This is a genomic window from Colwellia marinimaniae, assembly GCF_002207865.1.
Taxonomy (GTDB): Bacteria; Pseudomonadota; Gammaproteobacteria; order Enterobacterales; family Alteromonadaceae; genus Colwellia; species Colwellia marinimaniae.
Genome location: NZ_BDQM01000021.1, coordinates 1 through 57,671, shown reverse-complemented (window position 1 = coordinate 57,671; position 57,671 = coordinate 1). Strand labels below are relative to the sequence as shown.

Here is a 57,671-nt window from a genome sequence, read left to right as displayed (position 1 = left end):
AACAAACATTACGTTACCCTAAATGGTCACATGATGGTCAAAATGTCGCCTTTTTAGCGCCGTTATCTGAAGATAGAGGCGATGGTATATATATTTACTCAGTAAAGAATGAGCGAGTCACATTACTCAGCAGCCCCTTTTTCCAGCATAATCGACCAAATTGGTCTATGGATGATAAGCAAATTATTTCGGCCATCTATGGTGATAAACATACCGATCTTTATAGCATTAATATCGCAGACTCCAGTACCCAGCGCCTCACTTTTGATGGTGCACGCTACGGCGTAATGATATCAGCCGAGACCTTGCTTTATACCAAACTTAGAAAAGGCTTATGGCAAAAGAACATCAATGATAGGCAAGCAGGTGAGAGAGTAATAGAGGGTGACTTCTTTAATACTTTATACGCATGGACTTATGAGCAAGGTCATGTCTACTATCAGAAAACCTTTGATGATCACTATCAATTAATCTCCTACGATCTCAAAAATAAAGTTCAAACGCCGCTAGTTAGATTACCGCTTAACTCCATATATAAAAATGATAGTCTGACCTATATTGCAACAGAAGATCGCTTGCTCTACACCAGCAGCAGTTTTCCTCAAGCCAATATCAACATGGTTACCAGCAAGCAATTATTTTAAAAAACAATCATATAAAAAGGCCAACAAACGTTAAACATTTGTTGGCCTTATTTTTTCTTATAACCTCTGCACAAAGTTGTTAACTCAAAACAGCTTTATTCACTTATTGGTGGCGTTTCATCAACACTGTCGTCGCTGACATTATTTACCGCTGTAGATTCAATTTCTATTTGTGAAACACGTTGTAAACCACGAGGCAGTTTATTACCACGGCGACCACGTTCTCCCATATAGTGTTCGATATCCGTAGCTTTCAGGGTAAGTTTACGCTTACCTGCATGTAAGGTAATGGCAGCCCCTTGTGGAATAATAGCAAGTATACTGACAAACTCTTCTCTCGTTTTTGCTCGGGCAGAAGGAATATTAATAATTTTATTGCCCTTACCTTTACTGAGTTCCGGTAAGTTTTTTACTGGAAACACCAGCATACGCCCTTCACTAGTAATGGTTAGACAGTAGTCAGTGTCAAAATTGTTAATTAATTGCGGCGCCATCACCTTAGCAGCTTCCGGTAAACTGATTAACGCCTTACCATTTTTATTGCGACTGACCATATCAGCAAAGCTACTGACAAAGCCATAACCGGCATCACTGACTAATAGGTACTTAGCCTCGTCATCTGACATTAGGCTATGGACAAAGCTCCGCCCTGTGGTCAAATTAAAGCGGCCGGTAAGTGGTTCGCCTTGCGAGCGAGCCGTGGGTAAGGTATGAGCGTCAGTCGTGAATGCCCTGCCATCGGAGCCGATAAAGACCACAGGGCGATTACTCCGCCCTTTTGAAGAGCATAAATAACCATCACCCGCCTTATAACTTAAGCTGGTTGGGTCTACATCATGACCTTTAGCACAACGTGCCCAACCTTTATCGGATAAGACAATAGTGACAGCTTCACTTGGTACTAAATCTTTTTCAGTCAGTGCTTTTGATTCAGTTCGTTCAACTATTCTAGAGCGGCGATCGTCACCATATTCTAGAGCGGCAGCAAGAATTTCTTTTTTCATAAGTGTACTCATACGCGCTTTTGAACTAAGGATTTTCTCTAAGTAATCTTGATCAAGGTGTAATGCATCTTGCTCGGCGCGAATTTTGACTTCTTCAAGCTTAGCAAGTTGACGCAGTTTAATTTCTAAAATGGAGTGCGCTTGTGTATCTGATAAAGAGAAGCGTGACATTAATTCGGCTTTAGGATCATCATAACCACGAATGATCGCTATCACTTCATCAATGTTTAAGTAGGCAACCAGTAAACCATCAAGAATATGTAAACGTGCCAAGACCTTATCTAAACGATATTGCAAACGACGACGGACGGTTTCACGACGAAATTCAAGCCATTCAGATAAAATGACCAGTAAGTTTTTAACTGCCGGACGGTTATCTAAACCTATCATGTTGATATTAACACGAAAGCTTTTTTCTAAATCGGTACTGGCAAATAAATGCTGCATTAACTGTTCAATATCGACACGATTTGAACGTGGAATTATCACGAGACGTACCGGATTTTCGTGATCAGACTCATCACGAAGATCGGCCACCATAGGCAGCTTTTTCGCCGTCATTTGGCCAGCAATTTGCTCTAATATTTTACCGCCAGAGGCTTGATGTGGCAGTGCCGTGACCACAATATCGCCATGTTCAACATCATAAACGGCGCGCATTTTAATACTACCACGCCCGGTTTGGTAAATTTTTTCAATATCGGCTTTAGGGGTAATTATCTCAGCATCGGTAGGATAATCTGGCCCTTTAACAAACTCGAGCAAGTCACTTACTTCAGCTTTAGGATTCTCAATTAAATGCACACAGGCAGCGGCCACTTCCCGGACATTGTGCGGCGGTATATCCGTTGCCATACCAACAGCAATACCGGTAATGCCGTTCAGGAGAATATGTGGCAAACGCGCTGGTAGGGTAATGGGCTCTTTCAGGGTGCCATCAAAGTTTGGCTGCCAATCCACTGTCCCTAGGCCTAATTCAGCCAGTAATATTTCACTAAATTTTGATAAGCGCGACTCGGTATAACGCATGGCGGCAAAAGATTTAGGGTCATCGGGTGCACCCCAGTTACCTTGGCCATCTACTAAGGGATAGCGATATGAGAAAGGTTGTGCCATTAAAACCATGGCTTCATAACAGGCGCTATCACCATGTGGGTGGAACTTACCTAGCACATCGCCTACAGTCCGTGCTGATTTTTTATATTTAGCTGTCGCAGATAAACCAAGCTCTGACATTGCATAAATTATGCGTCTTTGTACGGGCTTTAAGCCATCACCAATATGTGGCAAGGCACGATCCATAATAACGTACATGGAGTAGTTTAAATAAGCTTCTTCAGTAAATTGTCTTAAGGGAACTTGTTCTATTCCATCAAGGCTATATTCGAGCGTATCTGACATGAAAGGATTTCCTGATCGTACAAATCTAGTTATTTTTATTTGTTAACGTTATAGCTTATCTGATTATGAGCTTATAAAAAATAGATAAAGCAACAAAAGCGTTAATTATACCAAGTCTATTAAGTAATTTCACACTCAGCGAGAATTAAAAGGCGTAGAGGCAAGGCATTGATTGAAGAGAATGGTTATTCCCTTATCTAAATCAATAACACAGTATATACGCCTTTTAAGCTCGCCCTTTGGGAACTCATTAGCAAACTGATAACATCACACAAGGAATGAAACATATAATAACTATCTTTAAATAATTTTGTTTGTTCTAAGCTCGCTAATGTAGTTCTGAGTTAGGTAATTATTTAACAGAATTGGTATTACCCCTTCTTTCTTGTGCTTGGGCAATATTCTGATAACAAACGACACTATTTCGACCAAGTTCTTTCGCTTGATACATGGCCAAATCGGCACAATGTAATACTTGCTCAAAGGTCAATTTATTAGACGCCATGGTGGCCACACCGATACTGACCGTCACCCTACTCTGGAGGATTAACAATGAGAAGTCATGCTGTGCTATTTTTTCATTAATGCGCATAGCAATCGCTTTCGCTTTATTGCTATCGGCAAAAGGTAATATAGCAACAAATTCTTCACCGCCTAGGCGATAAAATACATCCCGAGAACGCATGGTTTCTTTTACCAGTTGGGCAATTACCCTAAGTATTTCATCGCCAACTTGCTCACCAAAGTCATCATTAATTTTTTTGAAATGATCTAAGTCCAACAATAGTATCGATAACTCCTCTGGCTGCTCAATAAAGCTAGCCACCATATGTTCTCCATGTTCAAACAAAGCACTGCGATTTGCTAAGCCAGTTAAGGCATCGGTTCTGGTTAATCGAATGAGTTTATTGCGTATTTTCAACTGTCTGAAAAAAAGTAGCACAAAAACGATAGCGGTACTGATAATTAGCGTGAAATTATACTGTTGCGTGGCTTTTTGCTCTTGTACTTCAGCAACTCGGCGAATTTTTAGTTTATTTTGACTAGCCAATAAGCTGTTGCTGGCCTTTTTATCATGCACTGTAAACGATTGCTCTAAAGACGCTATCATAGCTAGGCGCTTAGCTTTACGATAACTATAATATTTTTTTAAATACGATTTTTTCTCAAGATAGGCGAGATCAAATTGACCTTGTTGTGCGTAGTGAACGGCTAGAATTAAATGTAATTGCAAAAAATTGGGCTGATGTAATTGCTGTGCTGAAATTTGTGCCGATAACTTAAGGGCTTGCTCTAAAAGTACAATAATTTCACGGCTCTGTTTGTTATGGCTACTGTGTTCAACACCATTAGCTATGGCATTTTCTTTAAATAATGCTTGTGTGACTAATAATAAGTACTGCTCTGCCGCATTCAGTGGCGTGGTAGCTAAGGTAAGCTGTTCTAGTGCTCTGGCAATTTTCTGCTCATCAATACTTGCTTGCTTAAGTTGCGTAAGTATGGCGAGTAAATCTTCGTTGATAGGCAACAGACTTACTGCCGGCAGAGGTAATAACGCCTTTTCATTCGCTGGTTCCTCGGTTATGGCCGAGGCAATAATGGGCTCTTTTGCTAAACTAACCGATGCTAACATCAGCTGCATGAGCATAATAATTAACAGAATTTTACTGATATTCATTAGCCACAAACCTTATTTCTTCCTGACGCTTTGGCTTGATAAAGTTGTTCATCGGCTCTTTTTATCAAGCTAATTAAATCTTTATCATCGGCTAAAGTAGCGACACCAATACTAACGCTGACTTTTTCCAGCTTGTTAAACGGCCAAGAATGTTGACTGACAGCTGAGCGAATTCGCTCACTTATCTCTAATGCCGATTTCAACCTGGTCTTCGGTAAACAGACCATAAACACCTCACTACCAAAGCGTCCAAACAAATCACTTTTTCGCATCATATTCGTGCCAATATAGGCTACTTTCGCCAAGACTTTATCGCCTGTGCTATGACCTAAGCAATCATTAATGTCTTTGAAATGATCGATATCTATCAGTAAAATTGTTAAATTGTCCTGCTTTACTTGAGTAAAGTTAAAGGCCTGTTGCGCTTGCTTCATTAAACTGCGTCTATTAGCGACTCCCGTAAGAGTGTCAACATTGGCAGCCACTTTAAGTTTATGCTGACTTTGCAGCAATTTAACCAGTACCCAAGCAAAGGCTAAAGCAACTAAGGCACTGATGATGAGGTAAAAGCGCTGCTCTTCATTGGCTAACGTAGCGGCTCGTAAATTTTCATTATAAAGGTCTTTTTTATGGTGTAATATTTTATTTCGTTTATCCGCCTGTTCGCCTTCAAGCTTTAAACGTACTTGGGCAATAGAGCGATTATCTTCATTTTCATACAATTTATCGGTTAAAATGATCACTTGTGATAGGGTTTGAAAAGCGTGTTGAAATTGCGCTAACTTGTAATAAATACCGGCTTTCAACTCAATTAAGTAGACATAATTTTCTTTTTTAATCAAAGATAAACCCTGATTATTGGCTAATGTTTTTTCTACTTGGCTCAGGCTAACAAGCGCGTCATCAAAACGGTCCAACTTGTATAACATGTAGGCTTGATCATAATAAAATTGTAATTGATAATCGAGCTTCTCCGTTGCTTGCAAATACTGCTTTGCCATCAGTAAATATCGATAAGCGGCCTCAGGGTTGCTGTCTACTTTCTGTTGATATGCCCAGGCCATGCCAGAATAAACGCTATACATGCTATCACTCGGGCTGTCTTTATTTGACTCAGCAATGATGGTGTTAAAAACCGTGATTGCTTGTTGGTAGTCGTTGTTCCGAATATGATTAATAGCAATATTATACAAGCTAGTATGGGCCGATAATATCATACCGGCTTTTTTAAAATGTAAATACGACTGCTGATAATAAACCATTGACTGCTCATCTTGCAGTAAATACGAATACACAATACCAAGTTCACTGTTTACCGTCCCTTTAAGCTCTTCATCATCGGTTTGTCCAGCAATATTATAGGCGTCATTAAGCAAGACTAAAGAGCGTTTAAAATCATCGGTGAGATAAGCAATCGCCCCTAAATTAATAAGGCCTAAAGCGACTTGCACTTTGTTATGTAAAGATTCAGCAACTTCTAAGCCTTTTTTATATTCTTTCCTCGCTTGAGCAATATAACCTAAACTTTCAAAAGCAAAGCCTTTTAAATACAACAGTTCACTGATCAATATGCTAGGACTCGACAGCCTTTTCGCTATGGTTAGCCCCTGATTGGCCGTTTTTTTTGCGCTACTATATTTGTTTTGTTCTATTTGTATCTCAGCAAGCAGCTTAAAATATATTAAATTTTGCTCTATAGTGAGCGCTGTCAGCACCTTTTCATAAACCGTTAGTTGTTTAAGAGAGCGCACTAAGTCGGTTTTTTTCAGCTGTTCAACTTGCTCGATGACTTGATTAAACTGCTTAATATTCACTGTTTCTTGGCCAGTGCTGGCCATAGGCAATAACAGGCAGGCAATACTGATAACAATTGCTATTACCTGAGCAGATTTTTTAGCAAAATACAACAAACTGTAGTTCCTTAAGGCAGCAAAACGATTAGAGCGGTTAAGGCAGTATAAAACGATTTAGCCCTAGAGTTAAACCGTAATTTTTAACTATTTATGCTACTTTTCGAACAAAACAACTGGCCAATAAAATAAATATAAAAGCAAAAAACATACAGGCTGACAGGCCAAATTGCTGATAAATAACACCAGAGAGAACTGTACCTAACAGTCTGCCCATGGCATTAGCCATATAATAGAAGCCAACATCCATAGAGACACCTTCATCCCTGGCAAGGGCGACAATAAGATAGCTATGCAGTGATGAGTTCATAGCAAAAACAGCAGAAAATATAAATAGACCTACGATTAACACGGCATTACTTTGCGGAAAAAGGTAAATAGCAATAGATAAAAGCAAGGTAACCAGTGCCAGTAATACTGACCAAAAACCTGCTTGTTGACAGCGATTCTGTGCTGCCTTGGCAGTTAAAATATCGAGCAGCTTTGGCGCATTAGCTTGAATGATGCCATAAAAAATAATCCAACAGGCAAGAAAAGTGCCTACGTTTTGGTGTTGCCATTGTAATTGACTGGCCAAATAAACAGGTAGGGCAATGACAAACCAGACATCACGACCGGCAAACAGGCATAATCGTGCTGCAGATAAATAATTTAAGGGTGCATTTTTTGAAAATAACTGGCTAAATTTTGCTTTATAACGCGTTTTACCGATATTGCCACGCAGCATAGGATAAGTGCTTAAGGCAACAAGGGCTAAGGCACTAGCCATCAATAACAAGGCGTTTTGAAAGCCAAAAAGAGTAAGCAATAATCCGCCGAGAAAAAAACCGACACCTTTTAAGGTGTTTTTTGACCCCGTCAGTAAAGCCACCCATTGAAAGAGTTTACTTTGTCCTTGCGCACTATCCAAGTTGGCTACCAGTAATTTAATACTCGACTTAGCACTCATTTTGTTAAGATCTTTAGCAATGCCCGACAACGCTTGAGCAAACATGACATAGGTAATACTTAAATACTCACTTGGCACTGTTAACAGTGCTAAAGCGAGTATCTGTATCAGCAGACCAATGAACATGGTTTTATTTAACCCTATGCGTGCACCAAGCCAGCCACCAATAAGGTTAGTGATAACACCAAAAACTTCATAAAGTATAAATACGCTAGCTAAGGCTAATGGGCTATAACCTAACTGATAGAAATACAACAACACCAACATGCGCAACGCGCCATCGGTTAAGGTGAAAGCCCAATAATTAGCCGTGATAACTAGGTATTGTTTTACCGGGTTAGGCAAGGAGTTCAATGACTGCAAACTATGATTCGTTAATATCAGTTAAACTGAGGGCAATAATTTTCATTAGCTCGGCACTGCGATTAGCATAGCCCCATTCATTGTCATACCATAAATACATCTTCAGCTGAGTACCATTTATCACCATGGTTGATAAAGCATCAACGACACAGGATCTAGTATCGGTTTTATAGTCCACCGACACTAATGGCCTTTCCTCATAACCTAAAATACCTTTAAGCTCTCCTGCAGCAGCATCCGCCATTAACTGATTTACTTCCTCAACAGTCACATCGCGCTGCATTTCAAAAACACAATCCGTTAATGAGGCATTTGCCAGTGGCACTCGCACCGCATGACCATTTAACTTGCCTTTTAGCTCAGGGAAAATATCAGTGATGGCTTTTGCCGAGCCAGTTGTGGTAGGAATAAGCGACTGGCCACAGGCTCTTGCACGGCGTAAATCTTTGTGAGGGGCATCTAAAATAGTTTGGGTATTGGTAATATTATGAATGGTAGTCATGCTGCCATGTTTAATACCAATGTTATCTTGCAATACTTTAATTACTGGCGCTAAACAATTGGTGGTACATGAGGCGGCAGTAACAATACTATGCTGCTCACCTTGATAAAGTTGCTGATTAACGCCCATAACAATATTTACTATATCCTTATCTAAAATATTACCTGAGCTATCTTGCGCTATCTTCATTGGCGCAGTAAGCAATACTTTTTTTACTCCTTGAAGAAAGTAGGCTTGTAACTTAGCTTTATCGCGCATCACACCTGAAGCTTCAATAACAATATCACACCCTGACCAGTCGGTTTCAGCGAGACCCTCATTTTGGCTAACGTGCAGGGTTTTTCCTTCAATGTACATTAGCTTAGCGGTTGCTGTCGCTTCATATTGCCAACGGCCATGAATAGAGTCAAAATTAAGTAAATGAGCCAGGGTTGGTGCATCACCAGCTGGATCGTTAATTTGGATAAATTCTATTTCTGGCCAATGCCATGCGGCGCGTAAAATTAATCTGCCCATACGGCCAAAGCCGTTGATACCTACTTTTATTGTCATTTGTTTTTCCTATTATTCACTAAACTAGCTGATTTAATTACAACACTGTTGCACACGGTCCGGTCGTTCGCCCATCACGGCTAAATTTTGCAGACATTCATCGATCACCGGCAAGTTTTCCTCAAAACAATTTTGAATCACTGCTTGCTTCCATTGCGAAAGAGACTTGGCCAGAGAATAATAGACCCAACGACCTGACTTTCGTTCGCTGAGTAACTGCTGTTGCTTTAATAAGGCTATATGGCGAGATATTTTTGGCTGGGATAATTGCAACGCATGAGTTAGCTCACAAACACACAATTCGCTTTCATACCTCAACAATAATATGATCTTCAAGCGCGTATCATCGGCCATTGCTTTAAAAAATAATAAGCAGTCACTTTCTGTAACTCGTTTTGTAGTAGTGATCATTATTTCGGTCTCGTTAACTCGAACTTGCTCTGGGCAGTTCATTGCCCTAGATAATACATATGTTTTTTCATATGTATAGCAACTTAATTTAAATACTTAATTATGTGCGCTCATTTTAGCGTGCTTGCTCTATAACAATGTCCATACTAAAGTCATAAAAAAGCCCTCATAAAAGAGGGCTTTTTATTGCGACATTGCTGCTAGAGACTCTGGGATGCCAACCTTATAAGCCACTCAGGCTAAGGTAGGTTAACTGTTAACCTGAAAAGACTAGGCCCTTAACCGGCAGCAACAAGGCTTGTATTCGTAATATCATGGCATGAACAACCCCGACCGCATCAACCATGTGAAAATAGACTGACTCGATTGTGCTCAGTGTGCCACTGTTAATTAATTCATGATGATAGCTATAAACATTAGCAATACATTTTGTGCCCGGGATAACCCCATCGAGTCCACCTTCATATAAAGGCACAAGTTTTACCGTCAGTGTGCCAGGTCTTGCTCTTTCTTGTATATCCAATAAGGTCTCAACGGCTCTGATTTGCCCGGTAGCAATAACACTCTGCACGCTTGCTACCTTCATCGGGATAATGATGAAAGGCTTAGACAGGCAGGTGATTTCTGCAAAAGTACCCACCTTAATGACATTCGCCGATAATTGATTAAAGCCCGCTTGTACCGCTTCTTTTCCGGAAGCTGCACCAGAAGTTGGTACCAAGATCCCCGCAGCGCGAATCATAGGATTAACAAAGTCGCCCGGTTGCAAAGCAAATTGTTGCAATTCGCCATCAATATGGGCATAAACTGTGCGTTTAGCCTTATCAACAATGAACGAATCTAACTCTTTCAGAGCACTGGCTCTTTTAGCCGGTAAGACGATATCAATGACCGCTTGTGCTGATGCTTGATTAGCTTTCGCAGCAGATAACCCCGCTTTATTGATGGCTACGGTATCAGCCATTTTCTGCACTTCACTGGCACTGATAATATTTATCCCTTTGAGCGATAACTTCTTCTTGCGATCATATTCATTTTTTGCCCGCATATAAGAACTATTAGCTTGTTCGACATTACTCATAGCTATAACCAATTGAGCATTAGCGGTAGAAAACTCTGCTTCCACTTGTTTTACTTTTGCATCCGCTTTGTCAATAGCGGCTACTTGCGATTCATCATACATGCTAAACAGCGCAGTTCCCGCTTTCACTTTTTGATGATTCTCAACAAAAACATACTGCACTCGGCCACCTCTCTCTGGCATTATCGAGACGGTGCGAAACATGGGCGTAGCATTAGAAGTAGAGGGGTGGTAATAAAAGATTAACGTAACCAGTGATATAGTTAAAATAACACAGGCAGATATGCCCCAGCGCAGCTCATACCACATGGTAAAAAAGGTTATTTCTTTGCCCCAGGTCTTGCCTTGGCGATATTTTCTAAATAAATAATCCGGTAAAATGGTGATAAGTGAACATAAAAAAACTTCAAACATGTTAGTTATTCTCCTTATTAATCACTTGCTGTCCGGGTACTTGCTCTACTGAGTTTTTCTGCTCTGGTGCTTGTTGCTCAGGGGCTTGTGGTGCTGTGCCATCTTTAGCTTTAGCAATTATCTCTAACGACTTGGCCATAGATTTCAGTGGCGCTAAAAAATCAGGTACCTCCACCACGGCTAATACTAAGGCTGCCACCCAAAAGATATTGTTATGGGTGAATAAAGCTAAAATAGTTAATACGGTGATAAGCTGTATTTGACTATGATTTTTTCCGTGGGCAAGATGTTCAGGCACGGCGTGTAACTTGAAATATAAAACACCCGCAAGCAAGACGCCTACCACGAGGATAATAGTCATGACGATCATTAAAGGATCACTATTGGCTCCCGCCAAATATCCGGGCATAGACTCAGTACTCATTTGATTTCCCTCTCGTTTCTTTTGTTAAGTTTGTTTGTTAAGTAATAAAGCTAAGTTTTAAAGCTAAGTTTTAAACAATCGCCATATCACCTTTACTTTGTAACCATGCTTTACGGTCACCGGCGCGCTTTTTCGATAACAACATGTCCATCAATTCCATGGTCTTACTGTGATCATCTACCGTAAGTTGTACTAAACGACGCGTATTAGGATCCATAGTGGTTTCACGTAACTGCAAGGGGTTCATTTCACCCAAGCCTTTAAAGCGTTGCACGTTAACTTTACCGCGTTTTTTCTCGGCTTCAAGTCTATCGAGAATACCTTCTTTTTCTGCTTCATCTAAGGCGTAAAAGACTTCTTTACCAATATCAATACGATATAAAGGTGGCATGGCAACATAGATATGACCTTGTTGTACTAGTGGGTAAAAATGTTGAGTAAATAAGGCACACAATAATGTGGCAATATGCAGTCCATCCGAATCGGCATCCGCTAAGATACAAATTTTACCATAACGTAGCTCTGATAAGTCATCACTGTCAGGATCAATCCCTAAAGCTATTGAGATATTATGCACTTCTTCCGATGCTAATATTTGCGCTGAGTCTACTTCCCAGGTGTTTAATATTTTACCTCGCAACGGCATAATGGCTTGAAATTCACGATCGCGTGCTTGTTTAGCACTACCGCCAGCAGAGTCACCTTCCACTAAAAACAGCTCAGTTCTGGCTAGGTCTTGACTACTGCAATCGGTTAATTTACCGGGTAAAGCAGGACCCGAGGTGATTTTTTTTCTGACTACTTTTTTACTGGCTCGCATGCGTTTTTGCGCGTTACTGATACAAAATTCTGCCAGTGTTTCCGCTTTATCGGTGTGCTCATTAAGCCACAAACTAAAAGCATCTTTTACCACACCAGAAACAAAGGCGGCACATTTACGGGACGATAATCGTTCTTTAGTCTGTCCGGCAAATTGTGGATCTTGTATCTTAATAGATAAGATATAACTACATTTATCCCAAATATCATCTGGGGTTAATTTTACCCCACGCGGTAAAATATTACGAAATTCACAAAATTCACGCATCGAGTCAAGCAGCCCTTGGCGCAGGCCATTAACATGAGTACCGCCAACAATAGTTGGAATTAAGTTAACATAACTTTCCCCGACCCCTTCGCCACCTTCTGTTAACCAAGTAACCGCCCAATCGGCCGTTTCATGCTGAGAGGTAAAACTGCCAATAAAAGGCTGTTCAGGTAAGGAAACATAGTCTTTTATTGCATCTTGTAGATAATCGGTAAGGCCGTATTCATAACACCATTGGTATTTTTTATCTTCAATTTTGTCATGAAACTTAATGGTTAAGCCTGGGCATAATACCGCTTTAGCTTTAAGTAAATGGGTCAGGTGACGAACCGAAAATTTAGCAGTATCAAAATAGCTAGCATCGGGCCAAAATTTAACACTGGTGCCGGTATTACGTTTTCCTACCGTGCCAGTTTCGTGCAGCTCTTCAACTTTATCGCCATTTTCAAAGGCCATTTCATAGACTTTACCGTCTCGTCTAATACTGACATCAACCCGAGTTGACAAGGCATTAACTACGGAAATACCTACACCATGTAACCCCCCTGAAAACTGATAGCTTTTATTAGAAAATTTACCACCCGCGTGCAGTTTACAAAAGATAAGTTCAACCCCGGAGACACCTTCTTCCGGATGAATATCGATGGGCATACCGCGACCATCATCAATTATTTCAAGTGACTGATCCTGGTATAAAATAACACTAATATTTTGTGCATGCCCCGCAAGTGCTTCGTCCACTGAGTTATCAATAACCTCTTGACCTAAATGATTGGGTCGTGTGGTATCGGTATACATGCCCGGGCGGCGGCGAACTGGTTCTAGGCCACTGAGTACTTCAATGGAATCGGAATTGTATTGGTCAGTCATGTGAAACTCAATTTAATCGCGGTTAAAAGGTCTGGTGTTACGAGTATTTGCATTAGCGACGGCAGCTAGTGCAATGCTGATTTTATTAGTGGTTAATCAAGTTGAAAGAAGTCAGTTATGGTGGCTAAGCATTTATCAAAATTGATAAAACTATGATCACCCCCCCTTTGAACTATTAATCGGCAATGTTGATATTTTTCCACAGCTTGTTGGTAATTTAACACTTCATCCCCCGTTTGTACCATAACTAGGTAATTATTTTTTTGCTGACCAGAAATTGTTGGCGCACTTTGCTTTAATGCTTTTAGCTGCAGCATATGCTCTGCGGTCACCTGGTACACTTCTTGGGTGTAGGGGTTAACTTGTTCACCGATATAGTCATGCAGTAATTCATCGGGTGTTATCGCCGGATTCACTAACACTGCTAAATAATGATATTTTTCTGCCAGATAACTGGCAAAGTAGCCACCTAGCGAAGAGCCGATTAAATACCATTGGCTGTGATAATTGTGCTGTTCAATCAGTTGCTCTAATTGAGTAATAGCCTTAGCGGGTGTGGACGCTAATTGTGGACAGAAAAAACCGACCTCTGGATAGTTTTTGGCTAAGTAATGACGGGTTTGTTCGGCTTTTAGCGACAAAGGCGAAGAATTAAAGCCATGAATATAGAGGATGTTTTTTTGCATTATTACGTTTTTATGATTAAGCATTTTTAATTATTAAATAGCTGTCCTGCCTAGAAAAGTTACCATAACGCTGACATTTGCTAAAGCCTACTTTATAAATCACTATTTTATAAGTTAATAACATCACTATCAAGCTGGCCATTGCGGTATAAATAAAAAATCCGATAACCTGGGCCTTTAGCCAAAGCGGCAACACCATCGACGCTAGGATCAAATTGTATTGATGTTGCTGGGCAAGTATACAGAGTTACCGGCGCTTTAGCCGGTGTCGATTTTCCGGGGGCAAGATGGACTGTTTTAACTGCTTGTTTACCTTGCTTAGTGAGTTGCATAGCACTATGAACATGTCCACAGGCAATCGCTTTAATATTGTCAAAGTCATCAATGGCTTGCCAAAAAGCGCTTTTATTTTGCAAACCATATTTATCAATAAAGTAACCCACGTCTATAGGATGATGATGCATCATAACGAGCTGATGTTTATCTGCTTTGATAGCCTTTTGTAATTTCACTAAAGCTTGCTCAGCGACATAACCTGCAGGTGTTGCACTTTTGCTATCAAGAAGTTGAATTTGCCAATGCGGGTGGTCAATTGTAGTGTCAGAGGTAAACGGCGCGGCAGAAAAATATTGAGCTAGTAGTTCAGGCTCGTCGTGATTACCCGCCAGATAATATATAGGTACCGCAATACCACACTCATGAACGAGATCAACAAAATTTTGGTAGGACTGTTCGCTGTGATCTTGCGTCAAATCACCGGTAAAAATGACATAATCTATTTGTCGGTTATGACAGATACTCAATAATACTTTTCTTAGGTTGGCCAGAACATTATGACCATGGTGCAGGCCATTGACTGATGAAAACAAATGACTATCACTTATTTGCGCCAAAACGATGGGTTTATTTTCGGGTGAATCAGTTTCAGTCAAGTTCATAAGTTAACATGCCCTAATTTAAGAATGCAACTCAACATTCACTTGCCCTAAACGCAAACATAAATGTAACCACTCATTTAAAAACTGATTAGTTTGCTGCTTTTCATCTTGCTGGTGCATTTGACTATTAGGGTAATCGTAACGCGGTTTTACTTGCCTAATGTCTTGCGTGGCAAGTACTTCCGCCATACGAGCATCATGGTACAAACGAATAGTCATACGTGGATGCAGTGCACTGGCAACAACACTGGCAATATTTTTAAGCGAATGATGTAAGCTTTCCTGCTCAAAATCAATGACTGAAGTATAAGGAGTGACCTCTGTTATTGTTACCTTATAGGAGAGCAAGTCACTGATAAAAAAATGACGCACTTCACCAAGCGCTGACTTATCCGCTAATACTTTCAGTAATAACATGTAATTGTTGGCACATAAGCTCATCAAGCTAACTAAGTTAGGTTGGTAATTTTTTCTAATCCCGTTAACCAAGGCTCGGTTAGGAAAAAAACTCATAGCTGCCTCTTACTGATGCTTTTATTACGAGCAGGTTTAGTACCACTAACTTTTAGGAGAAAGTGATTGATAGTTCATTGCCAGCCATTGTAACCCGATAATTGTAGCGGCGTTAGTGATTTTACCCTGGGCTAATAAGTCTAGCGCCTTAGTGCGACTGACAAGGTGTAACAAGATATCTTCATTTTCTGCGTCTAAGCCATAAACTTGGCCATCATTAACTTTATTACTGTCAAAATGTGCCAAATAGAGATGAATACGTTCACTCATACCGCCAGGGCTAGAAAGGTATTGCATGATCGGTTGTAAGTTATCGGCACTAAGGCTGATATTAGCTTCCTCTTTAGCTTCTCGTATGGCGACTTCGATTGGACTTTCGTTTTCATCAAACATACCAGCAATAAACTCTAATAACCACGGGCTATCTTCTCCCCTGATGGCGCCAGCACGAAATTGCTCTATTAACAGCAGCTTATCTTGCTTGACATCATAAGGCATAACAACGACAGCATCACCACGCTCAAAAACTTCCCGGGTAAATTTCTGACTTTGCTGCCCTGAAAAAAGTTTATGCTGCAGGGTATATTCATTCATTTTAAAAAAGCCCTGATACTTGGTTTCAACAGAGTGCACCAACACCTGCTCATTATCGAATTGCAGCATAGCTAAGGGCTTATCTTTATTAATTGTCATTCAATATCTCGTTCAAAAAATAATTTGTTACACTAGTAAACAGTTATTTTATTTGGTTAATTTAAAAATCCATGTAGGATACCCTACCAACGAATACCCATAAATGAATAATAAGAGTAATACACCCAAGGAATTCCTTACTCATGAAAAGAACACTAAGCACCCTAATTATTGCGATAACCGCTGCTTTTAGCAGTACACATACTCAAGCCGATGATTTACTTACCGTTTATCAGCAAGCTCTATTAAACGATCCTGTGGTACTTAAAGCACAAGCTCAGTTTATGATAGTAAAAGAAGATATTGAGCAAGCCCGAGCAATATTACTACCACAAATTAACGCCACTGGTGGAATTTCCATTAGCGAGCGTGAATCACAACAGTCTCAACTAGTGGGCTCTAATGTGGTTGTCTATGATGCTACCTCCAATACTGATGTAACCAACTTTGGTGCTAACTTAAATATGCAACTTTATCATCATGATAGCTGGTTGCGTTTAGATAACGCTAAAAAAACAGCCCATCAAAGTGATTTAACCTATCAAGTTGCCAAACAAGATTTAATCACTCGTGTAGCTAAAGCTTACTTCGACTTGTTAAGTACCAAGGATGACCTTGTATTTTCCACGGCAGAAAAAGATGCTATTGCTCGCCAGCTAGAACAAACCAAGCAACGTTTTTCAGTTGGTTTAACGGCAATAACTGATGTTTATGAAGCCCAAGCGCAATTTGATAATGCCGTTACCGAAGAAATTCGCGCAGAAAATGCCATTTTCCAAGCAGAAGAAGAGTTACGGGTAATTACCAATACTTACCCCAGAAATATCAGTGTCTTAAATACTGAGCGTTTTAGCACTAGCACACCTATACCTAATAGTGCTGATGAATGGCAAGTAACCGCCGAAGCTAAAAACCTTGACTTAATTACCGCTAGAGTCGGTATTGATATTGCGCGAGACAGTATTAATATTGCTCGTGCAGGTCATTATCCAACCTTAAGTCTAAACGGTAATTGGGGCAGTGGTAAAAGTCAAACCAGTGTTGAGGCTCTGGGTTTCAATCAAGACTTTGATGAAACCCCTTATTTCGATAATTACTCGGTAGGTATTACCTTAAATGTGCCTATTTACTCGGGTGGCGCCATTCAAAGCTCAGTGCGTCAAGCACAAAGTCGCTTTATCCTGGCTAGCCAAGATTTATCATTAACCCACCGCAAGATTGTCCGTACCACACGTAATGCTTACAATACCGTTATTGCTGCTATTTCTGCGATAAAAGCGTATGAGCAATCGGTATTAAGTGCCCAAAAAGCACTGGAAGCGACTGAAGCAGGCTTTGAGGTAGGTACTCGTACCATAGTTGATGTCTTAGATAGTACCCGTAATTTATATAACGCTAAACGTAACTTATCATCGACTCGTTATGCCTATATTCAAAACGTTTTATTACTGAAACGTGCGGCTGGTACCATTACCGATGAAGATTTAACGGCTATTAACTCCGGTTTAATGGCAGTTAATTAGTTTTATGGTACTTATAACTAAACACTAGTTTATGCAGCCATTAAAAAAGCCCTAAGCAATACCTTTGCTTAGGGCTTTTTTGTCTTTATTACCTTGCTAATGCCGAGTTAAGGTTACACCAGTGCTTTAAGGAATCTAGTCAGCTCTTTCGCTTCTCGTTCAACAGAATAATGTTGTTCAACACGTTGACGACCAGAGCGGCCCATTTGAGCAAGCTTAGTTTCATCACTCAGTAGCAAGGCCATTTTATCGGTCACTGCCACCAAATCATTTACCGGTACCACATAACCATCAATCCCTTGACGTATGACTTCTGGCCATGCGCCAGCTTCACTGGCAAGTACTGCTGCACCACTACTCATGGCTTCAAGAATAGTTAAACCAAAACCTTCACTTTCACTCAGGGCAACCACAAGTGATAAGCTGCTAAATATTTTGGGAATATCAGCGAAGTCCTGCTCGCCAACAAATACTATCCGTTCAGACAAGCCAGCTTTAGCAATGCTATCACGTAGCTCTTGGGCATATGTTTCATGTTTAGCGGCAATACCACCAACAATAACCGCAGTATAATCAGGATGGTCTTTTAATATTGCAATGCAGCTTTGCACAAAAAGGTGGACGCCTTTTTGTTTTCTCACGCGTCCAAGAATCGCAATACCGCGCTTACCTTTTGTTTGGTTGGGCGCTAATAAGTTAAGTGTTTGCCAAGCTTGTTGTTTATCCTTGCTCGCCACATAAGCACTGGTATTTACACCATGATAAATGACGGCACTGGGCGGTTTTTCTAAATAGCTGGCTGAGGCTTTACACATGGCAATAACCGCATCCATACGTCTTGTTAACCAGCAGGTAAAGCTAGCGCGTTTTCGCTGAGCTGCTGAGCTGAAAACCAACTTTATTTTGGCTCTAAAAAGGTATTTTAACACCACACCTTGAATCATCTCATCAACACGACGGGCATGAAAAATACGAAATTTACCATTGGCTAAAGGACGTTGACACATTTTGACTACTTGCCAAAAACTAATGGCTAAACTGGTATCAGTTAAGTTATTTCTTCCCATGATACGTAATGGCATCATATCCTTTTGGTAAGCGACCACTTGCAACATAGTTGAAGTAATGCCGGAAAAATTCCGTTTTGAATTGCCAATAATAAGCTCAATTTCGCTATTGCTTACCTCTTGGTTAACCACTGTTGTCATCAAAAACTCTCTAAATACCCATGATTAGTCTAATGACGCTATTCTACGGTAAAAGCCCGCTTAAGTACCGCTAAGTACTAAATAACTTCATTGCCCAAGACAAACTAACTTGCGTATAATCAAACATAGTTAAAATAAAGATCAAAAGAGAAATACATTGAGCAAAAATAACATGTTGCAACCTAACTTTAAGTTATCTTTTTTATTACCCAAATACTGGTTAACTTGGCTAGCTGTTTTTATCCTTTACAGCATCTCTTGGCTGCCGTTCAAATTACAACTCGCCATGGGGCGGGTTTTAGGTCGATTATTTTTTAACATTGCCTCAAAAAGAAAACATGTTGCCCTGACTAATTTACGACTATGTTTTCCGGAAAAAGACGAACAAGAACTGCAGCGTATTTTAAAAAAGAACTTTGAAAATACTGGTATCGCCTTATTTGAAACGGGTATGGGTTGGTGGTGGCCAAATTGGCGCATAGCAAGAAAAGTAAAAGTTATTGGTGCCCACCATATAACCTCGGCACAAGCACAAGGCAATGGTGTACTGGTCTTAGGCATGCATAACTTAAGCTTAGAAATGTGTGCTCGAGGTGCAGGAATAGACAATCCTTTAGTGGTATTTTATCGCCCCCATAACAACCCGTTAATGGAGTTTTTTCAGCACCGAGGTAGGGCACGGTCTAATAAATACATGTTAGGCAAGCGCGATGTTAGAGGCTTACTACGCGCACTGAATAATAAAGAGGCTTGTGCCTACCTACCCGATCAAGACTACGGCCGTAATAAAAGCCTGTTTGTGCCATTTTTTGCGGTAAAAGAAACGGCAACCACAACCGGTACCCTTATGTTTGCCCGTAAGAGAAACACTAAAACCATGATGATGATTCCGCGGAGAAATGCCGATGATAGTGGCTACACCGTTGAGATTTCACCGCTAGAAAACTTTCCAACCAAAAATGACCAACAAGACTTAATCACCATAAACCAAGCGCTAGAAAAAGCGATTATGGTTCAGCCCGAACAGTATATGTGGCTACATAGACGATTTAAGACCAGACCTAACCCAGAAGATGCCTCATTATATAACTAACTGTTTATTAATATTATTAATAAGCTAACGCCCCTTCTGCTATGAATGCCTTAAGGGGAAATATAGAGGACAGTTGTATAAACATTAAACTTTGCGTAAAGTAAGCTAACTTCACTATAATTAAAGTAATGAATACAAAGGTATTGATTAACCGATGAACTTTTGGCTGCGAAACATTATCTTAGGACTTTTCCTGACCGTACTGGCTTGGGGCTTTTTTGCCAACCAAGACTTTTTGCTGTCCATTGATGCCTCCTTAGGCAAGGTTGATGAAAGCACAATAACTGCCAAAGAAGCGACTGTCGCCGCTGTGTCCCAAGAGCCTGAAAGTAGCCCGACAAAGTACCAGCAAGGTAGGACTTCAACCAATGCCGCAGCGCTTGGCTTATCTAAGTTTTATGCCAATTTATACGGCGATATGGATGGCAAAGGCCCTAAAATCCGCAATAATATAGTTTACCTGCCCGAGCCAAAAGGTGACTTAACTAAATTATTGCAAGCTCGAGAAAAGCTGGTTCGCCCATATAAAAAGAATTGGCAGGGTAGTATTAAATCTCGTCCCTTTAGACGCGGTGAAACCTTAAATCGAAAACTTGCCGAATATTCTGACAAAGATGGTATCGATTTAATTTGGTGGTTAAACCGAGATTATGTGGTAAAAGACCCGTTTAGAATTGAAAAGAACATCTTAACAACTACCTTTCAGGTAGCTAAAGCCATTGAGGGTCACTTTGAATCAGGCCTTTCTGTTTTCTTTTGTCATCGCCAACGCGCTATTGTCGTTATTGAAAGTGCTCCCCAACCCTTTTTGGATGAGGAGTGTATTTTACTTGCCAGTGAAAAGCCTTATTAATCCTTGTTATACATTAATCAATTAAGCGTTTTTGCCAAATATCTACCATAGCACCTTGCCCAACTAGGTTTTCCCGAGGAACTAATGGCTCGGCATTTTGCATCGTTGCTTGATGCCCCAACGCCCTTAATTTTTGATACATATTACTCAGCTGCTGTTGTTCGGTTTTTGCCAACAAGCCTAATGTTAATAATATTTTAAATATGCCTAAATTATCACTAACAAGCATCAACTCACGGTATTTTTTAGCGTAGGCAAGCACAAAAAATTGGGCTATAAATTCAATATCGACCAGGCCGCCCCTGCCCTGCTTAATATCAAACTGTACATCGGTCGATTTATCCAGATGGCTGCGCATTTTTTCCCGCATGTTAGTAATATCGTTTTTTAGCTCAGTAAATGCTCTTGGCTTTGATAAAACATCTTGTCGAATAGCGATAAATTGTTGCTGAAGATCATCATTACCAAAAATCATTCGCGCTCTTACTAGGGCTTGATGTTCCCAAGTCCAAGCATCTTCATCTTGATATTGGGCAAAGGTCGTTAGATGTACCACCAGCACCCCTGAATTACCCGACGGCCTTAAGCGCATATCCAACTCATATAATATGCCGCTATTCATACGGGTATTAAAAAGATGCATGATGCGTTGTGCTAATTTCATATAAAATTGGCTTGCTGGTACCGATTTACTGCCGTCTGCCCTGCCACTGGTGACTTCATCAGGGTTACTATGATGAACAAAAACTAAATCCAGGTCTGAGCTATAGCCGAGCTCTACGCCACCGGTTTTGCCATAAGCAATAACGCCAAAGCCTTTGCCCTTAGCACCATCTAAGCAGGTGGTCGGTTCACCAAAACGTTCACTGATCTGTTGCCAAGCAAGGTTTATCACCTCGGCTATAATAGCCTCGGCTAAAGCGGTTAAATGTTCGCTAATTTGAGCCACAGGTAATACATCAGCAATTTCAGCCGCAGCAATACGTAATTGTTGTGATTGCTTAAATTGACGTAAAGACTCCATTTGCGCTTCAAGGTCTTCCTCTGGGATACGTAGCATGCGTTCGCGCAACTCTACTGCATAAGCACCAAGCTGTGGCGGGTTATGCAGTAACTCGGGATCAATAAGCTCATCCAGTAATATCGGGTATTTGGCAATATAATCTGTCACCCAACTACTTGCTTGGCATAAGTGAATCAGTTGCTTTAGAGCGCCGTCATTTTCAAAAAGTAATTCCAAATAAGCAGTACGTGTCACTATTTTACTAAAAACTTGCAATACTCGCGCTAATACCTGCTCGGCCTCGTTTTTCTTTTGCAGTCGACATAAAAGTAACGGGATTAACTTATCTAAAACCTGTCGGCCACGAGTACCTAAACTGCGCTTACCGATATCCTCGCGAAAATGGTGTAATACTTGCCAAATTTTATCACTTTGCCACTCAAGACCTTCTTGTTCCAACCAAGCAATAGACTCTTCATCACTCCAGCGGCTATGCCAAAGTGTCACCCAATGTTCATCGGGCGCTTGATGATTAGGACTATCAAAGCCAATCAGTTGCTCAAATTCTTGATGAACACCCTCCATATGCTTAGCTAAAATGATTAAGAAATCAGCCCAATTAGCAAGGCGAAGTACGGCTAATAACCGCTGTTGATCTAGTTCATTATCCGGTAAAGTTTGTGTTTGTTTATCGGCTATTGCTTGAATAATATTTTCTACTCGCCGTAAAAAACGATAAGCCTGTTCGAGTACTTGTTTACTGCTAGCATTTATTTCCCCTGACTGCACCAGTTTCGGTAGCACAGTGAGCAAACTGCGTTGCTGTAATTCCTTTACTCTTCCGCCACGAATTAGTTGAAAAACTTGCACGATAAATTCAATTTCGCGAATGCCGCCCGCCCCTAATTTAATATTATTGATTAGCTGCTTGCGACGAACTTCTTGGGCAATCATCATTTTCATGCGGCGCAAACTGTCTATAACACTAAAATCAATATAGCGACGATAGACAAAGGGCCTGAGCATGCTTGATAATTGTTGATGATATTTAGACTGACCAATAAGTCGGGCCTTTAACATGGCGTAACGCTCCCAATCACGCCCTTGCTCTTGGTAGTAATCTTCCATGGCGTTAAACGTCAATACCAGCGGGCCACTATCGCCAAAAGGGCGTAAGCGCATGTCCACGCGGTAGACAAAACCATCACAAGTGACCTGATGTAATGAAGCAATGAGCTTTTGCGCTAAGCGAGTGAAAAATTGCTGGTTATCGATACTGCGACGACAACCCTGGGTGACACCACATTCAGGGTAAGTAAAAATAAGGTCGATATCAGAGGAGAAATTTAGCTCTTTGCCACCAAGTTTACCCATACCATAAACCAGTAAAATCTGCTGTTCGCCCTGCTCATTAGTAGGTTTGCCCCACTTTTTCTGACAAAAATCACTGAGCCAAGCTAAGCTCGCTAAGATAAGTTCGTCGGCTAGCGATGACAGTCTCGCTAACGAGGTATCTAAACTAATATTAAAAACCAAGTCATCAATGGCTATCTTGACCATTTTCTGTAAACGAAAGCGTCTCAGTATTCGGTGTAGTTGCACCTCATCAATACAGTCGGCTAATTGTTCAAGCAAAAGCTTTTTATAGTCAGGTAGTATTTCTTTACTGGCTGATTTAAACAACTCAATAACAAGCTCAGGGGCTTGTAAAGCACTGGCAAGAATATAGTCACTTAAGGTTATCGCTTGTTTAAAAGCGCTAAGTTGCTCTGTGCTTAACTCGTCACATACGTTACTGTGTTGTTCAACAAAGTGTTGCCAACTTGTTGTTTGTTGTTGCATTAACAGAGCAGAAAAGGATAAGGTCACAAGAATTCCTATATAAGCAGCGTTGCCTATAGACATAATATGTCGTTAATGGTATTAATTGACACTTGCCTATGATTTGTCGCTAAAATTAATTAACTATTTCGATAACATAGCATTTTTGAGGAGATGATGGCAGAAATGCACTTACTAAAAACACCTTTTTTATTGCTCTTGATCATAATTACCAGCCTTAGCCTTTTTGGTTGTGGCGACCCTGTGAAAGCGCAAATTGAACAACAACTACCTATCACCGAACAAAGAGTATCTCAATTAGGTGATGCCTTAAGTAATGGTCACATTCGTAATGCCAACTTAATCAACCAATATGCTAATAAAGTCATGGTTAATAAAGCCAGTTTAGCGCCATTAATTAACGAGTTTCGCAAAGATGCTTCTATCGACGGCCCTATGTATAAGGCACTTTTAGATAGAGTGAATACAGCCAAGACGCAACCACAAATGTTTGACTCTTCGCAAGCGCTTTATAATGAATTGCTTAATATTTACCAAGCAGCAGATCCTGTGCTTTTCTCTGACGCCCTCAGTGATCCGCTCAATGTTTTGGCCGATATGTCAGATGGCCAGTTACCTCGCATTAATTCGCTATCAAAAGCACAAAGCCAACGCGCCAATAATGCCCAAGATTTTGGCACTGGCGAGCAATTAATTGGTAACCCTAGTTATGGCAACTGGCAAACCGGCAGTAATGGTATGTCCTTTTGGGCTTGGTATGGCATGTATTCAATGGTCGGCAATATATTTGGCGGCCGCACTTATTATAACGATTGGGGTAGAAATCGTAATTATAGTTATTACAATGACTATGGTAGAACACGCTACAGCTCACCTGGGCAATTAAAAAAACAAACGGCCCTCGATACTCGCACCAAGAAATCCTTTAGTCGTCGCGGACAAAAATTCACCAGCCCTTACAGTAAGAACCGCGTTGGCTCTTCTAGTTTATCAAGCCAGAGTAAAACCGCACAAAACAGTGCCAACCGCTTTCGCACTAATGCTGTTAAGAAAAGTAGTTATGCCAGCAAGTCGAAAAGTAAAAACTCAAGTTTTAGAAATTCAAGAACCAACACCTCACGCGGCTTTAGACGCGGGAAATAGTGAATAAGTCATGAATCAAAAAAGAATAGGAACAGCAAAATTATGAACACATTCATCGAGCTCGTTGGTGTTAGCTTTAATAATATTAGCCCAGATTTATTTATTTATTTAGCCATCGACGTTTCCATTGCCATCTTGTTATTAGGCGCTATGCGCTTCCTTTTAGGGGTTAGCGCGAAGGTAAATAGTACCGAAGAATTAGCCAAAGAAGACAATTTCGCCTTTGGTGTCAGTGTTGCGGGTAGTGTATTAGCCCTTGGTATTGTCCTTACTGGCGCTATTACCGGGGAAGCGGCAAGTAGCTATGCTATGGAAGCCATCGGCATGTTGGCATACGGCGGCTATGGCTTAATACTGATAAAAGTGGGCCGTATTATCCATGATAAAGTGGCGTTACAACATATAGATAAAAATGCCTTAATTCTTGAAAAAAACCTCAGTATCGGCATTATTGACGCCGCTGGCGCCATCGCTACCGCCATCATTATTCGCTCGGTCTTACTCTGGGTTGATGGCTTAGACCTAAGTACTTTTATTGCCATTACCAGCGGCTTTATTGTCGCACAAACCATGTTAGTTATGGTCACCCGACTTAGGGAGAAGCAATACGCGAAAAACAACCAAGAAGATTGTTTACAAGAAGCCTTAAGTAATGGTCAGGTTGCCCTAGCAATTCGTTATAGTGGCCAAGTGATCAGCACAGCATTAGCGGTAACCGCGGCCAGTCATTTTCTTATCTATAGCCCAGAAACCTTAGTAGTTAATTTACTTGGTTGGTTAGTATTTGGCGTAGTAATGACCCTACTGGTGGCACTACTTACCGCTATAGCTAAACATATTGTCCTTTGGGGCATTGATTTAGTTGAAGAAGTTGATCAACAACATAATATCGGTGTTGCCAGCATTGAGATGGCGACCAGTATTGCTATAGCGTTAATTTTAACAGCATTAATGGCATAACGAACAAAAAAATACCGCCAGCTTTACTACGCAAAGTTGGCGGTAACAATTAACACTACGCACATCACACGTTAATTAATTCCTTCCTTAAGAATAACTAATACTAACCACTATGTCACAAAGCTCTTTACCTCAAAACCCTTTACCTCAAGACTCTTTACCTCAAGGAAAGTCCCACCTACTCGACGATACCCTACTTATTTTAACCATGGCGGTGTTAGCTGGTTGTGGCCTTATTTATGAGTATTTACTTTCTCATTATGCCGGCCGAGTATTAGGCGTTATGGAAAGCACTATCTATACCATGATCGGCTTAATGATCGTTTCTATGGGGCTTGGTGCATTTGCGGCACGTAAAGTCCGCTGTGCTTTTAATGGCTTTGTCTGGCTTGAACTCATTATTGCCTTACTAGGTAGTTGCGCTATTTTAGTCATTGGCGGCTTAATTGCTATTACGCAAATATTTCCAGAGCTTATTGCCGACATGTTATCTCTGCCACCCGATATGAAACCTCAAGGTGGCATTTTTAAACAATTGAGTTGGCTTGCCTTTAATAGTCCTTATTTCTTTGGCATGCTGCTGGGCTTTTTTATTGGTATGGAGATCCCCCTAATTGCCCGTATTCGTGAGCAGATCCATCAGCAACATCTGGCCAATAACTTAGGCACTATTTATGGCGCAGATTACGTTGGAGCTGGTATTGGCGCAGCTATCTGGGTGATCTTTTTACTGAGTATTGATATCAGTAAGGCCGCAGCAATAACCGCTAGCCTAAACCTTATTGCCGGTGGTTTTTTTATTCTGCGCTATTGGCGGCGATTGCATTGGCGTAAAACCTTTGTGGCTTTACATTGCCTATTGGCTTTGGTGATTATTTTAATGTTCAACTATGGTAATCAATGGCTCAATCAAATGAATAGTTTGCTCTACCTGGATAAGGTGGTGCATACCGATAAAACTCGCTTCCAACAGTTAACCTTTACTGAGCGCCATATGGGGCTTGAGCAAGATAATATTATCAATTTTTACCTAAATGGCCGCTTACAGTTTTCTTCAATTGATGAACATATCTATCATGATTATCTCGTTGCGCCAGTGATGGCGGCATCCGCACGAAACGAAAATATTCTCATCATAGGTGGCGGTGACGGTTTAGCCTTAAGAGATGTGTTAAAATACCAACCAAAATCAGTGACCTTAATCGATTTAGACAGTGAGCTAATTGATATTTTCCAACAGCCAGAGCAGCATGTAAATCCACGTTTAGCTCGGCAAATATTGCAGTTAAACCAAAAAAGTTTACAAGATAAACGTGTCACTATTTATCGTGCTGATGCTTTTATTGCTATCAATAAATTAATAAAAGACCGACAGGTCTTTGATGCCATCATTGTTGATTTACCCGACCCAAGCCACCCAGACCTAAATAAACTCTATTCGGTTAATTTCTACGCTCGGCTTAATTTATTGCTGGCTGGCGATGGTTTAATCGCTATCCAATCAACCAGCCCCTATCATGCTAAAGACTCTTTCATTGCTATTGGTAAGACCGTGGCTGCGGCTAAGTTTGTCCATGTTCAGCAATATCATGACAATGTGCCCAGCTTTGGTGAGTGGGGTTGGACCATAGCCGCAAAAAATGGTGCTAGCCCATTAACCCGATTAAACAAACTAAAGCAGCTACCAATTAACCATCAATGGTTAAATTTAGCTATATTAAAAGCGGCTTTTATTTTCCCTAATAATTTCTACCAAAACAAAGCAGATATTGGCATTAATATATTGGGTAGCCATACCATTTATCAGTTACATCAAAAGGCTTGGCAAGATCAACAAGGCTTAAATTAACCTTTAAAGCCAGATGATGACTAACGAATAATACCAAACAGTAACAATTACTTTATAAAATACCTTGACATAATATGTCAAGATGTTAAATTTAACCCAGACGACATAATATGTCATCTGGCTTTTTCACTAAAGAAGGAAGGATAGGAAATACATGAATATTCATACTATAGCCGATCACTTAAACAGCTTGGCAGATAATTCAGATACCGGCATGAGCTTTGATTGCCAACCCATATCTGGCGAAGTTGACGTTCTGCAAATTAGTATCTTAGGCCGAGAAGAATTACCTATTTTTGTTTCGGTAACCGAAGATCAAATTATTTGCATTTGTTACTTATGGGGCCTTGATGAAGTTAAACCTGAATCTGTTAATGCTATGCATGAGAGCATGTTAGAAATGAATATCCCTATGCCCTTGACATCATTTTCAAAAATTGGTGATAAATATGTAGTTTTTGGTGCTTTATCTATCAAGTCAAATTTTATTGATGTTGAACATGAGTTAGCGGTATTAAGTAATAATGCCGTAGAAGTTATTGATGATATGAGTGAATACTTGCTTTAGTTAAAAATAAAACAAATCACCTTTAATCATTCCCCCCTAGTTAGGAGTTAATAATGAGTATATTTAAAAAAATTATGACCGCAATTCGCGGCGGTGCATCAGAAGCCGGTGAAGCAATTATCGATGCCAATGCTACCCGTATATTTGAACAAGAAATACGTGATGCCGAAAATCACCTCACCAAAGCAAAACGTGATCTAACCGGTGTTATGGCGGAACAAATGTCAGCAAAACGTGAAGTTGACCGCTTAGGCCGTGAAGTGACTGAACATGAAGGTTATGTAGCACAAGCGCTTGAAAAAGGTGATGAAACATTAGCCCTAGCGGTGGCAGAAAAAATCGCTAACTTAGAAACTACTTTAGCTGATCAACAACAAGCCCACGATAGCTTTAGTGGTAGTGCTGATCGCTTGAAAGACTTAGTTAAGAAAAGTGAACGCCAAGTTGCTGAACATAAACGCCAACTTTCTATGGTTAAAACCACTGAAAGTGTACAAAGAGCGACCGCAGCCATTACCGATAACTTTTCATCAAGCAATTCCAAGTTATTAAGTGCTAAAGATTCTCTAGAGCGCATTAAAGCGAAGCAACAAAAATTCGATGATAGAATGAAGGCTGCTGAACTACTAGAATCTGAAGACTCGGATAGTTCGTTACAAGCACAATTAAAAGCTGCTGGCATTGGTGCACAAGATAAAAGTGCTAATTCAGTCTTAGAGCGTTTGAAAGCTAAGAAAAAATAATGTTAAGCGTTAGCTGACGGTAATGAGTTAACCGTGCGCTTAACGCTTTTACATAATAAACAATAGCCAATGGGCACTATTATTTATCGCTACTTAAAGCTTTAGGTGGGTGTCCATTCTACGTTAGGTCTGCAGATGAGTTTTTTTAAAAAAATATTTAACAAATCAAAAAATGAGCCAAGAAAACTAACAGAAGTTAATCAGTTACTTGTTGGCGATATTATTGCTTTAACGGACAGCTTTGCTTTACCCGAATCATTACGTGGGCAAGAGTTGCAAGTGAAAGCCGTTAATAGCTATGAGTTTGAAGACAAGGTACAAACCGAATGGGCTTTGATTGGTACTAACGATCTAGAGATATTTTTATCACTGGCAGTTGATGATATTACTGAGCTTAAATTATCGTTAAAGATTCATCATGATGATGTCGAAACTCTCTTTGATTTAGAGCGTTTTGCGGAAATTTTTGATGAACCAGGCCAAGCTTTTTTAGATAGAAAAGCCGATAACGAGCTCACCACAATGTGGAGTAGTGAACAATATCAACAAAGTGTTTTTGCCAAGGTGGGCTATTTTCATCGTAAAGATCATCGCAGTGAAGACTTGTCAGCCTATGAAGGCAAAGACAGTGGTGAGCAATTCGAATTATATAGCCTCTATAATGAAGATCAAAGCAAGGGTGTTGATGTGGAAGTCTGGCAAGATGGTGATACCGAAGTGTGCTTAACTTTATTTAGACCGCTCAGTGATATAGTGGATATGTACCCGGCAAGTTAAGCGGAAAGTTAATCTAAACGTTAAGCGGAAAGTACTATGGCGAGAAAAATACCCGATAAATGGCAGTCATCAGTTAAAGCGATAAAAGCGGTGCAAGTCGCTTTTGATATGGAAGAAAAAATTCAACTATCTATCCGTAAGGAAGCGCTTGATGCAGGTTTAAGTCCGTCTGAACAAATTCGTGATATCTTGGGTTTACCGATAAATAAAAGACCTAAGCGCCCACGTCTCACGGTAAGTCTATCCCCAAGTGACTATCAAATTCTTGCAGAAAAATATCAACTAAGCGCTGAAGACCAGCTGGGAATAAAGAAGAAACTGATGGATGATTTAGTCAGTCATATTAATTCCAACTATTCAGGCGAAAATGAATAGTAAGTTCAAGCTCTAATAGTAACATTCACTCTAAAGATGTAACTGCTTTGTTAGAGCTTTCTTTTGTGCCATACTGCAACGAACAGGGAAAAATAATAACTTCACTTGGGATATCATTATGTTAAAAAAAATCACTGCTATTTCTTTAGCCTTAACACTAACGGCTTGTGCAAACACTGAGGCACTTGATGCCAACATTAGCTCACTAACCAGTAAAGTTGCTGCCTTATCAGCCCAAGTTGCCGACTTAGAGGTACAACAGCAATCAATGGCAAGCGATGCTAAAGCCGCTAAATCTGCTGCTGAGCAAGCAGCAAGTGATGCTAAAGCCGCTAACGAACGAATTGATAATGTTGTTGCTTCATATAAGAAGTAATAACAAACATTAGCTTAATAAATAATAAAAAAGCACCTTAACGTTACTGTAACTAACGTTAAGGTGCTTTTTATTGGCACTATTTTACCGTTATTTAGCTAGTTCAACCACTAAACCATGGGGTTTTTCGATGATGGGGAGTAATTGCTGCCAGTACTCACGTGTACTGCCAACAAATCGATGCATTGCCTTGGTTAAAATGACATTATTTTTTGTTACGTCGAGGTCGGTTAACGGTTGATGTATTTCTATTAATTGCTTTTCACCATTTTCATAAGACATTTTTACTGGTTGGTTAATCACCCTCACTTTAGTATTCAATGGTACGTTATCAAAAAGCCATTTAATATCATCATCATACATTCTAATACAACCTGAGCTTGCCCGCATACCTATGCCAAATCGCTGGTTGGAACCATGAATTAGGTATTCGCTGGTGCCTAAGCGTAAGGCATATTTACCAAAAGGGTTATTAGGCCCGGCGGGGACTTCTTTAGCTAAATATTTACCATGTTCGGCAAAGTGACGTTCCTGCATTGCTTGTGTAGGTCGCCAGATAGGATCTTTTCTCTTTTCGCCAATAACAGTACTCGTTAATGGTGTTGATAAGCCCTGCCTACCTATGCCCACGGGAAATACATGTACTTTATTTTCTTGCGGTGAAAAATAATACAAGCGTAATTCCGGTAAATTGATCACGATACCTTGACGAGTAATAAAGGGTAATAACATTTCACTAGGAATAACGAGCTGCGCACCAATTTTAAGTAAAAATGGGTCGTGCTGCGGATTAGCCGCCAGTAAGGCTAAAAAGCCGACATTATATTGCTCGGCCAGTTGCTGGAAATAATCACCTTTGACCACAGTGTGCATGGTGTTTTTACCAATAAGGCGCTTGTTGACACTGCCCAGATCATAAACGGTTGCCATTAACGGCTGAGTAAATAGCAGTAAAATAGTAAGGCTTAGGGAAATATAAGGTGATTTTTTATTTTTTACCATCATGTCTATGGCCAATATGGTTGCATTGTTAAGGCTTTAGCGCGAGATTGATCTAGTGCAGTAATTAAATTTTCACTCTTGTTTGTTAACCAAGCCAGTAATTTTATCTCTGGCTTAGGCAACTGGACTAATTGTTGCTGTAATAACTGCAAAGATTGTAATTCGCTAATACCCTGCTTAATATCAAGCCAAGGCATACTGAATCTTTTAACCATATTACTCTGTGGCTCAGCGAATAAGCAACTAAACCAACTTGTGGTTAATAGTGAACGAATCAACAAGCTGTGCGCGGTTAAATATAACTCGGTAGATGAAAGCTGTTGTGGTTTTTGTAATTTAGCTAGCTCATCAGTTAGCAACTTAGTGCTATTGCTTAAGTGTTTAGCGGCAAACTCAAATAATGACACTGACTGTTGAGTTTTAACCATCTTAGCCGCCTTACTTTCAAGTAATAAAGACAATAAGTCTAATTGCAAATTATTAAAGCGTTCGCTATGCAAGAGCGCCAATACTTGCGCCTCATCTGGGTAACGCTGTTGAGCCAATTGTAATTTAGTTATCAATTCTTGGTTTACCGACGCGGCCTTTTGAGATGAACTTTGCTTGTTAGTTAAGGCTTGAATATAACGGGCATTATCGACCCAGTGAATGGTGCGAATAAAATAACTTAGTTCACTGCGGAGTGCTTGCGGAGCAAGCGATAAATGCTCACCCGGCAATTTTTCATCTGCTGATTTCTGCTCGGTAAAGAGCTCATTAAAAAGCCAAAACCCTTGTCTAAGTAGAGCAAGTAATTCACTTATTTTACCCAATTTAGTCAGTGATGGCGCATCAACATAGCTATCCACACCGAGTTGTAACTGAGTGAGAGCATACTCTATGCCTTGATTAAAGGCACTATCTAGGCTGCTATCTTGTGAAAAATCGATCATCGTCAGTGCGATTGGCTCAACAATAGTGTCATCCATAACAGCGTTATTTTCAAGATTAGGGCCAGCGGAAATACTCTCATGATATAAGGCATAACCACGAGCTGCTTTGGTTAACTGCCCGGGTCGTAGCGCTAATTGACTAAATAACAGCTTAGTTAAGACAAATAGTGCCTGAGTATCGCCACTCACCAACTCTAACTCGATTTCATAAATACGTGGTTTATTAGCATGACCCTGACAAGCAATCTCACCACAATCAAGGGCAATTTCCACGATGGCATGCTCTAAAGTAACCAACCAAGTATAACGGGTAAAGTGAGTTGAAAAAAGTTCCATAACCTCTTGCTGTAATTGCTTAATATCTGAGTCTGGCCGCCAAAGTTTCGCGGGAAATAAGGCAAGAATAGGTTTACCATCCTCAATATCAACATTGTATTCAGGCCTTTGATGTAGACCGGCAATGACAGAGCCTGATGTTTTGATTGTTTGTTCAAAACGTTGTTCTTTACCCTGACATTTAGTGCCTCGGGTACGTAAGGCTATTTTTTGTTGGCGTAGTGTCAAACTCGGGGTGTCGAAATAGTGATTGCTTAACTGCATATCTTGCTGGACAAAGACTAGGTTATGCTCAGCGAGTAATTGGCATATAGTGGCTTTTATCTGCTTTACTGGTGCCAGCTCATTATTTTCGAGCAAGGAGTATTTTAATTCTATTTCGGTAACCATTATCATCCAATTAAGTATTTAGCTATAACTTAACCAGCATACCGTTAGTGCATCAATATGCCAATAGCGAGTTTGCCTTAATGATTATAAAGCCAGAGAAGATAGCAACCATCCTACCAGGAGTTCATCGTTATTTTATCGTCTGGTTATTAAACTTACTTATTAACTTGCCAATAAAAAATCAAAGCTGCTTAAGGTTTGAGCTGTTATTTGCGCATAATGAAATCATTCTTAGCTTGCCATCAAAGCGGCAAACACATAATATCTTGTCTTACTTGATTTAATTACTACATTGGTTTCTCTATGAATAACGTTATTAACGTCATAGCAGTTATTGCTATCACTTTATCTAGCTTGCTTTTTTCATCTGCTCAGGCGGCAGAAAACAATTACAAGCTGGGCTATATCTCTGATGAATTATTCATATATATGCATGCAGGCCCTGGCACCAATTATAGAATTTTAGGCACTATTATCGCCGGTGCCAAAATCGAAATTACCGGCGCTGAAGATAATGGTTATAGTGAAATTATAGATAATAAGAATCGCGCTACCTGGGTGGAAAGTAAATATATAACTACACAAGCAGGACTTCGCTTTGTGGTAACTGAGCTCAAGGAAAAAATAGCTACTAGCAGTGACTTCACCAGCCAACTTGATGGTGCAGTAAATGAACTAAAAAACAAAGTAAACCTATTAACTAATGATAAGAAAAAACTTTCCGCAGAGCTTAAGCAGTTAACACAGACATTGACAAAAACACGCACAAAGATTAAAGATCAAGATACTAATATTAAAAAGCAATGGTTCTTCAATGGCGCATTGGTATTAGGCATAGGTTTGATTTTAGGTTTGATTTTACCAAAACTATTCACTCGCCGCCGTGGCGCTATGGATAATTGGTCATAACAGTTTTTTATTAATACTTAGAGCTGACTACCTTAGTGATTAATTCGCTAAGATAGTCGCTGTTAATCAACAATTGCTATTTACTCTGCTAGGCTTAAATATTGTCGAGCAATTTGACTTGCACTAACCTTAGTCAAAATGTCAGCAGCGCTTAAATCAAGCTCACTATTTAATACCTTATTGATTGCTGCTGCTAGTGCTTTAGGATCTCGCCTAGGCACTAAATAATCACTTAACTGCCCGGTTAATATTTCATCTGGTCCATGTTGGCAGGCTGTACTGACCACTTTAGTACCAACAGCAATAGCCTCTAATAACACATTACCAAAGCCCTCATAATCCGAGCTAAGTACCAAGGCTTGGGCATGTTTTATCCAGTTGTAAGCATTCGCTTGAAAGCCAGGTAAAATAATACGCTCAGCTACGCCATACTTCACCGCCAGCTTAAGCGCCTTCTCGGGCTTATTACATAATAAAACTAATTTAACGTCTTTACTAACGAGAGCAAAGGCGGCAAATAAAATGTCATGACGCTTTTGTTTAGCTAAGCGGCCAACATGAATAATGTAGGCTTCCTTGGGTATAGCGCTATCGGCGATTAATGCTTTTTGCTGAATATCTTTAATATCAAACGGGTTATAAATAGTCGTTATAGTTTTAGGGTAGATGACTAGCCCTTGAGATATTTCCTGCTCTATGCCCTTGGACACCGTAATTAAATGTTGGTCAGAAAGATTTTTTTTAGATTTAAGTAAGTACCAATAAGCGAAAGGACCTAATTTTTTTTGTCGCTGCAGTTCTTCCTCAACACTATTATGAATAATATAATAGACTGAGCAAATACAGCTGTTGACGAGTAAGTTATTACTACGTTCTAAATTAGATAACACTAGATCAAAAGGCTTACCTTGTTGCTGTTCACGGCCACTAAACCAGGCTTCGAGTTTGATTATACTGGCTTTTATCTGCCAAAATCTGTCTACTTTTGAGGCTTTATGGTCAAACAAATAACAAACATTAATGCCATTAGGGATGGTATAATCGCAGCGATTACTTAATGATAAAATGGTGACGCTATGGCCTTGGCTAACCATTTCGGTGGCTAAACTAATCATCACCCGTTCTGCGCCACCGCCCGTTAGTCCATCTATTACTATGGCAATATTTTTCATTTAATTATCATCCTGAACATTCATTTTGTAACACTTTTTGCTGAGTCTTTTGCTAATTACTGCTGTGCTGAACATCACTTGCATTATCAATGCGTAAATAACGCCGCGATATCATCGACAATTATATCTAACGCCTTTACTGGCGCAAGTTGTGCCATATTACCGAGCAGGGTTTGACGCTGTTTTTTTTCAATGAGTCGCTGTGCTTGTTGCACTAAGCTAGCTGGGGTTGCTTCAGCCACAAGTACTAATTGTTTATGCTGACATAACTTTAACCGCGCTGGCTGATCCGGCGATATCGGTGCCGCGACACAGGCTTTATGCAAGGCAATACATTGCAACAAGGTATCACCGGCACTGATAACACAAGCTTGCGCGTTTACTATCAAGGAGATAAAGTCCTTATTATTAATACTTTTCAGACAAATGATATCGTCATCTTCTGGCAGCTCTTTAGGATAGTTATCACCAAAAATAACCAGGCATTTAATTTCACTTTGCCGAGAAAAAGCCAGCGCTGCTTGATAATAGATATCTGCAGCAAGTTCCCCTGCCACTAGGTGCCCGCCAGAGCCGGCATTAAAAATAAAATATTGCTCTTTAACAAAACCATATCGTGCCAGTAACTGGTTTTGATAATCGACACTGCTCACTTCAAAAACCGGGCCTATGTTCTTAGGGGCAGGTTTATTAAACAAATTTAGCTTAGCGCGTTGCCAATAACTTATCGGTTTTATACAAAAGTCAGGTTGTGCTACCCAGTGAATATCGGTATTGAATAAGCGGTTTAATTTCAAACCACGACTGCGTTTTTTATCATGCTGAGAGATAAAGGCGACTTTTGCGCCAACCGCTTGTGCTTGTTTAAATTGCTTAGCTCGTCCTGAAGCATCAAATAGCACTAAATCAGGCTTAATATTAGTAATAATAGTGTTAACTCTTGTTACATCTTTGGTAGGAGAACCCTGACAAGCATGAACGATATAAGGACAATCGTTAAAATAGGCAACTTGCTCATTTAAAATAAAATGGATATTAATATTAGGCCAGCGCAACTGCAGTGCCTGAGCAATAATCATTGAGCGCATGTATTCACCTATACCCGAAGGTGAAGAGACAGGAATAAATAATACGCAGTTAGGCTTCATGAAAACATCAGACATAGAGTGAATAGGTGGAATAAAAACAAACATAATACCTGAAAAGTGTGCCTACTCTAATAGCAATTGCGACTTTTTTGTTACTTGCTTTAAACAGTGGATGAGTTCACTGGTCAACACTGCTACAATCGGCAAAATTTTTACTATCGCTGTCTTTTGATATTCTGGTGGTAGTTTTTTATTATTCATTATTATTGTTAGTGTACTGCACTCTTTAGGACGTTTTCATGTTGTTAAAGCCTAGCTTGGCCTTTATTTCCTTATTTTTCTTAAATGCGAGCTTTGCCGCACCTTGGGTAGAGCCAGATGATCTCGCTTTAAGAAATGATATTCAACTACTTGCTGATATCGGCTTGATTACCGCACCGGTAACGACCTATCCGCTGATGTGGAATGCCATTAAAGATGACATTCTGTCGGCTAATACCGCCTTACTGACTGATGAAGAAATTCAAGCCCTTGCTCATGTACGCTATAACTATAAATATGCTTCAGGTAAACAAAACATCACCAAGAAAACTATTTACTTAGCCAGCAGTCAAAATCGCTTTACCAGTTATGGTAACGATCATTTTGACCAAGGTAATATCGAGCTTTCCAATGAATTTGTTGTCGGCAACCTAGCGGGTAAAATACAAGTTAATTACCGCCTTGGCTTAGATGATAATCCAGAGCTAAATCAAGGCAGTGATGCCAATCTTGACGGTAGTTATCTTGCCTATAAGTTAGGTAACTGGGTATTAACTGCCGGTGCTATAGAGCGCTGGTGGGGCCCTGGCATTGATACTAATTTGATTATGACGACAAATTCAAGAGCACTGCCCGCAATGGCTATCACCCGCGATAACTCTGACGCGTTCAAAACCCCTTGGCTCAGCTGGATTGGCCCCTGGACACTTACCGCACAAATGGCGCAATTAGAAGCAAGCCGCTACGTTGCTGATACCATGATGTGGAGCACGCGCGCGACCATTCGCCCACTGCGCGGTTTAGAAATGGGTTTTTCTTGGTCATTGCAGTGGGCCGGTGAAGGTCAACCTAGTTCAATCGGCGATTTTTTGAAAGCAATCACTGGTGGTCAAGAATGTGCTAACGGCAAGCCGACTTGTGATCCAAGTATGCTTTCACAATTAGGTAATCATCTAGCTGGCTATGACATTCGCTGGTCGGATACCATATTTGATTTACCTTACGCGCTATATTTACAAACCATAGGTGAAGATGGCTCACCTAATTTTGGCTTAATCACCGATAAAGCCGATATGTACGGTATTGAGACTCGCTTTACCCTATTTAATCAGCGCATCATGGCCAACTTAGAATATACCGATACGCAGGTGGCTTGTAACCGTTCAGGTCCAAGCCCTGAGCTTAATTGCTTTTATGAACATAATACTTATAAATCAGGCTATCGATATTATCATCGCACTATCGGCTCAACTTATGATAATGATGCGCAAACTCTTGTTGCTACTTTTCTAATCCAAACAAAAGCAGGCAATAGCTGGCAATTGAAATTTAGAAAAGCGCAACTAAATACTGACAATAGTGACTGGTATCCTGATGATATAAACATGGGTAACACCGTATCTCAAGTTGCTGAAGACGTATTACAATTTGATGGTCAATATAAATTTATCGCCCTCGATTCACGTTTTACCCTTGGAGTAATAGTAAGCAATTCTAAATTTGCTAATAATGAAGACAGTCTTAGCAGTGAAAGCAGTTATGAAGATGGCACCGAATTTGATGCCTATATAAAATGGGAATACCGATTTTAATCCCTGACAGTAACTTATTACAGACTATCTGATTAGCTGGCTAGCAATGGTAACTTAATATATCTTGGCTAAGTAAATAATAGTTAACGGCTAATTTCAAAAAATATAAATGATGATATACTCCATCATTCGATACGTATGAATAACTAAGAAGCCAATAAGCTAATGAAGACCACAACTACTTATGCACCTCGCTGGTATAACACTTATGCCATTCACTTATTCCGCTTAGTTATCACTAGAATTTTACCTGTTTCTTGGTTTAGGACGGCAATTCCTGCAGCTAAAGATCGTAAAGCTGTTGATGGTTTTTTCACGTTAGAGATTGTTAGTCATTGCTGGGGCTATTCAAATATGCTCACTTACCAGCTGAGCTCTTTTGTCAATTACCCACCAACTAAGTGCGCTTTAACGGTTACCGTCTTTTACGCTGTCGAGGATACTAAAAGCCAAGCAGTCTTAGATTTCTTCAATAAGCAAACAGTTAAGAATGTCACTTGGAATTTCCAAGTGCTATCAAAAGGGAAATTATTTCGACGCGGCATTGGCCGAAATATGGCAGCACGAACCACTAGTGCCGACTGGCTATGGTTTACTGATTGCGACATTATTTTTCATGAAAACTGTTTAGATTCCTTAGCTGAGCAACTACAAGGAAAGCAAGAAAGCTTGTACTACCCTCAGCAAGAACGAACCACAGAAATGTTAGCACAAGACGATCCTATGTTGCGCCAAGATAGCGAACCGCAACTAGTAGATATCGATGCTGATGGTTTTAGTTTACATTCTCGCGATAAAGCCAAAGGCGCGTTTCAAATTGTCCATGGTGATGTTGCTCGCGCTATTGGTTATTGCGAAAAGTTAAAAATGTTTCAAACAGAAGATGACCGTTGGCGTAAAACCTATGAAGATACCGCTTTTAAGTGGTTAATTTCCAGTGAAGGCATCCCACTAGATATCGATGGCGTCTTTCAAATCCGTCACATCCAAAAAGGTCGTTATGCCAAAGACTCTAATATTTCGAGAGTTCGCAGTAAGATTAGACGTTTGCAAGAGTAGGGTTGACGATAATGAAAGTATTAACTGTATTTGGAACTCGACCTGAAGCGATAAAAATGGCACCACTTGTTCATGCACTTGCTGATGACCCACGCTTTGAGTCTAAAGTTTGTGTTACTGCTCAGCACAGAGAAATGTTAGATCAAGTACTCGAACTATTCAAAATAACGCCAGATTTTGATTTAGACCTAATGAAGGCAGGACAAACCTTAAATGATGTTACTGCGGGTATTTTATTAAATCTAAAACCGGTTTTAACCGAATTCAAACCGGATATTGTGCTAGTACATGGTGATACAGCAACTACTTTTGCGGCCACTTTATCCGCTTACTATGAACAAATAGCTGTAGGGCATGTCGAAGCAGGTTTACGTACTCAGAATATCTATTCGCCGTGGCCAGAAGAAGGAAATCGTAAGTTAACAAGCGCTTTAGCAAAATTCCACTTTGCCCCAACTGAAACATCTAAAGAAAATTTACTAATAGAAAACCATGCTGAAGAAAGTATCATTGTTACCGGCAATACTGTTATTGATGCCCTATTAATGGTTCAAGAGCAAATAACACAAGATAGTAAATTAAAAGCAAGTTTAGCGGCTAAATTCACCATGCTTGATAAATCTAAAAAACTTATATTAGTAACAGGACATCGACGTGAAAGTTTTGGCCGTGGTTTTGAAAATATTTGCCAAGCCTTAGCCTTAACGGCAAAGCGATACCCTGAAGCACAAATACTTTATCCTATGCATTTAAATCCAAATGTTAGAGAGCCAGTAAAGCGCTTATTACGAGGTATAGATAATATATTCTTAATCGAACCACAAGAATATTTACCTTTCATTTACTTAATGACCCAAGCTTATATTATCTTAACTGACTCTGGTGGTATTCAAGAAGAAGCGCCTTCCTTAGGCAAGCCAGTACTCGTGATGAGAAATACCACTGAGCGTCCTGAGGCTGTAGCAGCAGGCACAGTTAAATTAGTCGGTACTGATGTTAAGACCATTACTGACAACATAGCTGAGTTAATGGATAACGAACAAACATACAAAAGTATGAGCATTGCCCATAATCCCTACGGGGATGGTAAAGCTTGTCAGAAAATTTTAGATGCCTTGTACAAATAACAAATGTATAAATCATAAACAAATAAAGGCCTAGTTCAGCAGCTAAGTCGAGACTTTTATTGGGTACCTTCTATGTCTTTTAAACAAAAAAAATCCATAAACCAAAAAATAAAATGGTGGTTTAACACCCGTATTGTCGGTTTTTGGCGCATAAAATTTTTAGGAAAAATAAAGAAAAAATTATCGCCAGCGCCAGATACGGTAAAGTTTAATCATGATGCGAGCCCAATGCCTGCCCCAAGCAATGAAGGCATTACGGTAATACTTACCGCCTACAAACGTTCTGAATATTTAGAACAACAAATTGCAGCCCTGCGCGCCCAAACCGTCCCACCTACAGAGATCTGGGTATGGTCAAACCGCAGTGATGATGAATTACGTGATATGTCTAAACTTGCCGATCGTGTTGTCGCTTCAAATAGTAACTTTCTTTTTTGGGGCCGTTTCGCCTTAGCAAATTTAGTTCGTACTAAATATGTTGCTTTTTTTGATGATGATATTTTGCCGCAACCTCGTTGGTTTGAAAACTGTCTGCAAACAATCGCCTCGGGTCATGATGCAATATTAGGTGGCTCTGGCGTTTTATTGCCCATAGAAGGTGGTTACTCAAGTAAACATAAAGCCGGCTGGAACGGTAATCATTACAATAGCCCAGTGCAAGTTGATTTAGTAGGTCATGCTTGGTTTATGAATAAAGCCCATGTGCAATATATGTGGCGAGAAGAGCCGGTATCCTGGGATAACGGTGAAGATATTCACTTAAGTTATATGGCGCTTAAATACGGTGGCATTAAAACTATAGTTCCGCCACACCCTGAAAACGATCAGTCCCTGTGGAGTTGTCGTCCTGATTTTGGTAAGATTGTCGGTCGTCTAAACGTAGCAACATACAAAACTAAAGACCATAAAAACACCCGTAGTGAAATTGTTGATAGTCATACTAAAGATGGTTGGCAGGTTGTTAAGAAGCATAGTGACTATTCGCTACCTAAATAGAAAAACTTCACCGAAGAATTACAGATATTTAATCGTAAACTGCAAAATAATGAGAATTTTTCCCTAGTACGTTTTGGTGATGGAGAAATGGAAGTAATCAACGGTAAAGCTATTGATTTATCTGAAAAATGTAACGGTGAGCACAAGTACAACCCAAACAACAAAAAAGATGAGTTTTACCGGGAAATATTAGAGCAATCATTATTGCATAAAAGCGATTCATACTTTGTTGGTTTACCTTGTCGCTGCTGCGTCGGCGACTCTCACTGTGATAATTTACGTTCACAAGCAAAACAAAGTGACAGCCAACTTACCTGGGCCAACCTCTTCGTTAATGCAAATTACCCTGAATTCTTAGCAAGCACGGTAACTATTTTAAAAGGCAAGACAATCAACATGATTTGCCATGAAAAAGCTGACTTAGCGGGGCTACCTTTTGCAGTTAACGATAGTTTTAGAGTTGGAGCAAACGCATGGAGCCAAAATTACGATGTCATGCTCACTGCAATGACAGCCTACATTGAAAAAAATAACACTGAAAACCAGGTGTTTATATTTTGTGCTGGTGTGCTTAGTAATATGCTCATATTCCAGTTAAACAAAGCTTATCCAAATAATACCTACCTGGATGTTGGCTCAGTGTTTGATGACATGATGGGATTAGGTCAAACAAGAAAGTACCTAAAATGTAGCAAAAAACGCTTGAAGCAAGTATGTGTTTGGTAAAAGATATAACTAACCAAGCAGTATATGAAGCATTAGTAGTGCGTAAGGTGCAACTTAATACCCTTTATTGATTAAACCGACTGCTTTTTACTAAGTTCAATACTTTTTAGGGCTAAATAAAATGTAGTGGAGCCAAAATAAAAAGCTCAGTACGTACTCATCGCCAGCGGCACCTTGCGATTAGTAATGACAACCTTTCATATTTAACTATCATATTACATTTTAGCCATTGACACTGCTAAGCCAAGTGCGCTATTAATAGTGCATTGAATATTTACCTCTTAAAAAGAATATTTATTAGATTTTTGTGAATTTTTACACAAACGCTAATAACGAAACTAAAATGACTAAATTGATTACGCACATTAAAACTAACCTCTTGCTCGCACTCATCATGCGCGGCTAGGTTTTGTTGCTTCTTCAACAGTTTAAATATTAAGAACTAAGTAGAAATTAATTAAAACCCGCGCTAACAATCGCGGGTTTTTTTATGTCCGCAGTTAATAGTAAAAATTTTACCGTAGACATCAGATTTTAAAGGACAAAAAACATGAGCAGCCCACAAGTTAACAATAACCAAGTCATTATTTTTGACACCACTTTACGTGATGGTGAGCAAGCATTAAATGCCAGCTTATCGGTACATGAAAAATTACAAATTGCCTTAGCTATCGAACGTTTAGGTGTCGATATTATGGAAGTGGGCTTTCCCGTTTCATCCCCTGGTGATTTTGAATCGGTGCAGCAAATTGCCCGTGTGATAAAAAATGCTCGCGTTTGTGGTTTAGCGCGCGCCGTTGAAGCCGATATTGATGCCTGTGCTGAAGCATTAAAAGTTGCCGATCAATTTCGTATCCATACCTTTATTTCCACCTCTGATGTCCATGTAAAACAAAAGTTGCGCAAAGAGTTCGCTGATGTTGAAGCCATGGCGGTACATGCGATTAAACATGCAAGAAAGTATACCGATGATGTCGAGTTTTCTTGTGAAGATGCTGGTCGTACACCTATTGATAATTTATGCCGCATGGTAGAAAGTGCCATCAAGGCAGGTGCGACCACAATAAATATTCCCGATACAGTTGGTTATACCTTACCCTTTGAATTCCAAGGCATTATCACTGACTTATTTAATCGGGTACCCAATATTGATCAAGCGATAATTTCTGTACATTGCCATAACGATCTAGGTTTAGCCGTTGCTAACTCAATGGCAGCGGTGCAAGCCGGTGCTAGACAAATCGAATGTACCATTAATGGTATTGGCGAGCGTGCCGGTAACTGCTCTTTAGAAGAAGTGGCGATGATCATGAAAACTCGCCAAGCTTTACTAGGTGTACACACCAATATCAATCATCAAGAAATTGCCCGCGTATCTAAATTAGTCAGTACAGTATGTAATATGCCGGTGCAATTAAATAAAGCTATTGTTGGCGGTAATGCTTTTAGCCATTCCTCAGGTATTCATCAAGATGGCATGTTAAAAGCCAGTAATACTTACGAGATCATGACACCAGAAAGTGTCGGCATTGCTAAAACTAAATTGAACCTTACCTCTCGCAGCGGTCGTCATGTCATTAAACACCGCATGGCAAGCTTAGGTTACCAAGAGTCTGATTATGATATTGAGGAACTTTACCGTGACTTTATCACGCTAGCGGATAAAAAAGGCCAAGTATTTGACGATGACTTAGAAGCCTTAGTCTTTAAGTTGCAGCAAAAAGATTTACAAGACTTTTACCACTTAGATACCATTAATGTGCAATGTGGTGACGGAGAATTTTCTACTGCCAGCATTAAACTTACCTCTGGCAGCAAGGAAGAAGGCGATGGCGGTAACAGCAAAGTACACTCAGCAACAGGTAATGGACCAGTTGATGCGCTTTATCAAGCCATTAAACAAAGTGTTGATATCGAATTTGAAGTCAGCGATTATAAAATATCAAACAAGGGCTCAGGTGAAGACGGCTTAGGCCAAGCCGATTTAGTCATTATTTGGCAAGGTAGAAATTTCCATGGCTACGGTTTAGAAACCGATGTTATTCAAGCCTCGGGACAAGCATTGATTCATGCACTAAACAGTATCCACCGAGCGATGACCATTGCCGAGTTAAAATTGGCAAAATAAACATTAAATAAGCGCGATTAAAATCCCGCCTACCGGTGAACACCTATGTAGGCGGGAATTTATTCGCGCTAAAACAAAATTACAATTTAAAAGGTTATAAACATGTCCAACATAGCAATTTTAGCCGGTGATGGTATCGGCCCAGAAGTCATGGTTGAAGCTAAAAAAGTACTAGCGGCTGTGGCAAGTAAGTTTGATTTTGAAATCCAAACTAAAGATTATGATATTGGTGGTGCCGCCATAGATAATCACGGTAATGCTCTACCCGACTCAACCATGGCAGGTTGTGAAGCGAGCGATGCTATATTATTCGGCAGTGTTGGCGGCCCTAAATGGGCAAACTTGCCACCAACTGAGCAACCTGAACGTTGTGCTTTATTAGGTTTACGTGGTCATTTCGATTTATTTTGTAATATGCGCCCAGCAACCTTACAGCCGTCACTATCATCGCTTTCAACATTACGCGCTGATATATCTTCGCAAGGTTTTGACATATTAGTTATTCGTGAACTAACCGGCGATATTTACTTTGCCGAGCCAAAAGGTCGTCGAGGCGAAGGTGAAGAAGAAACCGGTTTTGATTCTATGTTTTATTCACGCCGTGAAGTAAAACGCATTGCTCACCTTGCTTTTCAAGCAGCACAAAAGCGCAACAATAAAGTAACGTCCGTTGATAAAGCCAACGTATTAGCGACCAGTCAATTATGGCGCCAAGTAGTTGAAGAGGTTGCCGTAGATTATCCAGAAGTAGAGCTAGAGCACCTTTACGTTGATAACGCGGCCATGCAACTGGTACGTGATCCTAAGCAATTTGATGTCTTGCTCTGCCCTAATCTATTTGGTGATATTTTATCGGATATTTGCGCCATGATCACCGGTTCAATGGGTTTGTTACCCTCAGCCAGCTTAAATAGCGACGGTTTTGGTATGTATGAACCTGCAGGCGGCAGTGCTCCTGATATTGCCGGTCTAGGCGTAGCAAACCCAATTGCCCAAATTCTCTCTGCGGCTTTAATGCTGCGTTATAGCTTAAATCAAGAGGCAGCAGCAAAAGCGATTGAAGAGGCAGTATCGAGTGCCCTAGATAATGGCATATTAACCGCTGACTTATTATCTAGCGCTGACAAAGCCAAGGCAAAATCCACCCGTGAAGTGGGTGATTATATCTGCCAACAAATTATTTCCCAGAAAAAAGAGAGCGCATAAAATGACCACAACTAATCCACAAACCATGTATGAAAAATTATGGCAAAACCATTTAGTTGAAGACGCTAAAGGGCAAACACCCTTATTATATGTTGACCGTCATTTAATTCATGAGGTGACCTCACCACAAGCTTTTGCCAGTTTACGCTTTCATAATCGCCCGGTACGTCATCCTGAACGTACTATTGCCACTATGGATCATAATATTTCAACACGCTCCATTAAAATTGATGCGGCTGGTGAAGGCGCAGCCAACCAATTACGCGCGTTAGCAATAAACTGTAAAGATTTTGGTATCGAGCTGTTTGATATGGGTCACAAAAATCAGGGTATCGCCCACGTTATTGGGCCTGAGTTAGGGTTGACCTTACCAGGTACTATTATCGTTTGTGGTGATTCACATACCGCAACCCATGGAGCTTTTGGTGCCCTTGCTTTTGGTATTGGTACCTCAGAAGTAGAGCATGTTTTTGCTACGCAGACCTTACGTCAAAACAAAGCCAAAACCATGAAAATTGAAGTCAAAGGCCAGGTAGGCTCAGGCATTAGCGCTAAAGATATTATCTTAGCGATTATCGGAAAAACCGGTAGTGCTGGCGCAACAGGTTATGTGGTTGAATACTGTGGTGAAGCTATCGAAGCGCTAAGTATGGAAGAGCGTATGACGGTTTGTAATATGAGCATCGAATTTGGCGCTAAAGCCGGTTTAATTGCTCCGGATCAAACCACTTTTGATTATGTAGAAGGTAAAGAATACGCGCCAAAAGGTGAGGTATTTAGCCAAGCGGTTGCCGATTGGAAAAAGTTAAAGTCAGATGATGATGCAATATTTGATGCGGTATTAACCCTTGCCGCCAAAGACATTAAAGCGCAAGTGACTTGGGGTACCAATCCAGGGCAAGTGATCAGTGTTGACGGCACTGTGCCTTCGCCGGACGATTTCAGCGATCCAACTGAAAAAGAGTCTTGCATCAAGGCGCTTAAGTATATGGACTTAACCCCTGGCACCAAGATGACTGATATTCAAGTAAATAAAGTCTTTATCGGCTCTTGTACTAACTCACGTATTGAAGATTTACGCGCCGCCGCCGGTGTTGTTCAGCAATATCAAGGTCAACAAGTGATAGAGGGCGTTGACGCCATTATAGTTCCTGGCTCTTACCGCGTGAAAGAACAAGCAGAAAGTGAAGGTTTAGACAAAATATTCACTGATGCCGGTTTTGAATGGCGCTTACCCGGTTGTTCTATGTGTTTAGGCATGAATGATGACGTTTTAGAAGAAGGTGACCGTTGTGCTTCAACCAGTAACCGAAACTTTGAAGGTCGTCAAGGGCGTGGTAGCAGGACTCATTTAGTTAGTCCTGAAATGGCCGCTGCGGCAGCAATCACCGGCCACTTTGTTGATCTAAATAGCTAGTAGTTCTGAGCAATAGTTAATAGTCATCTTCGAAGTATCTGATCGAAGATCCAGTTGTTTTACGATAATAACTATGGATTCCCGATTAAAATAACACGGGAATGACACTCAATATTTGGCGGTTTGCTATCGATAGTAAGCTCTGCCTCAAAGAGGAACAGAAAATGGAAAAGTTTAACACACACACTGGCTTGGTTGTGCCATTAGATATCGCCAATGTCGATACCGATCAAATCATCCCTAAGCAATTTTTACAAAAAACTGAGCGTATAGGTTTTGGTGTACACTTATTTCACGATAGTCGCTACCTTGATCATGCTGGCACCCAGGTAAATCCTGACTTTATCCTTAACAAGGCTGAATATAAAGGCAGCAGTATTTTATTAGCCCGTAAAAACTTTGGCTGTGGTTCAAGTCGAGAACATGCACCTTGGGCGCTACAAGAGTTTGGTTTTAAAGTAATTATCGCGCCAAGCTTTGCTGATATTTTTTACGGAAACTGTATCAACGTTGGCCTTTTACCAATTATATTAAAAGAAGCAGAAATTGAGCAGCTATTTAAACTGTCTGCTGATACTCAGCTAACCTTAAAAGTAGACTTGCCAAATAATGTTATTACTTGCGGTGAACTTTCGTTTACGTTCAGCTTAAATGAATTTCAACAATACAGTTTAGAAAATGGTGTCGACAGTGTCGGTTGGACGCTAGATAAACTGGATACCATCAAAGCCTTTGAAGCGAAAATGCCTGCATGGCAATAAACTTTCTTTGGCTTACCACTTAAAATAATAAATAAAAAAGCCCTGATAAGTGATAACTTATTGGGGCTTTTTCTCTGTCCGGCTAAATTACAGATAGACTTTTATACCATTTTCATTAAGTTTGTGATCTTGTTGTGCTCAGGAAAAACATTTCAGGACAAGGCGTTCGATTGAGCAATAGCTGGCTATTGGGATTGAGAGCAACGTAGTCTTGGGGTGTCTTAACCAGCACAAGTGGGCAATAACTTACTGAAATTGGTATTATATACCGCTAACAAGCTACCAGTTGGTTAACGCCGGTAAGCTAAATGTTTCACCTTGGAAAGAGAGAATCACTTGCTGTGGTAGTATTTTTTCAACCACTACGTTATCGCCAATATAGTCGCCTTCATAACGATCTTGACCATTCACCTTTACCCAGCCATTGCCATCTGAGACATATATATGTTGTTCAAACGTCATGCTCGGTAAGGAATTTTTCAGGCTTTTGGGCATTTGAGCAAGCGATCTAACGGCAGACCTTGAGTTATCATTGTTGTCAGCTAATTCAAACGCATTACGCTTAGCTAATGAGCCCCTTACTGACTTATTATTAGCTGAAGGTTCCGCTTTGATTTCATCATTCGTTTCATCAAGTGCCGCCTGAAAACGTGCTAATAAATCACTAGAAACACCGGCAACTTCCCTCACTTGATAGTCTTGATATTTATTATTTACTGAGGTTTTCTCCCCGCTAACTACGAGGATTTTGTCAGTGTTGTCCTTGTCGGTAATTACCTCAGTAATTGGCTGTTCAATAGCCGCTACTTTCACGGTTTTACTTTTATCCGCAACCTTATTAGATTTCTTAGCCGTAATAACGTCGGTATTGCTTGCTGGATTGTTGGCTGAATTTTTCAGGCTAGCATAGGGCAGATCTGCGGAAGTATGTGCTACTTTTTTAGCGGTAGGCATTACCACTTGTTTTTTACTATGTTCAGCAACTACATTTGCTCGCTCAGTGCTATTTAGCTGCACTGGGCTGCTAGTTACTCGCTCCTGCGCTGTACTTACCATGACTTGGTGCAAAGGTTGCTGTGTTTGGCCCCACCAAAATCCCGCTAAAGCAAAAAAGGCAGCGACACTTACTGCCGTGGAAAACAGCAAAACCCCGTTATAATTTTTTTGTCCTGGCATAGCACTTAGGTCGTCACCCAACGCCTGCTCTGCTGCGGCAACGACAGTTTTTTTATTAACGACACTATCATTTTGGTTATAGGCCAACATCAAGGCACTATGACAGAGTAAATTAATTAACCTAGGCACACCTTGTGATAATTGATGAATTTTATTTAAGGCGCCTTTATCAAACAAAGCTCTGGCGCAATCAGCAACCGTTAATCTGTGCACAATGTACTGGTCAAGCTCTGGCTTTGTTAGCGGCATTAAATGATAGCGAGCGGTAATACGTTGCGCTAATTGACGTAAGTCTCGACGTTGTAATAATTGCTGTAATTCAGGCTGTCCGATTAAAATGACCTGTAATAATTTTTTGGTATTGGTTTCTAAATTGGTGAGCAAGCGCAATTGCTCTAGTACTTGCGGTTGTAAATGTTGGGCTTCATCAATAATCAATAAAGTATTGATATCATTTTGATGATTTTTAAGCAGCTTTTCAGCAATTTTATCGGTTAAGCTTTTTAAACTGGCATCGGTTTTTCGATAACGAATTTTAAATTCATCGCATATAGTCGCCAGTAATTCTTGACAGGATAAGGTTGGATTAAGAATAAAAGCAGCTTGGGTGTTTTGTGGTAATTGCTCCATTAAACAACGACTAATGGTGGTTTTTCCAGTACCCACTTCTCCCGTCAATAAAGCAAAACCACCGACTTCTCCTAAGCCGTAAGTTAGGTGTGCCAAGGCCTCCCTGTGCCTATCACTCATAAATAAATATTTAGGATCAGGGGAAATAGAAAAAGGTAATTCACTTAATGAGAAAAAATTGCGGTACATGGCCAACGCTGAAATAAAAAATAAAGTACAAAATTAACTGCTTGTTTGACGGATGTCAAAGAGTTAACACATTTAGAGTAAATGCTTAACATTTAATTGCAAATGGTAACGATTATCATTACTATACGATCAATTAGTTACTTACTCATAATACTTAGAAGGAAAATATGGTGTTAAAAACATCCATAACTCTATTAGCACTAGCTATAGCAGGCCAAGCACATGGTCAAGTTAACCAGATAAACCAACAGAGTCAAATTCAACCTAAAGCAAGTGCACAAGATATTGAGCGAATTATCGTTACCGGTAGCCGTATCGCAGAAAACATAGATGAAGTTCCTGCTTCGATAACCATAATCACCCAAAAACAAATAGCGCAGCAGTTAATGGTTTCTTCTGAAATTCAAAGCTTATTAGCTAACTTAGTGCCTGGCATGTCACCAAGTACCGGTACTTCCAGTAATTCAGGACAAACCCTGCGAGGCCGAGCTCCCTTAGTGATGATTGACGGCGTACCACAATCAACACCATTGCGTAATGGCGCATTAGGTATCAGAACACTCGATGCCAGTGTTATCGAGCGTATTGAAGTGATTAAAGGCGCTACCTCTATTTATGGTAATGGCGCTGCCGGCGGCATTATTAATTACATCACTAAAAAAGCCAATAGTGATAAAAAGCTTAGTGGCCATGCGAGTATTTCAACTCGCTTTAGTGCGGTAGAACTTGAAGATTCTGTTGGCCAGCGCTATGAAGCGGGTATCAATGGTGAAGTAAATAACTTCAATTATGTCTTTAATGCCAGTTATGAAGAAAATGGTTTACAACGCGATGCTGACGGCGATATTTTAGGTTTAAAATACGGCCTTTCTGATGCAGTAATGCAAAATTACTTTGCTAAGCTGGGTTATCACTTTGACGATGAAAAGTCATTGCAGTTCACTTATAACTACTACCAATCAAAGCAAGGCGTAAATTTAATCGACCAGGTTGGCAATATAAATACCGGTGAAAAAACCCAAGCCATTGCAGTACCTGTTGGCAAGTCGGTATTAGGTGAGCCGCAGGGTCCCACCAACCATAACCTCATGCTTAAATATGTCGATGATGAAATATTTGCGCAAACAGGATTGATGGTCGACCTCTACCGCCAAGAAGTAGAAAATATTTTCTTTTATTCACCAACATTAGCTAACCCTGATGCTGGTTACTCTGGCGGTCAATCATTAATAAGATCGGAAAAAAAGGGCTTAAGGCTAACCTTCAATACTCGAGTTGATTTCAGTTTAGCTAATGGTGACTCAGTTGAGACCACATTCATTTATGGTATCGATGCCCTTAATGATGTTACCTCTCAACCCATGGTAGATGGCAGGGTTTGGGTGCCTGAAATGGATATGGAAAGTCTCGCCGGATTTTTACAAACCAAGCTAATTTATAATGATGACCTTGTTATTAAATTTGGGGTCAGACAAGAAGATATTGATTTAACCGTTAATGATTATAGTACCTTGAAGTTATGTAAAAAAATTGACCAATGCTCTGTCCCCGTTAATGTCATTGGTGATACCTTAAATTATACCGCCACCACTTATAATATTGGCGTAAAATATAATGCCCTAGCACTGTTTAGCCCGTTTATCAGCTACTCTCAAGGGGCTGACATTTCGGATACTGGTCGCTTGTTACGTACCGCAACAGTCACCGATATTGCACTTATTCATACCCAAGCCTCTATTATCGATAATTATGAACTCGGTTTTAGCTCCGACTTCGAACAAGTTCATTTTGAGTTTGCCACTTATTTCAGTACTTCTGAGTTTGGTACTACCAATAAGTTTAATGAAGTTACCGGTGTTTATATGCCAGTACGTGCGCCACAAGAGATCTATGGTTATGAAGCATTAATTAACTATGAAATCAATGAAGCCTGGGTGGTTAATGCCACCTACAGCTGGGTTGAAGGTAAAAATACTGCAGACGATGTTTATTTAGGGGCAAAACAAATTAGTCCGCCTAAGGCGACGGTAAATCTAAACTGGCAGCCGAGTCATACTATCAGCCTAGCGCTAAATTACTTGTATGTTGGCAATCGTAAGCGTTTTGAACCGGTTGACGGTGAATATGTTGGTGATCAAGGTCCTATTGATAGCTATCAAATAGTGAACGTAAGCGGTAACTATAACTTTGCTAGCGATTGGTCGGCTTTTATCGGCATAGAAAACTTATTTAATCAAGATTACTACCCGACAAAATCACAGGGTTATACCTACGGTGGTTACAACATTAAGGGCCTAGGCACCACGGTTAATATTGGTGTTAATTATCAATTTTAATACCAAGTTCTTACCATGATTAAGCCATAGTAAGTAGCTCAATAGCTATCATGCAAAGCCTTCATTAGTGCTTTGCATGATAAAAAATCAAATAAGTAGCTCGGCCAATCTCTGCAGTTATTGCCCCCTTATGATACACTTGCATCAATGTCCTCTTCATTTTGGTGTCCCTTGTCAAGCAACAACTCTGAAAGTAAAAACCAGCCACTTAACACCTATTTAGTCGGTGGTGCAGTGCGCGATAAACTGCTTAATCGTCCGGTCAAAGACAAAGATTATTTAGTGGTAGGCAGTAGTGTTGAGCAAATGCTAAAGCTAGGTTATCAACAAGTAGGTAAAGACTTCCCGGTTTTTTTACATCCTAAAACAAAAGCAGAATATGCCCTCGCCCGAACAGAGCGTAAACAAGGCCAAGGTTATACCGGCTTTAGTTGCTATTTCGCTGCAGATGTCACTATTGAGCAGGACTTACAAAGGCGCGATCTGACAGTCAATGCCATGGCAATGACTGATAACGGTGACATTATTGATCCCTATAATGGCCAAAAAGATCTTAACGATCGTATATTGCGCCATGTTAGTGACGCTTTTATTGAAGACCCTTTACGTGTGCTACGCGTGGCACGTTTTGCCGCCCGCTATTATAAATATGGTTTTACCATAGCCGATGAAACCCTTACCCTGATGCAAGAAATCAGTGCCAGTGGTGAATTAAAAACCTTAACCCCTGAACGTGTTTGGCAAGAAATGCAGTTAAGCTTGGCCGATGGTGGTACTAATACTGACATTAATTCCGGTAACCCTGAAGTATTCTTTCAAGTACTTAAGCAATGCCATGCCCTAGAAGAGTTATGGCCTGAATTGGCCGCTTTATGGGGCATTCCCAACCCTGCCCTTTGGCACCCTGAAATTTGTAGTGGTGTGCATACTATGATGGTTTTGCAACAAGCAGTGTTACTCACCGAAACGTTGACTGATAAGCAAAGTGGTTCTTTGCAAATTGCCTCTCTACATGACAAGAAAACCGCAATACGTTTTGCCGCCTTATGTCACGATTTAGGTAAAGGGCTAACGCCAGATAACTTATGGCCTAGCCATAAAGGCCATGAAAAATCAGGCTTGCCCTTAGTAGAGAAAATTTGTCTGCAACTAAAAGTGCCGACACACTACAAACAATTGGCCTTGAAAGTATGTGAATATCACTTACATTGTCATAAAGCCTTTGAGCTTAAAGCCAGCACCTTATTAAAAATGTTTAATCACTTAGATATTTGGCGTAAACCGGAAGAATTTGATTGCTTTTTAATGGCTTGTAAGGCTGACTTTCTCGGTCGTTTAGGCTTTGAAGAACGTCCTTATCCGCAAGAGCAATACTTACAAGCGGCAGTGAAAGCGGCTAGGCAAGTAAGCGCAAAAACCTTTGTCGAACAAGGCTTACAAGGCTTAGCGATAAAAGAGGCGATGGCAAAAGCCAGACTAAACGCTATTGTGGCAGTTAAAGCTGACTGTGCGCATTTAAGCCCAACACCACATTAACAAGCTCCCCTCAGTAAAAATCACTACTATCAAGACCACTTAAACACAATTGTACAAAATATCAGCAACAATTTGTTGCAAGACATTTACAAACCACTACAACTACCTTAACCGCCTTTAACTATCATCTTTACCTCAAGTCCGTATCAGCTTTTGGTACAACTTAGTAAAAAATAAAGGTGGTTAACATGACAATGCAAATAGCTTCTTCTGGTAACTTAACACCAACTTACCATATTCAACCTGTTTCACCTGTCAGACATCAAGGCGAGCCTCGTGCAGATTTAAGTGATATTTTGACACCTGAGCAAAAGAATACTGTGCAACAAGGTGTCGATGACAAAATAGCGGAGCAGGTTGCCCAAGTAAAATCAAACGTTCAAACTGCTAAAGATATTGATTTGATGCAGTCCCATTACCAGCAACAGCAAAAACTGTTTGATATCTACTTACAAACCAGTACCGAGAGTAATATTGCCAGTGACTCTACTCAAGCTAATCAACGTAGTAGTGCGGTATCAGTATTAAGCAATAGCTATGCTGATTTATATCAATTACATCAAAATGTCAAAGAGGGTGTTGGTGACTTTATTGAACATAAATCAATGCAAACATTGCCAGCACGCTCTGTTAGCGATGCAACCGAAACGGCGGTAGTAAGTGCCAGTAATCAGCCATTAGCACTGAAACAAGTCGATGCTTACCAGAGTTTAATGATGCCAAGTACTGCGTCTTATGTGTACCTAACTGCCTAGGAAGTTAATAGCTAAGCTTGAGCCAGTCCTTAAGTATTAGCCGCTTAGATTTAGACTGATACTTAGACTTAGACTTAAAACACCAGGTTTAATGCTTGAGTGCTTTTAGCAAGTTTAATTCCAGCAATAAACATTGTGGTAGCCAAAGCCATAGGGTTAGCGCGACCACATAAGCAAGATTCACTTCACAAAACAGTCCCAGCAAACTTGCCACATAGATTACGGCTCGATTACCGTATAACAGGTAATGCCGTTGCTTTGCAATTGTCATAATGTTCACCATTAATATGATGCGCAAACTTAGTTAAAACAGCCAGTATTCGAAATTATTTCTTATAAGCTTTTATCGGCCAAGGCTGATAAAAGGTAAGCCCTAATTAACCTTCGATACGCTTTTTGTACTTATTCGTTTTTAATTCGATCTATAGCTTTATATAACTCTTTCTGGTTTTCTATAGCTCTTTATAAAAATGATGCATTTTTCAAGCCAAAATCACGTCAAAAATTGAGCGAAATAATTATTAGCTTTGTTTTAATTCGGGGGTATCGATAGTTCTAAAGGTGAGGTTTATTCGCGGCTCAGATACTTTTTTTGTTGGCGGTAATCGGTGTAACCAGTGTTGCTGGGTAGTGCCTTTCATGACGAGCAGGCTACCGGGTTTAAGTTGCAGAGAAATAACTTGTTTAGACCGTTTGTGTTTAAAGGCAAACTTTCGTTCTGCGCCAAAGCTCAAAGAAGCAATGGCGCCATTTTTTTTCAGGTCTTGCTCACCATCACTGTGCCAGGACATGCCTTCTTCACCCGAATGGTAGAGATTTAAAAGGCAAGAGTTATAGCTTTCATTGCTATGCTGCTCAACTAACCTTTTCAGCGTTAATAGCTCCTGAGTAAAAGCGATAGAATGCTTGGTCACGCCGGAGTATGTGTAGGCAAAAGGTTTACCGTCAACCGTATCCGCGCACCAAGCAACTTTCCTTTTCGTTTCAATCAACTTACCAAACACTAACGCTTGATCGCAGCGCCAAGCGATGGTGTTAAGTAACCGCTCAAAGTAGAAGTCGCTATCACTTAGCGGCATAATTTCGCCGTAATAATTTACCACACCATCGGTAGGTAAAATATTAAGCGGCTCATCGAGTAAGGCAGAAAATAAATCCATGATCAAATAAAGTAGTCTTAGCGCAGATTAATAGCTTAGGTTGAAAACTTATCTATTACCCCAAGGGTTAGTCGGGCCTGAATTGGCCGAACGTTCACGGGTTTTTGTCGCTATTTTAATGCGTAACTCTTCCGCAGACTCAAGACTCAGCTCTTTCGGTGGTCTTTGCTCTAATCCTGAGGGCACAATACGATCACGTGGTGGTAATTCAAAGTTAGCATCATCCGCTTTAGGTAAGCTGTTATATTGATACATATAAAAAGCTTCAACCTTTTCTTGCGCCCATGAGGTTTTCTTTAAAAATTTTAGGCTCGACTCAATACTGGCATTTTGCTTAAAACAATTTAGGTTCATATAAGCCGCTAAAATTTCAAAACCGTAATGGCTAACTAATTCAGTTAACACGGTTTCAAGACTAGTACCATGTAGTGGGTTGTTTTTGTAAATATCTTTATTGGTCATTATTCTTCCTAAACTGCCTAGGGTGGCAACTATGCTTTGACTTAACGGGTATGAATGAACTAATTATACCAGTTAAGCTAAAGCAAGTGGCAAAATAAAAAAGCCCCAGCTTACTTTATCAAGCAAAACCAGGGTCTTAATTTCACACTTAACTGGCGGTTTTTTTGTCACTGAAGCTAGTAACTTAATGCTGAGCGAATGCTAATTAAGCTGCCTACTTAGTGATACTCACTTCAGCATCGAGGTTATCAAGTGCTAATTTATAAGCGCATGAAACATAGTGATAACGCGAATTAAAGGTGTCGTCATCAATGGTAAAGCCAAAGTTATAGACTTTTCCTGCTGCAATTCTGCCACCGCCCGCTTTAATCAAGGCGTTAAAATCTATAAAACTTGGCCGCACGATTACCGTTATTGATGTTAATAGAATAACTATGCTCTTCACCCTAGGCCTTGCTTTAAGGCTTTTATTACTCGCTGCGTGGGAAGTAAATCCTTAGTTAATCTGGCTTTATAATACGAAAGCTTTATCATGGGCTAATAAACAATCGCTATAGGCTAACCGTATATGTTATCAACTTTTTTCAAAGCAAAACCTGTGGTTGATGAATCAAGCAAAGAATGGATTTTTGATACTTTCTCTTGGTGTATGCAGCAACTTGATAGTGAATTTTTCAACGATAATAGTGAGCTGATCTTACCTAATAATACTTTTTACCCTGGTAGTTCAACTAGTGTCGAAGAAATGGCAGCAGCGATCTTTGCTAATACCACCAAATACGCCGGCATGACTGCATGGCCACTAAAGCTGGTAGCAGCAGAAACCTTCAGCCAAAAGCCCATGCCGCAGTTACTTTTTCAATCATCACTACGTGGTGAAAGCGCGATTGTTACCGCTAAAAAAGCCGCTGATACAAGCTCTCATATCAGTTACAAAGTAGAAGGTGAGCAAGTGCTGTCAGACTTAGACTTAGACTTAGACACAGGTATAGACATAGATATTGCGTTTCACTCAAGTCAGCTTAACCAACCGCAAGATTTAATTGCCTATTTAGTACAAATACAAGCAGGTATTTTAGTTAATCAACATGGCATGCTCCCTCCAGGGGGAAAAGAAGTATTGCCGCAAACCATCGATTTAGTCGCCTGTTTTATGGGCTTTGGTGTTATTTTTGCTAATACTGCTTACCAATTTAAAGGCGGTTGTGGCACGTGTAATAACCGCAACCTTAACCGACAAGCAGCCCTGCCGGAACTAGAAACGGTTTATGCGTTGGCATTATTTTGTGTCATCAAAGGCATTGAGATTAAACAGGTAAAAAAAGAACTAAAGTCCCATCTCTATAAGCCATTTCGCCAAGCATACAAAGAAATCACCCTATATTTACAACAAACAACTAACCCTGAACATGCTTTGCTAACAGCAAATTTTAGCAAGTAATTAGTCGGTTAATAAGTTAAAGGTTTGAGAAAATGGCCAATATATTTAGTAATATTCCAGCAGAATTAGCCAATGAAATATTTGAAGATATCCTCATTACCGACAAGCTAAGGATTGAACGTATAGTATCAAAGGGGCAAACCTCGCCAGATACCGGCTGGTATGATCAAAGTGAAAATGAATGGCTTATTGTTTTATCAGGTTACGGTGTCATTGAATATATAAATGGTGATCAGGTTACCCTTAAACAAGGGGATTACCTAAATATCAAAGCCCATGAGCAGCATCGAGTGATAGCAACATCATCGGATGAAGCAACAGTTTGGTTAGCTATTTTCTATTAAGTTGGCTGCGTTTCCCTTCGCTAGACCATGTTATACCATTTTGATTAAATTTGTGATCTAATTGATTTTATTTTTCAAACGTCCAGAACAGTAATTATGACCACACT

51 protein-coding genes (1 of these 51 running past the window's edge) are annotated in these 57,671 nt (G+C 40.2%); 27 read left to right on the top strand and 24 right to left on the bottom strand.

Annotation, left to right across the window (positions count from 1 at the left end; genetic code table 11):
• Positions 1 to 644: the final stretch of a TolB-like translocation protein gene (locus MTCD1_RS12575; protein ID WP_057181993.1), read on the top strand. 1,276 nt of this gene lie to the left of the window's left edge; only the last 644 of its 1,920 coding nucleotides appear in the window; its start codon lies beyond the left edge, outside the window; its stop codon occupies positions 642 to 644.
• 95 nt (positions 645 to 739) lie between these two features.
• Here the strand turns inward: MTCD1_RS12575 and parC are convergent, their stop codons facing one another.
• The 13 genes from parC to MTCD1_RS12510 form a co-directional block, all read right to left on the bottom strand.
• Positions 740 to 3,049: a DNA topoisomerase IV subunit A gene (gene parC, locus MTCD1_RS12570; protein ID WP_057181995.1), complete on the bottom strand. Its 2,310-nt coding sequence runs from the start codon at positions 3,047 to 3,049 to the stop codon at positions 740 to 742.
• Between the two features lie 352 nt (positions 3,050 to 3,401).
• Positions 3,402 to 4,727 carry a sensor domain-containing diguanylate cyclase gene (locus tag MTCD1_RS12565; protein WP_057181997.1) on the bottom strand — a complete coding sequence of 442 codons (1,326 nt, stop codon included), beginning with the start codon at positions 4,725 to 4,727 and terminating at the stop codon, positions 3,402 to 3,404.
• Positions 4,727 to 6,637, bottom strand: coding sequence for a GGDEF domain-containing protein (locus MTCD1_RS12560; protein WP_057181999.1), 1,911 nt, complete (start codon positions 6,635 to 6,637; stop codon positions 4,727 to 4,729). Before MTCD1_RS12560 ends, MTCD1_RS12565 begins: the two co-directional genes overlap by 1 nt.
• Positions 6,638 to 6,728: 91 nt before the next feature.
• Complete coding sequence (gene arsJ / locus MTCD1_RS12555) at positions 6,729 to 7,949, bottom strand: organoarsenical effux MFS transporter ArsJ (RefSeq protein ID WP_057182001.1); 1,221 nt, start codon at positions 7,947 to 7,949, stop codon at positions 6,729 to 6,731.
• Between the two features lies 1 nt (position 7,950).
• Positions 7,951 to 9,003, bottom strand: coding sequence for an ArsJ-associated glyceraldehyde-3-phosphate dehydrogenase (locus MTCD1_RS12550; protein ID WP_057182003.1), 1,053 nt, complete (start codon positions 9,001 to 9,003; stop codon positions 7,951 to 7,953).
• Between the two features lie 33 nt (positions 9,004 to 9,036).
• Positions 9,037 to 9,414, bottom strand: coding sequence for an ArsR/SmtB family transcription factor (locus MTCD1_RS12545; protein WP_057182127.1), 378 nt, complete (start codon positions 9,412 to 9,414; stop codon positions 9,037 to 9,039).
• A 256-nt stretch (positions 9,415 to 9,670) separates the two neighbouring features.
• Positions 9,671 to 10,909 (bottom strand): HlyD family secretion protein, encoded by a 1,239-nt coding sequence (locus MTCD1_RS12540; RefSeq protein WP_057182005.1) that lies wholly within the window; start codon positions 10,907 to 10,909, stop codon positions 9,671 to 9,673.
• Position 10,910: 1 nt separating this feature from the next.
• Entirely contained in the window at positions 10,911 to 11,333 is a 423-nt protein-coding gene (locus MTCD1_RS12535; RefSeq protein WP_057182008.1) for a DUF3302 domain-containing protein, read from the bottom strand.
• Between the two features lie 70 nt (positions 11,334 to 11,403).
• Positions 11,404 to 13,290 carry a DNA topoisomerase IV subunit B gene (gene parE, locus MTCD1_RS12530; protein WP_057182010.1) on the bottom strand — a complete coding sequence of 629 codons (1,887 nt, stop codon included), beginning with the start codon at positions 13,288 to 13,290 and terminating at the stop codon, positions 11,404 to 11,406.
• Positions 13,291 to 13,382: 92 nt separating this feature from the next.
• On the bottom strand, positions 13,383 to 13,976 hold the full coding sequence (locus MTCD1_RS12525) for a YqiA/YcfP family alpha/beta fold hydrolase (protein ID WP_057182130.1): 594 nt from the start codon (positions 13,974 to 13,976) through the stop codon (positions 13,383 to 13,385).
• Positions 13,977 to 14,083: 107 nt separating this feature from the next.
• On the bottom strand, positions 14,084 to 14,914 hold the full coding sequence (locus MTCD1_RS12520; RefSeq protein WP_057182013.1) for a metallophosphoesterase: 831 nt from the start codon (positions 14,912 to 14,914) through the stop codon (positions 14,084 to 14,086).
• 18 nt (positions 14,915 to 14,932) lie between these two features.
• Positions 14,933 to 15,427, bottom strand: a complete 495-nt coding sequence (locus MTCD1_RS12515; protein WP_057182015.1) for a DUF1249 domain-containing protein — start codon at positions 15,425 to 15,427, stop codon at positions 14,933 to 14,935.
• Between the two features lie 45 nt (positions 15,428 to 15,472).
• On the bottom strand, positions 15,473 to 16,120 hold the full coding sequence (locus MTCD1_RS12510; RefSeq protein ID WP_082606570.1) for an NUDIX domain-containing protein: 648 nt from the start codon (positions 16,118 to 16,120) through the stop codon (positions 15,473 to 15,475).
• 143 nt (positions 16,121 to 16,263) lie between these two features.
• On the opposite strand from MTCD1_RS12510, the gene tolC reads away from it, so the two are divergent.
• The gene (gene tolC, locus MTCD1_RS12505) at positions 16,264 to 17,643 is read left to right on the top strand and encodes an outer membrane channel protein TolC (protein ID WP_057182017.1); all 1,380 of its coding nucleotides are present in this window, start codon (positions 16,264 to 16,266) and stop codon (positions 17,641 to 17,643) included.
• 113 nt (positions 17,644 to 17,756) lie between these two features.
• On the opposite strand, the gene MTCD1_RS12500 is transcribed toward tolC, so the two are convergent.
• A complete protein-coding gene (locus tag MTCD1_RS12500; protein ID WP_057182018.1) occupies positions 17,757 to 18,851 on the bottom strand; it encodes a glycosyltransferase family 4 protein in 1,095 nt (364 codons plus the stop codon).
• A gap of 172 nt (positions 18,852 to 19,023) precedes the next feature.
• On the opposite strand from MTCD1_RS12500, the gene lpxL reads away from it, so the two are divergent.
• Entirely contained in the window at positions 19,024 to 19,944 is a 921-nt protein-coding gene (gene lpxL, locus MTCD1_RS12495) for an LpxL/LpxP family Kdo(2)-lipid IV(A) lauroyl/palmitoleoyl acyltransferase (protein ID WP_057182021.1), read from the top strand.
• Positions 19,945 to 20,098: 154 nt separating this feature from the next.
• A complete protein-coding gene (locus tag MTCD1_RS12490) occupies positions 20,099 to 20,797 on the top strand; it encodes a TcpQ domain-containing protein (protein ID WP_057182025.1) in 699 nt (232 codons plus the stop codon).
• Between the two features lie 13 nt (positions 20,798 to 20,810).
• On the opposite strand, the gene glnE is transcribed toward MTCD1_RS12490, so the two are convergent.
• On the bottom strand, positions 20,811 to 23,669 hold the full coding sequence (glnE, locus tag MTCD1_RS12485; protein ID WP_057182027.1) for a bifunctional [glutamate--ammonia ligase]-adenylyl-L-tyrosine phosphorylase/[glutamate--ammonia-ligase] adenylyltransferase: 2,859 nt from the start codon (positions 23,667 to 23,669) through the stop codon (positions 20,811 to 20,813).
• 138 nt (positions 23,670 to 23,807) lie between these two features.
• Between glnE and MTCD1_RS12480 the strand changes: the two genes are divergently transcribed.
• The 8 genes from MTCD1_RS12480 to MTCD1_RS12445 all read left to right on the top strand — a co-directional run bounded on the left by MTCD1_RS12480 (position 23,808) and on the right by MTCD1_RS12445 (position 30,433).
• Positions 23,808 to 24,785, top strand: coding sequence for a hypothetical protein (locus MTCD1_RS12480; RefSeq protein ID WP_057182137.1), 978 nt, complete (start codon positions 23,808 to 23,810; stop codon positions 24,783 to 24,785).
• 42 nt (positions 24,786 to 24,827) lie between these two features.
• The gene (locus tag MTCD1_RS12475) at positions 24,828 to 25,745 is read left to right on the top strand and encodes a DUF350 domain-containing protein (RefSeq protein WP_057182030.1); all 918 of its coding nucleotides are present in this window, start codon (positions 24,828 to 24,830) and stop codon (positions 25,743 to 25,745) included.
• 112 nt (positions 25,746 to 25,857) lie between these two features.
• Positions 25,858 to 27,594, top strand: coding sequence for a polyamine aminopropyltransferase (locus MTCD1_RS12470; protein WP_057182034.1), 1,737 nt, complete (start codon positions 25,858 to 25,860; stop codon positions 27,592 to 27,594).
• Between the two features lie 154 nt (positions 27,595 to 27,748).
• Entirely contained in the window at positions 27,749 to 28,162 is a 414-nt protein-coding gene (locus MTCD1_RS12465; RefSeq protein ID WP_057182036.1) for a YjfI family protein, read from the top strand.
• A gap of 53 nt (positions 28,163 to 28,215) precedes the next feature.
• On the top strand, positions 28,216 to 28,905 hold the full coding sequence (locus MTCD1_RS12460; RefSeq protein WP_057182038.1) for a PspA/IM30 family protein: 690 nt from the start codon (positions 28,216 to 28,218) through the stop codon (positions 28,903 to 28,905).
• A gap of 135 nt (positions 28,906 to 29,040) precedes the next feature.
• Positions 29,041 to 29,682, top strand: a complete 642-nt coding sequence (locus MTCD1_RS12455; protein ID WP_057182041.1) for a hypothetical protein — start codon at positions 29,041 to 29,043, stop codon at positions 29,680 to 29,682.
• 36 nt (positions 29,683 to 29,718) lie between these two features.
• Positions 29,719 to 30,057: a hypothetical protein gene (locus MTCD1_RS12450; RefSeq protein WP_057182044.1), complete on the top strand. Its 339-nt coding sequence runs from the start codon at positions 29,719 to 29,721 to the stop codon at positions 30,055 to 30,057.
• Positions 30,058 to 30,175: 118 nt separating this feature from the next.
• Positions 30,176 to 30,433 carry an Lpp/OprI family alanine-zipper lipoprotein gene (locus MTCD1_RS12445; protein WP_057182046.1) on the top strand — a complete coding sequence of 86 codons (258 nt, stop codon included), beginning with the start codon at positions 30,176 to 30,178 and terminating at the stop codon, positions 30,431 to 30,433.
• 90 nt (positions 30,434 to 30,523) lie between these two features.
• Here MTCD1_RS12445 and MTCD1_RS12440 read toward each other — a convergent pair whose 3' ends face one another.
• Together MTCD1_RS12440 and MTCD1_RS12435 are read right to left on the bottom strand one after the other, a co-directional pair.
• A complete protein-coding gene (locus tag MTCD1_RS12440; protein WP_057182048.1) occupies positions 30,524 to 31,438 on the bottom strand; it encodes a L,D-transpeptidase family protein in 915 nt (304 codons plus the stop codon).
• A gap of 2 nt (positions 31,439 to 31,440) precedes the next feature.
• Positions 31,441 to 33,093 carry a CYTH domain-containing protein gene (locus MTCD1_RS12435; RefSeq protein ID WP_057182050.1) on the bottom strand — a complete coding sequence of 551 codons (1,653 nt, stop codon included), beginning with the start codon at positions 33,091 to 33,093 and terminating at the stop codon, positions 31,441 to 31,443.
• Positions 33,094 to 33,396: 303 nt separating this feature from the next.
• Here MTCD1_RS12435 and MTCD1_RS12425 point away from each other — a divergent pair, with 303 nt between their 5' ends.
• Positions 33,397 to 34,002, top strand: a complete 606-nt coding sequence (locus MTCD1_RS12425; RefSeq protein ID WP_057182054.1) for a TIGR04211 family SH3 domain-containing protein — start codon at positions 33,397 to 33,399, stop codon at positions 34,000 to 34,002.
• A gap of 80 nt (positions 34,003 to 34,082) precedes the next feature.
• On the opposite strand, the gene MTCD1_RS12420 is transcribed toward MTCD1_RS12425, so the two are convergent.
• Positions 34,083 to 35,174 carry a glycosyltransferase gene (locus MTCD1_RS12420; protein WP_057182056.1) on the bottom strand — a complete coding sequence of 364 codons (1,092 nt, stop codon included), beginning with the start codon at positions 35,172 to 35,174 and terminating at the stop codon, positions 34,083 to 34,085.
• 86 nt (positions 35,175 to 35,260) lie between these two features.
• The gene (locus MTCD1_RS12415; RefSeq protein ID WP_157447816.1) at positions 35,261 to 36,367 is read right to left on the bottom strand and encodes a glycosyltransferase family 9 protein; all 1,107 of its coding nucleotides are present in this window, start codon (positions 36,365 to 36,367) and stop codon (positions 35,261 to 35,263) included.
• A 194-nt stretch (positions 36,368 to 36,561) separates the two neighbouring features.
• Between MTCD1_RS12415 and MTCD1_RS12410 the strand changes: the two genes are divergently transcribed.
• The 9 genes from MTCD1_RS12410 (at position 36,562) to leuD (ending at position 47,535) form a co-directional block, all read left to right on the top strand.
• Positions 36,562 to 38,115: a capsule assembly Wzi family protein gene (locus tag MTCD1_RS12410; RefSeq protein WP_057182061.1), complete on the top strand. Its 1,554-nt coding sequence runs from the start codon at positions 36,562 to 36,564 to the stop codon at positions 38,113 to 38,115.
• Positions 38,116 to 38,280: 165 nt separating this feature from the next.
• Positions 38,281 to 39,174, top strand: coding sequence for a glycosyltransferase family 2 protein (locus tag MTCD1_RS12405; protein ID WP_057182063.1), 894 nt, complete (start codon positions 38,281 to 38,283; stop codon positions 39,172 to 39,174).
• An 11-nt stretch (positions 39,175 to 39,185) separates the two neighbouring features.
• Complete coding sequence (wecB, locus tag MTCD1_RS12400) at positions 39,186 to 40,301, top strand: non-hydrolyzing UDP-N-acetylglucosamine 2-epimerase (protein ID WP_057182065.1); 1,116 nt, start codon at positions 39,186 to 39,188, stop codon at positions 40,299 to 40,301.
• Between the two features lie 72 nt (positions 40,302 to 40,373).
• A complete protein-coding gene (locus MTCD1_RS12395; RefSeq protein WP_057182067.1) occupies positions 40,374 to 41,297 on the top strand; it encodes a glycosyltransferase family A protein in 924 nt (307 codons plus the stop codon).
• Between the two features lie 87 nt (positions 41,298 to 41,384).
• Entirely contained in the window at positions 41,385 to 42,023 is a 639-nt protein-coding gene (locus MTCD1_RS12390) for a hypothetical protein (protein ID WP_057182069.1), read from the top strand.
• A gap of 550 nt (positions 42,024 to 42,573) precedes the next feature.
• Entirely contained in the window at positions 42,574 to 44,151 is a 1,578-nt protein-coding gene (gene leuA / locus MTCD1_RS12385) for a 2-isopropylmalate synthase (RefSeq protein ID WP_057182070.1), read from the top strand.
• A 102-nt stretch (positions 44,152 to 44,253) separates the two neighbouring features.
• Positions 44,254 to 45,357 carry a 3-isopropylmalate dehydrogenase gene (gene leuB, locus MTCD1_RS12380; RefSeq protein ID WP_057182072.1) on the top strand — a complete coding sequence of 368 codons (1,104 nt, stop codon included), beginning with the start codon at positions 44,254 to 44,256 and terminating at the stop codon, positions 45,355 to 45,357.
• A 1-nt stretch (position 45,358) separates the two neighbouring features.
• Positions 45,359 to 46,774 carry a 3-isopropylmalate dehydratase large subunit gene (leuC, locus tag MTCD1_RS12375; RefSeq protein WP_057182073.1) on the top strand — a complete coding sequence of 472 codons (1,416 nt, stop codon included), beginning with the start codon at positions 45,359 to 45,361 and terminating at the stop codon, positions 46,772 to 46,774.
• Between the two features lie 164 nt (positions 46,775 to 46,938).
• Complete coding sequence (gene leuD, locus MTCD1_RS12370; RefSeq protein WP_057182075.1) at positions 46,939 to 47,535, top strand: 3-isopropylmalate dehydratase small subunit; 597 nt, start codon at positions 46,939 to 46,941, stop codon at positions 47,533 to 47,535.
• Positions 47,536 to 47,814: 279 nt separating this feature from the next.
• On the opposite strand, the gene MTCD1_RS12365 is transcribed toward leuD, so the two are convergent.
• Positions 47,815 to 49,530 (bottom strand): AAA family ATPase, encoded by a 1,716-nt coding sequence (locus MTCD1_RS12365; protein WP_057182078.1) that lies wholly within the window; start codon positions 49,528 to 49,530, stop codon positions 47,815 to 47,817.
• Between the two features lie 170 nt (positions 49,531 to 49,700).
• Here MTCD1_RS12365 and MTCD1_RS12360 point away from each other — a divergent pair, with 170 nt between their 5' ends.
• The 3 genes from MTCD1_RS12360 (at position 49,701) to MTCD1_RS12350 (ending at position 54,157) form a co-directional block, all read left to right on the top strand.
• The gene (locus tag MTCD1_RS12360) at positions 49,701 to 51,866 is read left to right on the top strand and encodes a TonB-dependent receptor (RefSeq protein ID WP_057182140.1); all 2,166 of its coding nucleotides are present in this window, start codon (positions 49,701 to 49,703) and stop codon (positions 51,864 to 51,866) included.
• Between the two features lie 171 nt (positions 51,867 to 52,037).
• On the top strand, positions 52,038 to 53,402 hold the full coding sequence (locus MTCD1_RS12355) for a multifunctional CCA addition/repair protein (RefSeq protein WP_057182080.1): 1,365 nt from the start codon (positions 52,038 to 52,040) through the stop codon (positions 53,400 to 53,402).
• 188 nt (positions 53,403 to 53,590) lie between these two features.
• The gene (locus MTCD1_RS12350) at positions 53,591 to 54,157 is read left to right on the top strand and encodes a hypothetical protein (RefSeq protein WP_057182083.1); all 567 of its coding nucleotides are present in this window, start codon (positions 53,591 to 53,593) and stop codon (positions 54,155 to 54,157) included.
• 88 nt (positions 54,158 to 54,245) lie between these two features.
• Here MTCD1_RS12350 and MTCD1_RS12345 read toward each other — a convergent pair whose 3' ends face one another.
• The 4 genes from MTCD1_RS12345 to MTCD1_RS12330 form a co-directional block, all read right to left on the bottom strand.
• Entirely contained in the window at positions 54,246 to 54,428 is a 183-nt protein-coding gene (locus MTCD1_RS12345; RefSeq protein ID WP_231733074.1) for a hypothetical protein, read from the bottom strand.
• Between the two features lie 250 nt (positions 54,429 to 54,678).
• Positions 54,679 to 55,317, bottom strand: coding sequence for an alpha-ketoglutarate-dependent dioxygenase AlkB family protein (locus tag MTCD1_RS12340; RefSeq protein WP_057182087.1), 639 nt, complete (start codon positions 55,315 to 55,317; stop codon positions 54,679 to 54,681).
• A 48-nt stretch (positions 55,318 to 55,365) separates the two neighbouring features.
• A complete protein-coding gene (locus tag MTCD1_RS12335; RefSeq protein WP_057182090.1) occupies positions 55,366 to 55,779 on the bottom strand; it encodes a VF530 family protein in 414 nt (137 codons plus the stop codon).
• A gap of 214 nt (positions 55,780 to 55,993) precedes the next feature.
• A complete protein-coding gene (locus tag MTCD1_RS12330; protein ID WP_143760122.1) occupies positions 55,994 to 56,224 on the bottom strand; it encodes a hypothetical protein in 231 nt (76 codons plus the stop codon).
• Between the two features lie 123 nt (positions 56,225 to 56,347).
• Here MTCD1_RS12330 and MTCD1_RS12325 point away from each other — a divergent pair, with 123 nt between their 5' ends.
• Together MTCD1_RS12325 and MTCD1_RS12320 are read left to right on the top strand one after the other, a co-directional pair.
• On the top strand, positions 56,348 to 57,220 hold the full coding sequence (locus MTCD1_RS12325) for a hypothetical protein (RefSeq protein WP_057182094.1): 873 nt from the start codon (positions 56,348 to 56,350) through the stop codon (positions 57,218 to 57,220).
• A 32-nt stretch (positions 57,221 to 57,252) separates the two neighbouring features.
• A complete protein-coding gene (locus tag MTCD1_RS12320; RefSeq protein WP_057182097.1) occupies positions 57,253 to 57,564 on the top strand; it encodes a cupin domain-containing protein in 312 nt (103 codons plus the stop codon).
• The last annotated feature ends 107 nt before the right edge of the window (positions 57,565 to 57,671 follow it).

Bases quoted from the DNA above. Each gene is read 5' to 3' on its own strand.
- parC (WP_057181995.1), bottom strand. From the start codon at position 3,049: ATGTCAGATACGCTCGAATATAGCCTTGATGGAATAGAACAAGTTCCC.
- MTCD1_RS12565 (WP_057181997.1), bottom strand. From the start codon at position 4,727: ATGAATATCAGTAAAATTCTGTTAATTATTATGCTCATGCAGCTGATG.
- MTCD1_RS12550 (WP_057182003.1), bottom strand. From the start codon at position 9,003: ATGACAATAAAAGTAGGTATCAACGGCTTTGGCCGTATGGGCAGATTA.
- MTCD1_RS12545 (WP_057182127.1), bottom strand. From the start codon at position 9,414: ATGATCACTACTACAAAACGAGTTACAGAAAGTGACTGCTTATTATTT.
- MTCD1_RS12540 (WP_057182005.1), bottom strand. From the start codon at position 10,909: ATGTTTGAAGTTTTTTTATGTTCACTTATCACCATTTTACCGGATTAT.
- MTCD1_RS12535 (WP_057182008.1), bottom strand. From the start codon at position 11,333: ATGAGTACTGAGTCTATGCCCGGATATTTGGCGGGAGCCAATAGTGAT.
- parE (WP_057182010.1), bottom strand. From the start codon at position 13,290: ATGACTGACCAATACAATTCCGATTCCATTGAAGTACTCAGTGGCCTA.
- MTCD1_RS12525 (WP_057182130.1), bottom strand. From the start codon at position 13,976: ATGCAAAAAAACATCCTCTATATTCATGGCTTTAATTCTTCGCCTTTG.
- MTCD1_RS12520 (WP_057182013.1), bottom strand. From the start codon at position 14,914: ATGAACTTGACTGAAACTGATTCACCCGAAAATAAACCCATCGTTTTG.
- MTCD1_RS12515 (WP_057182015.1), bottom strand. From the start codon at position 15,427: ATGAGTTTTTTTCCTAACCGAGCCTTGGTTAACGGGATTAGAAAAAAT.
- MTCD1_RS12510 (WP_082606570.1), bottom strand. From the start codon at position 16,120: ATGACAATTAATAAAGATAAGCCCTTAGCTATGCTGCAATTCGATAAT.
- tolC (WP_057182017.1), top strand. From the start codon at position 16,264: ATGAAAAGAACACTAAGCACCCTAATTATTGCGATAACCGCTGCTTTT.
- MTCD1_RS12500 (WP_057182018.1), bottom strand. From the start codon at position 18,851: ATGACAACAGTGGTTAACCAAGAGGTAAGCAATAGCGAAATTGAGCTT.
- lpxL (WP_057182021.1), top strand. From the start codon at position 19,024: ATGTTGCAACCTAACTTTAAGTTATCTTTTTTATTACCCAAATACTGG.
- MTCD1_RS12490 (WP_057182025.1), top strand. From the start codon at position 20,099: ATGAACTTTTGGCTGCGAAACATTATCTTAGGACTTTTCCTGACCGTA.
- MTCD1_RS12480 (WP_057182137.1), top strand. From the start codon at position 23,808: ATGCACTTACTAAAAACACCTTTTTTATTGCTCTTGATCATAATTACC.
- MTCD1_RS12475 (WP_057182030.1), top strand. From the start codon at position 24,828: ATGAACACATTCATCGAGCTCGTTGGTGTTAGCTTTAATAATATTAGC.
- MTCD1_RS12470 (WP_057182034.1), top strand. From the start codon at position 25,858: ATGTCACAAAGCTCTTTACCTCAAAACCCTTTACCTCAAGACTCTTTA.
- MTCD1_RS12465 (WP_057182036.1), top strand. From the start codon at position 27,749: ATGAATATTCATACTATAGCCGATCACTTAAACAGCTTGGCAGATAAT.
- MTCD1_RS12460 (WP_057182038.1), top strand. From the start codon at position 28,216: ATGAGTATATTTAAAAAAATTATGACCGCAATTCGCGGCGGTGCATCA.
- MTCD1_RS12455 (WP_057182041.1), top strand. From the start codon at position 29,041: ATGAGTTTTTTTAAAAAAATATTTAACAAATCAAAAAATGAGCCAAGA.
- MTCD1_RS12450 (WP_057182044.1), top strand. From the start codon at position 29,719: ATGGCGAGAAAAATACCCGATAAATGGCAGTCATCAGTTAAAGCGATA.
- MTCD1_RS12445 (WP_057182046.1), top strand. From the start codon at position 30,176: ATGTTAAAAAAAATCACTGCTATTTCTTTAGCCTTAACACTAACGGCT.
- MTCD1_RS12440 (WP_057182048.1), bottom strand. From the start codon at position 31,438: ATGATGGTAAAAAATAAAAAATCACCTTATATTTCCCTAAGCCTTACT.
- MTCD1_RS12435 (WP_057182050.1), bottom strand. From the start codon at position 33,093: ATGGTTACCGAAATAGAATTAAAATACTCCTTGCTCGAAAATAATGAG.
- MTCD1_RS12425 (WP_057182054.1), top strand. From the start codon at position 33,397: ATGAATAACGTTATTAACGTCATAGCAGTTATTGCTATCACTTTATCT.
- MTCD1_RS12420 (WP_057182056.1), bottom strand. From the start codon at position 35,174: ATGAAAAATATTGCCATAGTAATAGATGGACTAACGGGCGGTGGCGCA.
- MTCD1_RS12415 (WP_157447816.1), bottom strand. From the start codon at position 36,367: ATGTTTGTTTTTATTCCACCTATTCACTCTATGTCTGATGTTTTCATG.
- MTCD1_RS12410 (WP_057182061.1), top strand. From the start codon at position 36,562: ATGTTGTTAAAGCCTAGCTTGGCCTTTATTTCCTTATTTTTCTTAAAT.
- MTCD1_RS12405 (WP_057182063.1), top strand. From the start codon at position 38,281: ATGAAGACCACAACTACTTATGCACCTCGCTGGTATAACACTTATGCC.
- wecB (WP_057182065.1), top strand. From the start codon at position 39,186: ATGAAAGTATTAACTGTATTTGGAACTCGACCTGAAGCGATAAAAATG.
- MTCD1_RS12395 (WP_057182067.1), top strand. From the start codon at position 40,374: ATGTCTTTTAAACAAAAAAAATCCATAAACCAAAAAATAAAATGGTGG.
- MTCD1_RS12390 (WP_057182069.1), top strand. From the start codon at position 41,385: ATGGAAGTAATCAACGGTAAAGCTATTGATTTATCTGAAAAATGTAAC.
- leuA (WP_057182070.1), top strand. From the start codon at position 42,574: ATGAGCAGCCCACAAGTTAACAATAACCAAGTCATTATTTTTGACACC.
- leuB (WP_057182072.1), top strand. From the start codon at position 44,254: ATGTCCAACATAGCAATTTTAGCCGGTGATGGTATCGGCCCAGAAGTC.
- leuC (WP_057182073.1), top strand. From the start codon at position 45,359: ATGACCACAACTAATCCACAAACCATGTATGAAAAATTATGGCAAAAC.
- leuD (WP_057182075.1), top strand. From the start codon at position 46,939: ATGGAAAAGTTTAACACACACACTGGCTTGGTTGTGCCATTAGATATC.
- MTCD1_RS12365 (WP_057182078.1), bottom strand. From the start codon at position 49,530: ATGTACCGCAATTTTTTCTCATTAAGTGAATTACCTTTTTCTATTTCC.
- MTCD1_RS12350 (WP_057182083.1), top strand. From the start codon at position 53,591: ATGACAATGCAAATAGCTTCTTCTGGTAACTTAACACCAACTTACCAT.
- MTCD1_RS12345 (WP_231733074.1), bottom strand. From the start codon at position 54,428: ATGACAATTGCAAAGCAACGGCATTACCTGTTATACGGTAATCGAGCC.
- MTCD1_RS12340 (WP_057182087.1), bottom strand. From the start codon at position 55,317: ATGGATTTATTTTCTGCCTTACTCGATGAGCCGCTTAATATTTTACCT.
- MTCD1_RS12335 (WP_057182090.1), bottom strand. From the start codon at position 55,779: ATGACCAATAAAGATATTTACAAAAACAACCCACTACATGGTACTAGT.
- MTCD1_RS12325 (WP_057182094.1), top strand. From the start codon at position 56,348: ATGTTATCAACTTTTTTCAAAGCAAAACCTGTGGTTGATGAATCAAGC.
- MTCD1_RS12320 (WP_057182097.1), top strand. From the start codon at position 57,253: ATGGCCAATATATTTAGTAATATTCCAGCAGAATTAGCCAATGAAATA.